At 69.3% G+C, this 57,671-nt stretch carries 38 protein-coding genes (2 of these 38 running past the window's edge); 23 read left to right on the plus strand and 15 right to left on the minus strand.

Going from position 1 to position 57,671, the window contains the following annotated elements:
* The 5 genes from G6O68_RS05925 to G6O68_RS05945 all read left to right on the plus strand — a co-directional run.
* Window positions 1–103 carry the 3' end of a glucoamylase family protein gene (locus tag G6O68_RS05925; protein ID WP_165245836.1) on the plus strand. It extends 1,457 nt beyond the left edge of the window, so 103 of the gene's 1,560 nt are visible here — the last part of the coding sequence; its start codon lies beyond the left edge, outside the window; its stop codon occupies window positions 101–103.
* A 393-nt stretch (window positions 104–496) separates the two neighbouring features.
* Window positions 497–1,804: a DUF1501 domain-containing protein gene (locus G6O68_RS05930; protein ID WP_165245838.1), complete on the plus strand. Its 1,308-nt coding sequence runs from the start codon at window positions 497–499 to the stop codon at window positions 1,802–1,804.
* 110 nt (window positions 1,805–1,914) lie between these two features.
* Complete coding sequence (locus tag G6O68_RS05935; RefSeq protein WP_165245840.1) at window positions 1,915–4,377, plus strand: PPC domain-containing protein; 2,463 nt, start codon at window positions 1,915–1,917, stop codon at window positions 4,375–4,377.
* Between the two features lie 68 nt (window positions 4,378–4,445).
* Window positions 4,446–6,983, plus strand: coding sequence for a DUF1549 and DUF1553 domain-containing protein (locus G6O68_RS05940; RefSeq protein ID WP_165245842.1), 2,538 nt, complete (start codon window positions 4,446–4,448; stop codon window positions 6,981–6,983).
* Window positions 6,984–7,048: 65 nt separating this feature from the next.
* Window positions 7,049–9,400 carry a c-type cytochrome domain-containing protein gene (locus tag G6O68_RS05945; protein WP_165245844.1) on the plus strand — a complete coding sequence of 784 codons (2,352 nt, stop codon included), beginning with the start codon at window positions 7,049–7,051 and terminating at the stop codon, window positions 9,398–9,400.
* An 88-nt stretch (window positions 9,401–9,488) separates the two neighbouring features.
* Here G6O68_RS05945 and G6O68_RS05950 read toward each other — a convergent pair whose 3' ends face one another.
* Window positions 9,489–10,904: a hypothetical protein gene (locus tag G6O68_RS05950; protein WP_165245846.1), complete on the minus strand. Its 1,416-nt coding sequence runs from the start codon at window positions 10,902–10,904 to the stop codon at window positions 9,489–9,491.
* 22 nt (window positions 10,905–10,926) lie between these two features.
* Entirely contained in the window at window positions 10,927–12,225 is a 1,299-nt protein-coding gene (locus G6O68_RS05955; protein ID WP_165245848.1) for an acetyl ornithine aminotransferase family protein, read from the minus strand.
* A 618-nt stretch (window positions 12,226–12,843) separates the two neighbouring features.
* Here G6O68_RS05955 and G6O68_RS05960 point away from each other — a divergent pair.
* Both G6O68_RS05960 and G6O68_RS05965 read left to right on the plus strand, forming a co-directional pair.
* Window positions 12,844–13,896 (plus strand): Gfo/Idh/MocA family oxidoreductase, encoded by a 1,053-nt coding sequence (locus G6O68_RS05960; RefSeq protein WP_165245850.1) that lies wholly within the window; start codon window positions 12,844–12,846, stop codon window positions 13,894–13,896.
* A 51-nt stretch (window positions 13,897–13,947) separates the two neighbouring features.
* Window positions 13,948–16,587 (plus strand): serine/threonine-protein kinase, encoded by a 2,640-nt coding sequence (locus G6O68_RS05965; protein WP_165245852.1) that lies wholly within the window; start codon window positions 13,948–13,950, stop codon window positions 16,585–16,587.
* Here the strand turns inward: G6O68_RS05965 and G6O68_RS05970 are convergent.
* Entirely contained in the window at window positions 16,527–18,824 is a 2,298-nt protein-coding gene (locus G6O68_RS05970; protein WP_165245854.1) for a hypothetical protein, read from the minus strand. The two genes, G6O68_RS05965 and G6O68_RS05970, sit on opposite strands and share 61 nt — an antisense overlap.
* A gap of 189 nt (window positions 18,825–19,013) precedes the next feature.
* Here G6O68_RS05970 and G6O68_RS05975 point away from each other — a divergent pair, with 189 nt between their 5' ends.
* From G6O68_RS05975 to G6O68_RS05995, 5 genes are all read left to right on the plus strand, one after another.
* The gene (locus tag G6O68_RS05975; RefSeq protein WP_165245856.1) at window positions 19,014–19,769 is read left to right on the plus strand and encodes a hypothetical protein; all 756 of its coding nucleotides are present in this window, start codon (window positions 19,014–19,016) and stop codon (window positions 19,767–19,769) included.
* A 152-nt stretch (window positions 19,770–19,921) separates the two neighbouring features.
* A complete protein-coding gene (murB, locus tag G6O68_RS05980; protein WP_165245858.1) occupies window positions 19,922–20,806 on the plus strand; it encodes a UDP-N-acetylmuramate dehydrogenase in 885 nt (294 codons plus the stop codon).
* Between the two features lie 98 nt (window positions 20,807–20,904).
* Complete coding sequence (locus G6O68_RS05985; protein WP_165245860.1) at window positions 20,905–21,912, plus strand: cell division protein FtsQ/DivIB; 1,008 nt, start codon at window positions 20,905–20,907, stop codon at window positions 21,910–21,912.
* Between the two features lie 163 nt (window positions 21,913–22,075).
* Entirely contained in the window at window positions 22,076–24,025 is a 1,950-nt protein-coding gene (locus G6O68_RS05990) for a preprotein translocase subunit SecA (protein ID WP_165245862.1), read from the plus strand.
* A gap of 92 nt (window positions 24,026–24,117) precedes the next feature.
* A complete protein-coding gene (locus tag G6O68_RS05995) occupies window positions 24,118–24,585 on the plus strand; it encodes a hypothetical protein (RefSeq protein WP_165245864.1) in 468 nt (155 codons plus the stop codon).
* A 24-nt stretch (window positions 24,586–24,609) separates the two neighbouring features.
* Here the strand turns inward: G6O68_RS05995 and G6O68_RS06000 are convergent, their stop codons facing one another.
* On the minus strand, window positions 24,610–25,587 hold the full coding sequence (locus G6O68_RS06000; RefSeq protein WP_165245866.1) for a DUF1570 domain-containing protein: 978 nt from the start codon (window positions 25,585–25,587) through the stop codon (window positions 24,610–24,612).
* A 221-nt stretch (window positions 25,588–25,808) separates the two neighbouring features.
* Between G6O68_RS06000 and G6O68_RS06005 the strand changes: the two genes are divergently transcribed.
* The 4 genes from G6O68_RS06005 to G6O68_RS06020 all read left to right on the plus strand — a co-directional run bounded on the left by G6O68_RS06005 (window position 25,809) and on the right by G6O68_RS06020 (window position 32,531).
* Window positions 25,809–26,747 carry an NAD-dependent epimerase/dehydratase family protein gene (locus tag G6O68_RS06005; protein ID WP_165245868.1) on the plus strand — a complete coding sequence of 313 codons (939 nt, stop codon included), beginning with the start codon at window positions 25,809–25,811 and terminating at the stop codon, window positions 26,745–26,747.
* 722 nt (window positions 26,748–27,469) lie between these two features.
* Window positions 27,470–30,481, plus strand: coding sequence for a sigma-70 family RNA polymerase sigma factor (locus G6O68_RS06010; RefSeq protein ID WP_165245870.1), 3,012 nt, complete (start codon window positions 27,470–27,472; stop codon window positions 30,479–30,481).
* Window positions 30,482–30,592: 111 nt separating this feature from the next.
* Window positions 30,593–31,381: a class I SAM-dependent methyltransferase gene (locus tag G6O68_RS06015; RefSeq protein ID WP_165245872.1), complete on the plus strand. Its 789-nt coding sequence runs from the start codon at window positions 30,593–30,595 to the stop codon at window positions 31,379–31,381.
* Between the two features lie 166 nt (window positions 31,382–31,547).
* Window positions 31,548–32,531, plus strand: a complete 984-nt coding sequence (locus G6O68_RS06020; protein WP_165245874.1) for an ROK family protein — start codon at window positions 31,548–31,550, stop codon at window positions 32,529–32,531.
* 72 nt (window positions 32,532–32,603) lie between these two features.
* Here the strand turns inward: G6O68_RS06020 and G6O68_RS06025 are convergent, their stop codons facing one another.
* The 6 genes from G6O68_RS06025 to G6O68_RS06050 all read right to left on the minus strand — a co-directional run bounded on the left by G6O68_RS06025 (window position 32,604) and on the right by G6O68_RS06050 (window position 38,933).
* Window positions 32,604–33,242: an EF-hand domain-containing protein gene (locus G6O68_RS06025; RefSeq protein WP_165245876.1), complete on the minus strand. Its 639-nt coding sequence runs from the start codon at window positions 33,240–33,242 to the stop codon at window positions 32,604–32,606.
* A gap of 117 nt (window positions 33,243–33,359) precedes the next feature.
* Window positions 33,360–35,144 carry a single-stranded-DNA-specific exonuclease RecJ gene (gene recJ / locus G6O68_RS06030; RefSeq protein WP_165245878.1) on the minus strand — a complete coding sequence of 595 codons (1,785 nt, stop codon included), beginning with the start codon at window positions 35,142–35,144 and terminating at the stop codon, window positions 33,360–33,362.
* Window positions 35,145–35,256: 112 nt separating this feature from the next.
* Window positions 35,257–36,315, minus strand: coding sequence for a magnesium/cobalt transporter CorA (gene corA, locus G6O68_RS06035; protein WP_165245880.1), 1,059 nt, complete (start codon window positions 36,313–36,315; stop codon window positions 35,257–35,259).
* The gene (locus G6O68_RS06040; protein ID WP_165245882.1) at window positions 36,312–36,746 is read right to left on the minus strand and encodes a hypothetical protein; all 435 of its coding nucleotides are present in this window, start codon (window positions 36,744–36,746) and stop codon (window positions 36,312–36,314) included. Before G6O68_RS06040 ends, corA begins: the two co-directional genes overlap by 4 nt.
* A gap of 11 nt (window positions 36,747–36,757) precedes the next feature.
* Window positions 36,758–37,411 (minus strand): glutamate synthase, encoded by a 654-nt coding sequence (locus G6O68_RS06045; RefSeq protein WP_165245884.1) that lies wholly within the window; start codon window positions 37,409–37,411, stop codon window positions 36,758–36,760.
* Window positions 37,401–38,933 carry a hypothetical protein gene (locus tag G6O68_RS06050; protein WP_165245886.1) on the minus strand — a complete coding sequence of 511 codons (1,533 nt, stop codon included), beginning with the start codon at window positions 38,931–38,933 and terminating at the stop codon, window positions 37,401–37,403. Before G6O68_RS06050 ends, G6O68_RS06045 begins: the two co-directional genes overlap by 11 nt.
* 580 nt (window positions 38,934–39,513) lie before the next feature.
* On the opposite strand from G6O68_RS06050, the gene G6O68_RS06055 reads away from it, so the two are divergent.
* On the plus strand, window positions 39,514–40,296 hold the full coding sequence (locus G6O68_RS06055) for an MBL fold metallo-hydrolase (protein ID WP_165245888.1): 783 nt from the start codon (window positions 39,514–39,516) through the stop codon (window positions 40,294–40,296).
* Window positions 40,297–40,362: 66 nt separating this feature from the next.
* Here G6O68_RS06055 and G6O68_RS06060 read toward each other — a convergent pair whose 3' ends face one another.
* The 4 genes from G6O68_RS06060 to G6O68_RS06075 all read right to left on the minus strand — a co-directional run bounded on the left by G6O68_RS06060 (window position 40,363) and on the right by G6O68_RS06075 (window position 45,731).
* Window positions 40,363–41,115, minus strand: a complete 753-nt coding sequence (locus G6O68_RS06060; protein ID WP_165245890.1) for a hypothetical protein — start codon at window positions 41,113–41,115, stop codon at window positions 40,363–40,365.
* Window positions 41,116–41,161: 46 nt separating this feature from the next.
* Window positions 41,162–44,107: an FG-GAP-like repeat-containing protein gene (locus G6O68_RS06065; RefSeq protein ID WP_165245892.1), complete on the minus strand. Its 2,946-nt coding sequence runs from the start codon at window positions 44,105–44,107 to the stop codon at window positions 41,162–41,164.
* 139 nt (window positions 44,108–44,246) lie between these two features.
* Entirely contained in the window at window positions 44,247–44,486 is a 240-nt protein-coding gene (locus G6O68_RS06070) for a hypothetical protein (protein WP_165245894.1), read from the minus strand.
* Between the two features lie 138 nt (window positions 44,487–44,624).
* Window positions 44,625–45,731, minus strand: coding sequence for a DUF1559 domain-containing protein (locus G6O68_RS06075; RefSeq protein WP_165245896.1), 1,107 nt, complete (start codon window positions 45,729–45,731; stop codon window positions 44,625–44,627).
* Window positions 45,732–46,627: 896 nt separating this feature from the next.
* On the opposite strand from G6O68_RS06075, the gene G6O68_RS06080 reads away from it, so the two are divergent.
* Together G6O68_RS06080 and G6O68_RS06085 are read left to right on the plus strand one after the other, a co-directional pair.
* Entirely contained in the window at window positions 46,628–48,964 is a 2,337-nt protein-coding gene (locus tag G6O68_RS06080) for a DUF1592 domain-containing protein (protein WP_165245898.1), read from the plus strand.
* A 3-nt stretch (window positions 48,965–48,967) separates the two neighbouring features.
* Window positions 48,968–50,314 carry a DUF1552 domain-containing protein gene (locus tag G6O68_RS06085; protein ID WP_165245900.1) on the plus strand — a complete coding sequence of 449 codons (1,347 nt, stop codon included), beginning with the start codon at window positions 48,968–48,970 and terminating at the stop codon, window positions 50,312–50,314.
* A 38-nt stretch (window positions 50,315–50,352) separates the two neighbouring features.
* Here the strand turns inward: G6O68_RS06085 and G6O68_RS06090 are convergent, their stop codons facing one another.
* Entirely contained in the window at window positions 50,353–52,164 is a 1,812-nt protein-coding gene (locus G6O68_RS06090) for a MutS-related protein (protein ID WP_165245902.1), read from the minus strand.
* Window positions 52,165–52,397: 233 nt separating this feature from the next.
* Between G6O68_RS06090 and G6O68_RS06095 the strand changes: the two genes are divergently transcribed.
* From G6O68_RS06095 to gcvT, 4 genes are all read left to right on the plus strand, one after another.
* Window positions 52,398–53,030 (plus strand): hypothetical protein, encoded by a 633-nt coding sequence (locus G6O68_RS06095; RefSeq protein WP_165245904.1) that lies wholly within the window; start codon window positions 52,398–52,400, stop codon window positions 53,028–53,030.
* 1 nt (window position 53,031) lies between these two features.
* Entirely contained in the window at window positions 53,032–53,271 is a 240-nt protein-coding gene (locus tag G6O68_RS06100) for a hypothetical protein (protein WP_165245906.1), read from the plus strand.
* Window positions 53,268–57,242, plus strand: a complete 3,975-nt coding sequence (locus G6O68_RS06105) for an FtsK/SpoIIIE domain-containing protein (protein ID WP_165245908.1) — start codon at window positions 53,268–53,270, stop codon at window positions 57,240–57,242. Before G6O68_RS06100 ends, G6O68_RS06105 begins: the two co-directional genes overlap by 4 nt.
* Window positions 57,243–57,364: 122 nt before the next feature.
* On the plus strand, window positions 57,365–57,671 hold the beginning of the coding sequence (gcvT, locus tag G6O68_RS06110; protein WP_165245910.1) for a glycine cleavage system aminomethyltransferase GcvT. 809 nt of this gene lie beyond the right edge of the window; the window shows 307 of its 1,116 coding nt (coding positions 1–307); the start codon lies at window positions 57,365–57,367; the stop codon falls past the right edge of the window.

Genomic DNA, 57,671 nt, shown 5'->3' on the forward strand with positions numbered 1-57,671 from the left:
CGAGGAGTTCACGGCCGGCCCCCCCGGACGGTATCCGGTCGGCCACCTGCTCGAGCCTCAGCTGACGCGGCTCTCGCGGAACACCCCGGCGGTCGACCGATAACGTCGAGACGACAGTCCTCTCGAACAAATCCCGCAGTCGCGCCAAAAATGGCGCGACTGCGGGATTTTTCTATCAGAGTGCTGTCGCCGCGGTTCGATCGACCATCGGTTTCGGAAATCGCGCCAACGGCGACCGATTCGCCGACGTAAGATCTTGCGTTCTCGCCGACTTGTTTGATAATAATTCTACCCGCCTCGACGCATGATCGCTTCCATCCCGGCGCGAAGACCGCACCGGCGGTGGCCCGACGTCGAGGCCCAAGCCCGCTAGCAAGCGCCGTCGCCCGCCAGGCCGCTCCTCGCAAGACGCGACGCGACCTCCCCCCGTCGCGGCCCCCGAGACAAGCCCGGCCGGCCGACGCCCCACCCCAGATCCCCTGAAGGAGACTCGAAGATGGCGACCGGATGTCAAGGGCCGATGAGTCGTCGAGGTTTCCTGACCGTGGGCGCCCTCGGGCTGGGGAGCTTGACGCTCGCCGACCTCCTGCGAAGCCAGGCGCGGGCGGACCTCAAAAACTACGAGGCGATTCAGGCGACCGCCGACTCGGTCATCCACATCTTCCTGCCGGGGGGCATCGCCCACCAGGAGACGTTCGACCCCAAGCCCTTCGCCCCGGTCGAATACCGCGGCGACATGGGCTCGATCGCGACCAAGCTCGACGGTGAGAAGTTCAGCGAGACGCTTCCCCAGACCGCGCAGCTCGCCGACAAGCTGACCGTCATCCGGTCGATGACCCACGGCGAGGCCGCCCATGAGCGCGGCACGCACAACATGTTCACCGGCTACCGCCCCAGCCCGGCGCTCCAGTACCCCAGCTTCGGCAGCGTGGTGTCCCACGAGTACGGCCCGAAGAACAACCTACCCCCCTACGTCTGCATCCCCCGGATGCCGAACGTCTACGCCGGTACCGGCTACCTCAGCTCAGCCTTCTCGCCCTTCAGCCTGGGGAGCGACCCGGCCTCTCAGGGTTTCCGGGTCCAGGACCTGAACCTCCCCGAGGGGATCGACGACAATCGTTTCTCCTCGCGTCGCACGGTGCTCGACTCCGTCAACTCCTACTTCCGAGAGCGCGAGAAGAGCGACAACATCGAGGCGATGGACACGTTCTACGATCGCGCCTACAGCCTGATCAGCTCGCAGAAGGCCCGCGAGGCGTTCAACATCGCCGCCGAGCCGGACGCGATCCGCGACGAGTACGGCCGTAACCCGGCCGGACAGCGGATGCTCCTCGCCCGTCGCCTCGTGGCCGCCGGGGTGCGGATGGTCACGCTCGAATACGGCAGCTGGGACCTCCACAGCCAGATCGTCTCCGGCATGAAGAACCAGATGCCGCCGTTCGACCAGGCCTTCGCGACGCTGATCCGCGACCTCGACCGCCAGGGGCTGCTCGCCCGCACGCTCGTCATGGTCTCCAGCGAGTTCGGCCGGACCCCGAAGATCAACAAGGACGGCGGCCGCGACCACTGGCCGAAGGTCTTCAGCGTCGTCCTCGCCGGCGGCGGGGCCAAGCAGGGGTTGATCTACGGCTCGTCGAACGCGACCGGCACCGAGCCCGAGAAGGACCCGATCGGCCCCGAGGACCTGGCGACCACGGTCTACCACATGATGGGCATCGTCGCCGACAAGGAGCTGATGGCCCCCGGCGACCGCCCGATCGAGATCGTCGACGGCGGCAAGGTGGTCAAGGAACTCCTCGCCTGAGCCTCGGCCCGCATCCGGGGGGACGGCCCGCCGGCCTCCCCCCGCCACTCCCCGCCCCAGCCGTCGCGCCGCGTTCCACCGCTCGACCCGCCCCCCCGAGAGCCTCGACCATGCGCCGACCTCGCCCCGCCAGCCTGCCTCGCCTCGTCGTCGCCTTGACGCTCGCCGCCGCATTCGCGTCCGCCGCCCGGGGCTCGTCCCCCAGCCTGACCGCGATCCGGCCGATGGGAGGCCAGCGCGGGACCGAGGTCGAGGTCGTCTTCTCGGGCGCCCGGCTCGGCGACGCGCAGGAGGTGCTCTTCTACCAGCCCGGCGTCGTCGCGACCGGGATCGCCAAGGTGGACGACAACAGCTTCAAGGCCAAGCTCCAGATCGCGGCCGACTCCCCGCTCGGCTACCACGACCTCCGCGTCCGCACGGCGACCGGCGTCAGCGAGCTTCGCGGCTTCAGCGTCGGCGCCATGCCGGACGTCGTCGAGGTGGAGCCCAACAACGACTTCGAGGCGCCTCAGCCGATCGCCATGAACGTCGTGGTCAACGGGGTGGCCGAGAACGAGGACGTGGACTACTTCGTCGTCGAGGCCAAGAAAGGCGACCGGATCTCCGTCGAGGTCGAGGGGATGCGGCTGGGCATCACCCTGTTCGACCCCTACGTGGCGATCCTGAATACCAAGCGGTTCGAGCTGGCTTCCAGCGACGACGCGGCCTTGCTCTGGCAGGACGGCTTCGCCTCGATCGTCGCGCCCGAGGACGGCAAGTACGTGGTCCAGGTCCGCGAGAGCGCCTACGCCGGGAACGCCTCCTGCCTTTATCGGCTCCACGTCGGCAACTTCCCCCGGTCCACGGGCGTCCTGCCGGCCGGCGGCAAGCCGGGCGAAACCGTCGCCGTCCGCTGGATCGGCGATCCGTCGGGCGACTCGTCGTCCGAGCTTCCTCTCCCCGCCGAGGCTCGACTGGGCTGGGGCCTCCAGCGCCAGGACGACAAGGGAGTCTCGCCCTACCCCAACGCCTTCCGGCTGACGAATCTCGACAACGCGATGGAGGTCGAGCCCAACAACGACCAGGCGACCGCTACGCCCTTCACCGCCCCCGCCGCCCTGAACGGCGTCCTGGAAAAAGCAGGCGACGTCGACCATTTCGTCTTCACCGGCAAGAAGGGGCAGGTCTTCGACTTCAAGGTCTACGGCCGCCAGGTCCGCTCGCCGATCGACGCCGTGATGTATCTGGCGAAGAAGGGGAGCGGGGCCATGATCGGCAGCGACGACTCCACCGGTCCCGACAGCTATTTCCGACAGGCCCTGCCCGAGGACGGCGAGTACGTCGTCTCGATCGTCGACCAGCTCGGCAAGGGGGGGCCGGACTATGTGTACCGCATCGAGGTCACCGTCCCCGAGCCGAAGCTCACCGTCGCCACCCCGGCCGAGCAGATCATGCTGGGCACCGGCGTCATGGCGGCGAGCGTCCCCAAGGGGGGACGACAGGCGGTCCTGATCCAGGGGAGCCGGGCCGACTTCGGGGGCGAGGTCCAGTTCAGCGTCGACGGCCTGCCGCCGGGCCTGGAGATGGAGGCCCCCCCCCTGGCCGCCAGCCAGGCGATCGTGCCCGTGCTCTTCTCCGCCAAGGCCGATGCCGCGCCCGCCGGGGCCCTGGTGGAGGTCGTGGGCAAGTCGGTCGACCCCAACGTCGCCGTGAAGTCGGAGTTCAACGCCCTCTCCGCCTTCGTGCTGGCGCCGAACAACAACGGGATCATCATGTGGTCCCGCTCGGTGGACCGGCTGGCCGTGGCCGTCACCGAAGAGGCGCCCTTCGCGATCGAGATCGTCCAGCCCAAGGTCCCGCTCGTCCGCAGCGGCCAGATGGGGCTGAAGGTCCGAGCGATCCGCAAGCCGGATTTCAAGGCGGCCATCGCGGTCTCGCTCCCCTGGAACCCGCCGGGCGTGGGCTCGGGGGGCGGCGTCGCGATCCCCGATGGTCAGGACGAGGCGGTCATCCCCATGAACGCCGACGGCAACGCCGAACTTCGCACCTGGAAGATCGTCGTCAACGGCTCGTCCAGCGGCCCGACCGGGCCGATCATGGTCTCCTCCCAGCTGGCCGACCTGACCATCGCCGCCCCCTACGTCGGGCTGACCTACCAGGCCGCCAGCGTCGAGCAGGGCAAGGAGACGGACATGGCCGTCGCCGTGGCGAAGAACCAGGACTTCGCGGGCGAGGCGAGCGTCACGCTCGTCGGGCTCCCGAACAAGGCCACGACGGACCTCAAGACGATCACCAAGGACACCACCGACCTGATCTTCCACATCAAGACCGACCCCGCCTCGCCGGTCGGCAAGCACGCCAACCTCTTCTGCCAGGTGGTCGTCACCCAGGACGGCGAGCCGATCGTGCACAACATCGGCACCGGGATCCTCCAGATCGACGCCCCGCTCCCTCCCAAGGCCGACGCCGCGCCCGCACCGGCCCCGGCGCAGGCCGCCGCGCCGGCCCCGACCGAGGCCCCCGCCAAGCCGCTGAACCGTCTTGAGAAGCTGCGCCTCGAGGCCAAGCAGAAGCAGGCCGGCGGCACGCCGTGACCGGCCTCCCGAAACACGCTGGGAACACTCGTCGAACCACCCCGGACCCTGTTGAGGACGCTTTCGTGATGATCCAGTCGACCGCGGCCTTCGCCCGAGCGCTCCGAACGTCCCTCGCGGGCCTCGTCCTGGGCGGCCTGACGCCGACCGTCGCGACCGCCGGAGCCGGCGGGCCGAACGCCCCCGACCTCGCGGCCAACGCGCCCCTCCCGGACGAGCCGTTCGCCCCCGAACCCGCCCCGACCGCCGGGCTGGTCGAGATCCAGGTCTCGCCCCCGGCGATCGACCTGACCACCGCCCGCGACCGCCAGTCGATCGTCGTCCAGGGCTTCTACGCGGACGGCCTGACCCGCGACCTCACGCGCGAGTCCGCGTTCACCGCGGCGAATCCCGACCTGACGGTCCGCGACGGGGCGCTTTTCACCCCGAAGGCGGACGGCGAAACCACTTTGACCGTCGCCTTCGGAGGCAAGTCGGCGACGATCCCGGTCAAGGTCGCCCGGTGTGCGACCTCCGACCCCCTCAGCTTCCGTCTCGACGTGATGCCCGTCTTCCTCCGAGCCGGCTGCAACACCGGCAGCTGCCACGGGGCGGCCCGGGGCAAGGACGGCTTCCGCCTCTCGCTCTTCGGCTTCGACGCCGAGGGGGACTACTTCCGCCTCACCCGCGAGATGGTCGGTCGCCGCGTCAACCTGGCCGTCCCGGCCGACAGCACGCTCCTGGAGAAGTCCATCGGCGCGGTCCAGCACACCGGCGGCAAGCGGTTCGAGCTGGGCGACGCGCTCTACAACACGGTTCACGAATGGATCACGGCCGGCGCCCCCAACGACGACGTCGCCAAGCTGCCGAAGGTCGTCGGCGTCGAACTCTTCCCCAAGGCGGGCGTCCTGGATGGCAAGGGGGCGCGGCAGCAGATGACCGTCCTCGCCAGGTATTCGGACGGCACCGACCGCGACGTCACCGGCCTGGCCCTGTTCCTCACGAACAACGACTCGTCCGCCGCCGTCTCGCCGGACGGCCTCGTCACCGCCGGCGAGCGCGGCGAGGCCTTCGTGATGGCCCGCTTCGAGACCTACACCGTCGGGTCGCAGTTCATCGTCCTGCCGAAGGCGCTCCAGTTCACCTACCCCGACGAGTCGACCGGCAACTACATCGACGAGCTGGTGGCCGACAAGCTCCGCAAGCTCCGCATCGCCCCTTCCGAGATCTGCGACGACGGCACGTTCGTCCGCCGCGTGTTCCTCGACATCGTCGGCCTCACCCCGACGGTCGAGGAGTTCGACGCCTTCATGTCCTCGGCCGACCCGGACAAGCGGGCCAAGCTGGTCGACGAGCTGCTCCAGCGGAAGGAGTTCTCCGAGATCTGGGTCAGCAAATGGGCGGAGCTGCTCCAAATCCGCACCAGCCTCACGGTCAGCTACAAGTCGATGTTCTTGTACTACAACTGGCTCGTCGAGCAGCTCTCGAAGGACATGCCGATGGACCAGATGGTCCAGGAGCTGCTCGGGGCCAACGGCGGCACGTTCAAGAACCCGGCCACCAACTTCTACCAGACCACGACCGAGACGCTGCCGCTCACCGAGAATGTGGCCCAGGTCTTCATGGGCATGCGGATCCAGTGCGCCCAGTGCCACAACCACCCGTTCGACCGCTGGACCCAGGACGAGTACTACCAGTTCGCCGCCTTTTTCTCGCAGATCGGCCGCAAGCAGGGCGAGGACTACCGCGAGCTGATCGTCTTCAACGCCGGCGGCGGCGAGATGAAGCACCCCGTCGACGGCAGGGTCATGGCGCCCAAGTTCCTCGGCGGCGAGTCCCCCGACGTGGCCGGCAAGGATCGTCGCGTGATCCTGGCGAAGTGGCTCGCCTCCTCCCAGAACCCCTGGTTCGCTCCCTCGTTCGCGAACCGCGTCTGGGCCCACTTCATGGGCGTCGGCGTGGTCGAGCCGGTGGACGACTTCCGGATCAGCAACCCCGCCTCCAACCCGGAGTTGCTCGAGGCGCTCGGCAAGCGGTTCACCGAAAGCAACTACAACCTCAAGAGCCTGGTCCGCGACATCTGCACCTCGCGGGCCTACCAGCGGTCGACCCATCGCAACGACAGCAACGCCGGCGACGACAAGAACTTCTCCCACGCCCTGGTGCGCCGGATCAAGGCCGAGAACCTGCTCGACGCAATCAGCCACGTCACCAACACGAAGGACAAATTCGGCGGGCTGCCGCTGGGCGCCCGGGCGGTGCAGATCGCCGACGGCAACAGCTCAACCTACTTCCTGACCACCTTCGGCAGGGCGACTCGCGAGACCCCCTGCTCGTGCGAGGTCAAGATGGAGCCGACGCTCTCGCAGGCGCTCCACCTCCTCAACGGCGACACGGTCAACGCCAAGATCAAGCAGGGGGGCGTGCTCGATGAGGTCATGAAGGCCCGGCCGACGGCCGAGGAGCGGCTCACCGACCTGTATCTCCGGTGTCTCTCACGCAAGCCGACCCCGGACGAACTGGCGAAGCTCACTCCGGTCGTCTCCCAGGCCGCCGACCAGGCCCAGGCGTTGGGCGACGTCTTCTGGGCGTTGCTCAACAGCCGCGAGTTCCTGTTCAACCACTGATCCGACCCCGATCCCGACGGCCGACCGCCCCCCGCCTTCGTTCGACCTTCGAGAGGCCCGACGCCATGCGATCCCGAACCCAGTCCGCCCCACTGCTCGCGCTGCTCGCCCTCGGCGCCGCCACCACGGCGGGAGCCGAGGAAGGGGCCGCCAAGATCACCTTCATGGATCAGGTGTCGCCGATCTTCCGGAATCATTGCGGCTCCTGCCACAACCCGGATAAGGCCAAGGGGGGCCTGAATCTGGAAACGTTCGGCGGCACGATGCAGGGAGGCGGATCTGGCGCGGTGGTCGAGCCCGGCGACCCGGATTCGAGCACGCTCCTCGCGGTGATCCTGCACACCGAGGAGCCCAAGATGCCCCCGAATTCGGCGAGGATCCCCGACGCCGAGATCGAGGTGATCAAGAAGTGGATCGAGGGGGGCGCGCTCGAGTCCTCGGGGAGCAAGGTCGCGGCCAAGGCCAAGCCCAAGATGGAACTGAAGCTCGACCCGAACGCTCTGGGCAAGCCTGCCGGCGAGCCGGCGATGCCCGGGAACCTGGCCGTCGAGCCGTTCACTCCCGGGGCCCGTCCCGGCGCGGTCGTCGCCCTGGCGGCGAGCCCCTGGGCCCCCCTGCTGGCCGTTGGCGGCCATAAGCAGGTTTTGCTCTACCGCACGACCGACCAGCACCTGATGGGGGTCCTCCCCTTCCCGGAGGGGACGATCCACGTCCTCAAGTTCAGCCGGGGCGGCGACGTGCTCCTCGTCGGCGGCGGTCGCGGCGGCCAGTCGGGCATCGCGGTCGGCTTCGACGTGAAGACCGGCGAGCGGGTGTTCGAGGTCGGCCGGGAGTACGACGCGGTCCTGGCGGCCGACGTCAGCCCGGATCAGAGCCAGGTCGCGCTCGGCGGGCCGGGCCGGATCGTCCGGGTCTACAGCACGGCCGACGGCAGCCCCCTCTACGAGATCAAGAAGCACACCGAGTGGATCACGGCGATCGAGTTCAGCCCCGACGGCGTCCTCCTCGCCACCGGTGACCGCAACAACGGCCTCCTCGTGTGGGAGGCCGAGACGGGCCGGGAGTATCTGGAGCTTCGCGGCCACACCGGGTCGATCACCGACGTCTCGTGGCGTCTCGACTCCAACGTGCTCGCCTCGTCCAGCGAAGATGGCACGGTCAAGCTCTGGGAGATGAACGAGGGGAAGGCGATCAAGAACATCGCTGCCCACCCGCCGGGGACCGCCGCCGTCCAGTTTGCGAAGGACGGCCGGCTGGCCACCGCCGGCCGGGATCGGGTCGTCCGGATCTGGGACGCGAACGGCGGGAAGCAAACGGAGCTTGAGCCGTTCGGCGACCTGGCCCTCGCCGTCGCCCTGACGCACGACGAATCGGCGGTCGCGGGATCCGACTGGTCCGGGGCGATCCGGCTCTGGGACGTGAAGGACGGCCGCCGCTTGGCGTCGCTCACCCCGGCCCCCGCGCCGATCGCCGTCCGGATCGACCTGGCCCAGAAGGAGCTGGCCGCCGTGACCGCCGAGGCCGAAGCGCTGACGAAGGAACTGCCGGCCCTCCAGGCGGCCGTCGTCCCCGTCGTCGAGGCCCAGTCCCAGGCCCAGCAGGCGTTGACGGCCGCCGAGGCGGCGTCGGCCCAGCAGGCCGCCCTGGTCGTCGAACGGGAAGCGGCCGTGAACGCCAAGGCGGCCGCCGTGGCCGACGCCGCCGCCACGGCCCAGGCCGCCGAACAACTCGCCGCCCAGGCTCGCGAGGCGCAGGCCGCCGCCGAGAAGGCGGTCGCCGACGCCGACGCCGCCGGGACGGCCGCCGCCGCGGCCCTCGAAGCCTCGAAGGCCGCCGTGGCGAAGGCCCTGGCCGACAAGGCGGCCCACGACGCGGCCCTGGCCGCCTCCGCCGAAGCCCTCGCCAACGCCGCCGATCCCGACGCCGCGACCGCGGCCGCCGAGGAACTCGGTCGACAGACCCAGAAGGCCGGCGAGCTTCTCCAGGCCCTCGCCGCCGCCGGGACGGGCCGTTCCGCCGCCGCCGCCTCGGTCAAGCAGGCCGCCGCCGCCAAGGCCGCCGCGCCCCAGGCGGTCCCGCCGACCCAGCTCCGCACCCGAGCCGCCGCCCTCGGGCACGCCGCCGCCGTCGCGGTCGTCCAGGGCCTCGAAGCCCAGAAGGCGGAGGCGGACAAATCGCTGGCCGACGCCCGCGCCGCGGCGCAGTCGGCCGTGGCCGTCGTCGCCGACCTCAAGGCCAAGCTCGACCAGGCGACGGCCGCCCGCACCGCGGCCGAAAAGATTCTGGCCGACAAGGCCAACCCGGCCGCCGCCGCGCAGGTGCGGGCGCAGGCCCTCAAGGTCGAGCTGGAGTTGCTCGACAAGGAGAAGGAGCGAGCCGCCCCGGCCAAGGACGGCCTGGCCGCCGCCGCTCCCTGATCGACGTCGACGCTCTTGGTGATGCGAAAGAGGGCGTCCCCCCTGGGGCCGCCCTCTTTTCGTTTCCAACGTAGGTGGACTCGACGGATCAGTGCAGACGCGGGTCGGTGGCCGCGATGATCGCGGAGACGGCCTGCTGGTTGAAGCCCTTGTAACCCTCGCGGCGCTGGAGGTTCTCCAGGTGGCTGCCGATGGTCCCTTCCTTGACGAATTTGTCTCGCTGTTCCTGGGTGATCCAACCTGCGGCCAGCGCCCGATCGGCCCGCCTCGGCGAGACGGACCAGCGTTCGCCGGCGGTGAACGCCTGGCGCAGGAAAGGGAAATCGGAGAACGGCTTCATCGTCTCGATTCCAGCCTGGGCCTTCAGGCCGTCGCGCAGGGCGTCGAACTCGAACTGGGCCTCCAGGTGGTGCAGCCCGGCTTCGAGGATCGATTCGCCGTGGAGCGCGACCCACAGGCCGACGGTCCCCGGCCTGGGGAGGTCGGGGAGCGACCGGCGGGCGAAATCCTGGTTCGCTTCCTCGGGGGCGAGGTCGAGGTCGGCGAAGATCACGATCCCGGTCGTGGGATGCTCCAGGACCTGGGCGCCCCATCCCGCGTGCTCGCCGGCGTGGAAGCTCTCCCGGAGGAAGAAGCCCAGCTTCGTGAAGATGCGGATGAGGTTCGGGAAGAACTTCCGCGAGCTGCGGAACGTGTGGTGGTCGTGGTTCGCCCACCCGAGTCCCAGCCGGTCCTGCCGGGCCTTCTGGACCTGGGCGGCGCGGTTGCGCGACTCCCAGTACTGGCGCTCGACCTCGAAGATCAGGTGGCAGGCCAGGTCGGCCGACCCGGCCGTCTCGATCACCTCGTCCACGAGCGCCTCGGTCGCGGCGAAGCCCTCGGCGTCGTCTTCGAAGCGACGGCGGCGGGCCAGCCACAGGTCGCGGGCGGCGAGCGCCTCCCGCGCGGCATGGGGCTTCATCAGGCCCTGCTTCGCGGCGGCCGTGGGATAGTTCTCAAATCCCAGATAGGCCCGACGCTCCACCACGACGAAATCGACCCGCTCTCCGGCGAGTCGGGCCGAACGGAGAGGCCCCATCGGGTAGCCCTGGAGCTTGAGCCCCAGGCCGTGCGCGCCGGAGAAGGCGGCGACCGATTCGACCTTGATCCCGACCTCCTTCACGACCGCCCCGCTCCCTCCCGCCTTCGAGGAGACGGCGATTCGGGGGAAAACGCCTCCCGGATGCGCGTAGACCGGGACGCCGACGCCGTGCACGTCGGCCGTCCGCTCGTATCCGAGCGTCACCAGCCGATTGGCGAACGAGGGGGGAGCGGCGACCAGGAAATGGTCCAGCCAGTTCTCGAAGATCGTGCCCGTTTCGGGGATCAGGCGTTCGGCCAGTTCGTTCGCGAACGCGTGGCCGTCGAGCGCCTGGCGTGTCAACTCGTTGATCAACGTCTCGGTGTCGGGCCACCGCCGCCACTGGAACGGCGCGGCCTTCTCCGGCTCGGTCGCGAGCACCATCTCGAAGCTCCTTCCCGGGGCGTCAGACGCCCGCCTTGTCGGCCGTCCGGACGTCGACCATGGCGGCGCCCAGCAGCTTCAGCCCGATTTCAACCTGACGCTCCGTCAGGCACAAGGGGGGACAGAACCGCAGGGTGCTGGGCCCGCAGGGAAGGAGCAGCAGGCCGTGGTGGAACGCGGCGTCGATGATCCGATCCCGAAGCTCCGGCGCGGGCAGGCCCTCCTCATCCTGGATCTCCATACCGATCATCAGCCCCCGGCCGCGGACCTCGCGGACGTGCGGGTCGCCGACGGCCAGCTCCTGCAAGCCCGCGACCAGCTGACCGCCCCGGACGACGGCGTTCCGGGCGTACTTGGCCTCGATCAGGTCGATCGAGGCCAGGGCCGCGGCGCAGGCCACGGGGTTGCCGCCGAAGGTCGAGGCGTGGCTCCCCGGCGGCCAGTCCATCACGTCGGCCCTGGCGACGATCGCGCCCAGCGGCAGGCCGTTGGCGATCCCCTTGGCCAGGCAGAGGATGTCGGGCTCGACGCCCCATTGCTCGCAGGCGAACATCGTGCCCGTTCGCCCGAAGCCGGCCTGGATCTCGTCGACTACCAGCAAGATGCCGTGCTCGTCGCAAATCTTCCGCAGGCCGGGAAGGAAGTCGTCGTCGGGGACGATGTACCCCCCCTCCCCCTGGATCGGCTCGACGAAGATCGCGGCGGTCTCCTCGGGCGAGCAGACCGTCTTGAACAAGCGCCTCACGCTCTCTAGGTCGTTGTAGACGGCGTGGTGGATGTCGGCAACCAGCGGGGCGAACCCTTGGCGATGGAGCGGCTTCGAGGCCGAGAGCGACATCGCCCCGTAAGTCCGGCCGTGGAAGGCCCGCAGGAACGCGATCACCCGGGGGCGCCCCGAGTGCTTCCGCGACAGCTTGAGCGCCGCCTCGATCGACTCGGCCCCGCTGTTGGTGTAGAAGACTCGCTTCGGCCCCGTCCCCGGGGCGATCGCGGCCAGCTTCTCCGCCAGCTTGATCTGAGGGGCGTAGTAGAAGTCCGTGCCCGACATGTGGATCAGCCGCTTGCTCTGGCGGACGATCGCCTCGACCACCTTGGGGTGGGAATGCCCGACGTTCGTCACCGCGATGCCGGCGGTGAAATCCAGGAATCGGTTCCCGTCCATGTCCTCGATCATCGCCCCCTTCGCCCGACGCACCACCAGGGGGTACGTGCGGGTGTAGGACGGCGACATCACGCGATCGTCGCGCTCGAGCCAGGCCGCGCTCTTGGGTCCCGGCAGCGGCCCGAGGATCCGGGGTTCGTCTCGATGCAATGCGACCATCGCCTTCTCCCTTTCTTTGAGCGGATCGTCCAGGATTTTCGAACCCATGACGCGAGATGGACATGCGGATTCGACAAATGCGTCTGCGGAAGTCGGCCGGCCTTCGAGGGACGTCCGGACGGACCTTCGCAGCGACCTTTCAACACGCCGACGGAGCGGACCGGGCGTCGTCGCCGGCCGGGAGAAGGCTCGCGTGGCATGCAAGTATTATCTCCGAAACGACGCCCATCGTCAAATCGAATTTCATCGATCGAATCGCCGGAACCCCTTGCCCAGACAGAGGTCAGGCAAATGTAGGTTTAATTCCTTAGTTGATCGAACCGCTTGCGGCCACGCCTGGTTCCGCACCGCCGCGAGCCGCTCGATCGGCCGCTGGGCCGAGGGGGTTGCGTCAGCGATTCGACCGCCGGATGCATCGCGGGCGTCGCTCCTGGATCATCCGAGCCCGCGTCGCCGCGCGGGGTCGGCCCCGGCCCGCGATCGCGAGAGACGGCTGATCTCGCAGACCGGGCTCGCACGTCGCGCGCCCCGTCGCGATACTGGGAGGTTCAGGATTTCGGGGTCGTCGGGCCGAGCGGTTCGAGCCCCGCCCTCGACTCCTCATGCGATCTCGTCTCCATGATTCGAACCGTCGTCGTCGGATACGGCATGGCGGGGCGTGAGTTGCACGTCCCGCTGATCCTCCGCCAGCCGGAAATGAGCCTCCACGGCGTCGTCGCGCGGAAGCCCGAGGTCCGGGCGCGCGTCGAGGCCGAGCGCGGCGTGAAGACGTTCGCGGACCTCGACGAGGCGCTGGACGACCCGCAAGTCGACCTCGTCGTCCTGGCGACTCCGCACGACGTTCATGCCGAGATGGCGGGCCGCGTCCTCGACGCCGGCCGGCACTGCGTGGTCGACAAGGTCATGGCGCTGACGACCGCCGAGGCCGACCGAATGATCGCGGCCCGCGACCGATCGGGCCGGATGCTCTCGGTCTTCCACAATCGCCGCTGGGACTGGGACTTCGCCACGATCCGGTCGCTCTTCCGCGAGGGGACGATCGGCCGGCCGTTGTTGATCGAGAGCGCCGTCTGCCGCTTCAAGGCCCCGCAAGGTTGGCGTGGCGAGCTTGGCGCCTCGGGGACGATCCTCCACGACTGGGGCGCGCACATGGTCGACCACGCGCTCCAACTCGGCCTGGGCCCCTGCCGACGCGTGACTTCCTGGCTGTTCGAAAGCCCGTGGGAGGGCGTCGACATCGGCGGCCATGGTCGCCTGATCTTGGAGTTCGACCGCGCCATATTCCAGGCCGAGACCAGCCGGATCTGCCGCATCGACCGCCCGCGATGGTGGGTCGTCGGCTCGGCGGGGGGCTACGTCAAGTACGGCGTCGACCCGCAAGAAGAGGCCCTCCGCGCCGGCGACATCGACGCGGCCTACGAGACGGAGAGCCAGCAGGGCTATCTCTGCACGGCCGCGGACCCCGCCCCCGACACGCGCGATCCGGAGACCTTGCGGCGTCGTCTCCCCTCGGTGCGGACGCACTGGGACGGCTACTATGCGAACATCGCCGCGCACCTGACTCGTGGCGAGCCGCTGGCCGTGACGGCCGAGCAGGCTCGCGAGGTCGTGCGGGTGCTGGAAGCGGCCGTCGAATCCTCGCGCGAGCATAAGTCGGTGGAAGGTCCCTAGGGTTCTTGAGGCGACGCCCCGGGGGGCGAGCTTCGGAGGGTTGTTTCGTTGGTGATCCATTGCCCCTCGTGTCGGCACCCGATCCGCGTCGTGGACGTCCATCCCGGCCGATTCACGCCCAAATGCCCGAGCTGCCGGGCGCCGTTCATCCTGACGATCCCGGATGGGGACGGCGGCGGGCCGATCGTGGAGACCACGAGGACCGGGAACGCCGACGCCTCGGCCCCGTCGCTTGAGGCGATCCCGACGACGCTCGACGCGCCGGCGGCCGTCCTCGGCTACGGTCGGCTCCCCCGCGGCGTGCCGCGCCTCCTCGGCCGCTGCTTGGTCCTCAAGCTGCTCGGACACGGCCCGCGAGGGAGATCGCTGCTGGCGCGTCCCCTTTCGCTCGCCGGCCGGGTCGTGCTCAAGGTCGTCTCCGCCGACCGCGACCGCGACGCCGTCTTCGTCGAGCGTTTCCTGCGCGAGGCGCTGGCGACCGCCCAGCTTTCGAGCCCGCACATCATCCCGATCGTCGACATCGGCCGCGATCGGTCCTCGACGTTCACGGCCATGGAGTACGTCCCCGGCTCGTCGCTCGCCGAGGAGCTGGCCAGGCGAGTGAAGATCGAGCCCCGCACGGCGGCCGCGTGGATCCTGCAGGCGGCGCGCGGGCTGGCCGTCGCGCACGCCCAGGGGATCTGGCATCGCGACGTGAAGCCCGAGAATCTCCGGCTCACGCCCGACGGCCTGGTGGTCGTCGACGACCTGGGGCTGGAGACCACCCCCTCGATGGCGGCGGCCGAGAGCGCTCGCGACGCGGCCGGTCGTCGCGGCCCGAAGGGACGGGGCAAGACCGCCTCCGAAGACGCCCCGGCGAAGCCCCCGACGATCCAGCGCGCCGCCGCCGGCACGCCGGCCTACATGGCGCCCGAGCAGGCGCGCGACGCCCTGGTGATCGACGGCCGGGCCGACGTCTACGCGCTCGGCTGCACGTTCTACCAGCTCGTCACCGGCCGGGCGCCGTTCGCCAAAACCACGGCGACCGAGCTGATCGCCAGCCATCAGGACCAACCGCTCATCCCGCCGCAAGAGTTCGCGCCGGGCCTTCCCGCCCCGATCTCCGAGGCCATCCTGGCGATGACGCGGAAGTCCCCCGAGGAACGCTACCTGAGCATGGACGTGGTGATCGACGTGCTCGAGAACGCCCTGGGCCTTCGACAGGGCGGAGTCACGGCCGACGAGGCCGCCTATCAGGCGGCGGCGATGGACGCGGCGGTGCTGATGCGCGACTCGCCGGCGGCGCGTCTGCGTCGCGGGGTCCTGATGGCGGCCGGGGGCGCGTGGCTGGCGTTCCTGGTCCTGCTCCTGGCGTTCGGGGCGTACCGGCCGATGCTCGTCATCGCCGGCTTCGGCCTGCTCACCGCCGCTGCCCTGGCCTTCACGTCGAGGTCGGTCCGGCCGTCGGGCCTGGCCGAACTGATCCGCGAGGTCTTCCTGGGCGACGGCCTCCGATCCTGGTTCGTCGCCGCGGCCGCCGCCCTGGTGCTCCTGGGCATGACCGTCTACGGCGGCTTCCTCTGCCCGCTGCTCTTCCTGGCGGCCTCCGTCGGAGGGCTGATCGGCGCCTTCCATTTTTACGTTGAGCGGCCGTTCCTCGTCGCGAAGGACGAAGCCGTCGGCGCCGTGAAGGATCCCCTGAGAAGGCTCCGACGCGTCGGCGTCGACGAGCGACGGCTTCGCGATGCGTTGATCCTCGCCGCAGGTCGAGGTTGGGAACCCCTCTTCGCCGCCCTCTTCGGCGAGCGGGCTCTCGCCGCCGAGAGGCTGCGCGGCCTGCACGACCCGTCCGCACCGAGCGGCGAGGGGCGTGCGTGGTGGCGCGGGGGCGTCGAGCGCGGGCTCGCCGCCCTGGTCGCGATGCGTCGGGATGCCCGGCTCCGGCGCCTCTTTCAGAATGCGGCTGAGGCGCGGTTCGAGGCCGAGGGGCTCAACCTGCTCACCGCCCGCCGGCTCTCCTGGCGCGTCTCCCGCGCCCTGATCCGGGCCGCCGCCGAGTGGCGCGACGAGCAGGCCGCTCTCGAGGCCGGTCGGCGCGCGCCGGGGGCGGCCGGGCCGACGATCACCCAGCAGCTCCGCGACGCGGTCGAGAATCCGGATCGGGTCCTGGCCGGACGCGAAGCCGGTCCGGGGCTCCTCGCTCCGCAGCTCGAAAGCTGGTCCTATCGGTTATTCGGCCGACTCCCCAGGCTGATCCTGGGGGCGTCGCTCTTCGCCGTCTTCGCTTACTGGATGCACTCGCACGACGTCGTCACCGCCGACCAGGTCGGTCGCGCCGCGGCCGACATCGGTCGCGCGGCGAAGGCCGCCGCCGAGAACGCCGATCCGGACGCCTTGCGGGACGTGCGGGTGGACATCCCCGTCGAGACCTCGCGTTGGTTCCAACCGCTCGGCGACACCTGGGTATCCGCCCCATTCCGATCGATCCTCGCGGCCAACGTGGGGGCCGCGGGGCTGCTCCTCATTGCGTCGGCGGTCTTCCGTTCGCGCCTCGTGGGCCTCTTCGCGCTGCTCGCCGCCGCTGTGGTGGTCTTCGGGCCGGGGTTAGGGCTGACCAGCGCCTGGCTGGCCCCCCGGTTCGCCGCGCCCGCTCAGGCGATGCTCCTGGGACTGGTCATCCTGGGAGTCGGCGTCCTTCTTTCGAGGCGATGACGGCGAGCCGCGTCCCAGCCTAGCAAGACCAGCGCCGAGGCGAGGGCTCCGGCGCTGACGAGGACGGTGGAGAGCAGGTTCGTCGGCCGGTATGTGAACGTCACCTGGTGCACACCCGCGCCGGGGACGTGGGCCGCCTGGACTCCCGCGTCGGCGCGGCGCACGGGCCGCTCCGCGTCCCCCTCGATCCTGGACATCCAGCCAGGATAGAAGGTCCGGTTGAGGACGACGTCGCACGGCCCGTCGTGCTCGACCGTCGCCGTGCGGCCGTCCCAGGAGACGACTTCGGCGCGAGTCGCATTGGGCCGCTGGTCAGGAGGCGGCATTTCCTCCACCCGGTAACGGACGACGCTTCGATCAGGGATCATGAGCCGACGTCCATCCTGTTCGGCAATCGCCTTGCCCACCGCGCGGGCCATGGGGGCGGGGTCCGTGAATCGGTAGAGCCGCCAGGTCGCGTGCGCGGGGGCTCCGACCGGCTTGTGGACGACTCGATCCAGGGTCTCGTCGCGCGACGTCAGGATGAGTTCGGCGGTCGCCGAGTCGATCGGACCGTCCCAGACGCCGTGGGTGGCCCCGTAGTGTCGGATCAAGGAGTCGGCGTAACCAGGAAAGCTGACGTTCCTCTGCGCGAGCCCCGCCAGCGACGGATGCGGGTCCGGAGGCGCGAATCCCGTGTAGGGAAAGAGCGGGCCCATGCCGAGGCGCAGAGGGATGTCGCTGAGCAACCCGACGAGCCTGCCCGCACCCTCCTCTTCCGCGAGCTTCGTCAGGACGGGGCTCGATTCGGGGATCGAAGCCGCCCATCCCCATTCGGTCGTGGAAGTGTAATAGAGCGTCCCCAGTTCGGCGGCCGTCGCCACGAGCAGGACCCGGGCGGGGACGCGCCCCCTCAGCCAACCGGCGGCGAGCACCGCCGCGATCAGCCAGGCGCCCGCCGCAGTCGCCAGTCGGATGAGAAGCCGATCGCCCCCCAACTCCCGAATGTGATCGGCCCGCCACGACCAGGACGCCACCCACCAGGTGCCCCCCGCCGCGAACGCGACGGCCAGGCCCAGCCCCAGCCAGGCGAGCGCCCGCGATCCGCCGCGATCGAGCCCCTTGCCGGCGAGGATGGCCAGGCCGAGACTCGTCACGGCCAGGAATCGCCCCGGCGCCCGGAACAGCCCCATCCCCGGCAGCGCGGCGACCCACGCGAAGCCCTGGAGCCACACCCCGGGCAAGATCGCCAGCACGAAGGTCGCCAACGCGACCCCGATCCAGAATCGCGACCCCGAGTTGGGCTTCGTCATGACGCCCACGAAGGCGAAGATGAGGGGAATCGTGCCGATGTAGAAGCAGGCCTCGTAGCCCGTCGTCCCGAGTGCATACCAGTAATTCGCCTCGGGACCTCCGGGGATGCCGCGCAACCACCCCGGCACGACGAGTTCCGCCCAGTGGGCCGGCGGGAAGCCATAGAACGCCAGCGCCAGGAACGGCCGCTCGTCCTGGCCGACGAACCGGGCCAGCTCCCAGCTCGGCCCGAGCTGCACCGCCGCGATCGCCGCCCCCCAGCCCAACCCGAGCAGCAAGAGCGCGACACGCCAGGCCCGCCTCGGCGTCCCGATCGCCCGCCAAATCCCCGTCGCGACGACCAATCCCGCCGTCCACGATTGCACCTGGAAGTGCCCGACCGTGAGTTGCAAGCCGTAGGCCAGGGCCAAGGCGGCCGCTCCGACCGGCCGGCCCTCGGCCATGATCCATTCGGCCAGCAACAAGCAGAGGGGAAGGTACGGCAAGGCGTGATAGAAGACCTCGTGACTGGAATGGATCGACTGGAAACCGCAGAAGGTGAACGAGAGCGCCGCCAGGGCCGATCCGCTCGACGTCAGGCCGAGCCTGCGCGCATAGGCATAGGTCGCCCCCGCCAGGAAGCTGTAGTGCAGGAACATCGCCAGGCGGTAAGCCAGCGGGACCGAGAAGACTCGGTAAAGGAGCTGATTCGGGGGGTAGAAGGCCGCCGCATGGCTCTCGGCGACGAGCGGGAAGCCCAGTCCGATGCGATCCGACCAGTAGGGCAGCCCCCCCTCGGCCAGAGATCGGGCCAACTCCGCTTTCATGGGCCTATACATGCGGTCCGGATCGCCCCCGACCGGCTCGATCCCCACCAGGAGCCCGCCGAGGACGACGGCCGTCAGCGCCAAGGTGCACCCCAGGGCGGCTTTGGGCGCGGCGACAGCGAAGAGCTTCGTCTTCAAGCGGGATTTCCTAACCTGTCCGGAGTACGCCCGGCGGGGACGGCTCCGATGAACTTAAGATCCAAAAAATCCACCAATGTTATCCTGCGTCGACACAAGGGAAGCCGCGGTTCGTATCGTAATAAATGGAGACTTCACGCGAAATCCCGTGAGACGTCGGTTCGTCGAAGGAATCCAAGGAGGTCCGTCGTGATCAACATGAACTGCCCCTCCTGCGGTGCCGAAGGTCGAATCCCGAAAGAGAAGGTCAACACGCGACTGCTGTGCAAGAAGTGCCTCAAGAGCTTTTACCTGACTGCGGAAGGAAAGATCGTCGCCGGTTCGCCGGCCGAAGTCGGGACGCCCCATCACCACCACCTCATCCCCGAGGCCCACGCGCTGGACCACGTCGAAGAGGAGGTCGATCACTGGCTGGCGCGGCTGCACAAGGCCGTCCCCTGGGCGATCGGGGCTGTGGTCCTCATCGTCCTGGCGATCGGGGCCCGGACCCTCTACCACGCCTCCCGCCCCTTGAGCCTTGAAGAGCAGGCGATGACGATCGCCCAGGCCCTGATCCGGGGCGACGCGGCGACGCTCCGGGATCACAGCGTCGCGGGGAGCGGGGACGCGGTCGCGGAGTGGACAGAGGCGGTCCGGCCGGAACTCGGGACTCGGGCCGAAACGCCCCACACGGTCGCGCCCCGGGTCGAGTTCACGCGTTCGCCCACCGACCCCGGCCCGGGACTGATCGAGCTCGTGACATCCATCAAGACGGACCAGCACGTCGGCCGGATGGGTTTCGCCGTGCCCGACGTCTCCGCGGAGATGAAGTCGGGGGGCGCGGTGGAATTCCCGATGATCCTCTCGGGCGACGAGGGCTCGGGGTGGCTCCTCGACGGAGCCCGCACGCTGGAGGCGTACCGGAAATCGCGGCCCAAGGCCGTCGCGAGGGTCGCCCGTCCCTGAACTTCGGCGGGGTGCCGAGGCGGCGACGCCCCTCGCTCGCCCCCTCAAGCCGGACGCCGCCGGGGGGACGGCGCGCTTGACGGTCGCGCGGCTTACGGCTACCATGCGGCGGTCATTTTTCGGGAACGTTTTCGCCAATCGGGGTTGGTCGCTTGCAGCATCCCTTCAAGGATTACCAGGAGTTCGTCGCCGAGGACCAACCCCTGGCTCCGCTGACGTGGTTCCGACTGGGAGGCCCCGCCGCCTATTTCGCCAAGCCGCGTAGCATCGAAGAGATGCGCGGCGTCTTGAACCGGGCCCACGAGGCCGGCATCCCCTCCAAGCTGCTGGGGGGCGGGACCAACGTCCTCGTCCGCGAGCCGGGGGTCGAAGGGCTCGTCATCCACATGGAGAGCCCGTTCTTCTCGGACGTGACCGTCGGCGAGGATCGCATCAAGGCCGGCGCGGCGGTGCCGCTGACCGCCCTGATCTCGCAGGCCGCGCGGTCCGGGCTGGCGGGGCTGGAGATCCTCACCGGCATCCCCGGCACGGTGGGCGGGGCCCTGCGGGGCAACGCGGGAGGTCGCCAGGGTGCTATCGGTCCGTTCGTCAGCCGGGTGACGGTCCTGGACTCGGCCCTCGAACTCCAGGAACGCGAGCGCGACGACCTCAGCTTCGTCGACCGCGGGTCGAACCTCGACGAGCCGGTCATCCTCTCGGCCGAGTTCGAACTCACCCCCGAGGATCCGGAGTCGGTGGTCCGCCGGATGCGGCGAATCTGGATCGTCAAGAAGGAGAACCAGCCGTACGGCCACCAGTCGTCGGGCTGCATCTTCAAGAACCCCTCGGCCGACATCTCCGCCGGGGCCCTCATCGACCAGGCCGGCTTGAAGGGGACGCGGCACGGCGGGGCCGAGGTCTCGGACCGCCACGCCAACTTCATCATCGCCCACCCAGGAGCGAAGGCCGACGACGTCCTCCACCTGATCGACCAGATCCAGCAGCGCGTCTGGCAGCAGTTCGGCTACGAATTGGAACTCCAGCTCCGGATCTGGTAAGCTATCGCGTCCACGGCGGGACGACGGCGACACGCGACGGCCGAGCTTCGCCGCGCTCGGGCCGCCGCGCGCCGGCCGATCAGGGAGGAGCCGGGGAGATGGAGTACCGCGACCTTTCCCGGATCGTCGCCTCCGACGCCGACGACGGCGTGGATCCTCCGGCCCGAGTCCGCCGGTTCGAGTTCGTCCGCTCGACCGGTCGCCTCGACCTCCGCAAGCTCGCCGCCGCGCTGCTGCTCTCCGCGAGCCTCCTCGGCGTCCTCTTCTACGCCGGAGGGCAGGCCCTGAACTCCGGGGTCGCCTGGCTCCACCGGCAGCCGCAGTACCAACTCCCTTTCGACCGGATCGAGCTGCCGATTCCGCCGCCGGCCTGCTTCCGGGGGGGGACCTCGACCTTCCTGGACCGAGTCCGCCGGAACGCCGAGGAATCCGAGGTGCTGCCGATCCTCGACGTGGACCCCGAGCGGATCCGGGCCGCCTTCAAGCGCTTCCCCTGGGTCGAGCAGGTCCTCTCGGTCGAGTTCCCGCCGCGGGGGCTCGTGGTGCGGCTGGCCTACCGCGAGCCCGTCGCCAAGGTGCAACTCCCCGGCGCCGACCAGCTCCTCCTGGACCGCGAGGGGTGCATCCTGCCGGTCGACGACATCGACGTCGAGCAGGTGAAGCGGCTGATCTGGATCCGCGGCGACGGCCTGACGGCGCCGGCCAAGGACCGGGTCGGCAAGCTCTGGCGGACCGAGGCGTCGGAGACCTCGCGAGGCGCCGTCGTGGACCGCGGCGTGATCCAGGCCGCCCACCTCGCGGGATTCCTCCTGGAGCCCGCCCGGCGGGAGCAGGCCGAGTCCTCGTCGGCGCTCCGGATCGTCACGATCTACGCGACCGACCCGCCCGCCAACCGAGGCCTCTTCATCCGCAACGCCGACGGGACGACCATCCTTTGGGGTCGAGGTCCCGGCGACGAACAGCCCGGCGAGCAGACGGCCCCTGAAAAATGGGAGATCCTGGTGGATCAGGCGGGCCGGAACCTCCTCAAGCCCGGGCAGCTCGGCGACTTTTGGGAGTTCGGCCGCAACGAGATGCGTTTCAAGCGAGTCGCGTCCGGGTCCTGAACCGGCCCAGAGACCGGTTGCGGCGAATCCACCGAAAAAATCCGGGAAATCCGCGGCGGTGGACGTCCCGTTCCCTGCGGGGGCGAACCGTCCCCGCCCGCGGGCCCCGCATCGGCCCGCCCCGGGCCCGATCTCTCGTAACGGGATGGAAGAGGAAGCACCCATGGCAAGCCGACTCGGCTCGGGTTGGATCAACCAGGTGTCCCGGATCGCCGGGCCGACGCCCGCGGGACGTTTCGCCTCGTTCGCCGTGCAGGTCCACCGCGTCAACGCCCTGGAACCCAAATTCGAGCCCCTGACGGACGCCGAGCTTCGCGAGAAGGCCCACGCCCTCCGACTGCGCGCCCGGCAGGGCGACTCCCTCAACGCCCTGCTGCCGGAAGCCTTCGCCCTGACCCGCGAGGCCGCCAAGCGGACGATCGGCCAGCGCCAGTTCGACGTGCAGGTGCTCGGCGGCGTCGCCATCCACAACAGCTGCATCGCCGAGCTGGAGACGGGCGAGGGCAAGACCCTGGTCGCCACCATGCCGGCCTTCCTCAACGCGCTCCAGGCCAAGGGCGTCTACGTCGTCACCGTCAACGACTACCTCGCCCGCCGCGACGCCGAGTGGATGGGCCAGGTCTACCGCCACCTGGGCCTGACCGTCGGCTGCATCCAGACCGGGATGGCCGACTCCGAGCGTCGCAAGGCCTACAACTGCGACGTCACCTACGGCACCAGCAAGGAGATGGGCTTCGACTTCCTCCGCGACGAGCTGAAGCGGCTCCAGCTGGGCGACACCCATCGCAAGTCGTTCGAGCAGGCCTTCCTCGGCCAGGGGACCCATGCCGAGGCCGAGACTCCGGTCCAGCGCACCCACCACTTCGCGATGGTCGACGAGGCCGACAGCATCCTGATCGACGAGGCCCGCACGCCGCTCATCATCGGCGCCAACAACCAGCCGACCCAGGAGGAAGCCTCCGCCTACTACGGCGCCGACCAGCTCGCCGCGACCCTCGTCCGGATCAAGGATTACAAGTACGACCCGATCGAGAAGAAGGCCGAGCTGACCTCCGCCGGCCGCCGCAAGGTCCAGGCCCGCGCGGCGCATTCCTCGTTCGGAATGCTGACGGTGGACTCGCTCTACGAGTACGTCGAGCGTTCCCTCCGCGCCCAGATCGCCTACCTCCGCGACCGCGACTACGTCATCCACGAGGGCGAGATCGTCATCGTCGACGAGTTCACCGGCCGCATGATGCCCGGCCGCCAGTGGCAGGACGGGCTCCACCAGGCCCTGCAGGCCAAGGAAAGGCTGGAGATCACTCTGGAGACGATCACCGCGGCCCGCGTCACGGTCCAGGACTTCTTCAAGCGGTTCAAGAAGCTCGCGGGCATGACCGGGACCGCCACCACCGACGCCGCGGAGCTGCGGCGAATCTACAAGGTGGGCGTCATGAAGATCCCCACCAATCGCCACAACGGCCGCGTTTGGCTCGCCGACCGCGTCTTCTCCAACGAGGAGGAGAAGTTCCAGGCCGTCGCCGACCAGATCGTCGAGTGGAACAAGAAGGGGGCGCCGATCCTGATCGGCACCCGATCGATCGAGAAGTCGGAGCACCTCAGCGCCCTGCTCGCGGCGGCCGGCATCGAGCACCAGGTGCTCAACGCCAAGAACCACGAGATCGAGGCCCAGATCGTCGCCCAGGCCGGCCAGAAGGGCCGCGTGACGGTCGCCACCAACATGGCCGGCCGCGGCACCGACATCAAGCTCGGCGAGGGCGTGGCGGAGCTGGGCGGTCTCCACGTCATCGGCACCGAACGCAACGAGTCGCGGCGCATCGACAGGCAGCTCGCCGGCCGCTCCGCCCGCCAGGGGGATCCCGGCATCTGTCAGTTCTTCGTCTGCCTGGAAGACGAGATCGTCGAGTCCTTCGGAGAGAAGCCCGCCAACCGCATCCGCAAGCGATACGACAGCCGGGGCGAGCTGACCAACGCCCGCTGGCGGCGCTTCTTCATCCAGGCCCAGGCCCGCAAGGAACGGCAACACTTCCGGGACCGCAAGCTCCTCATGCACTACGAGAAGCAGCGGGCCGAGATGCGCAAGAACATGGGCCTTAATCCCGTGCTTGGCTGAGCCTCCATGGCGCGATAGGCTGGAGCCGCTTCGCTTCGGGCCCGCTCCCCGCGGGCTTCCCGTCCCACTCCACCCGAAATCAGGGGCCCTTCATGCAGGTCTGGACTTCCGCCCGCGGACTCGCGGCGCTTCTCGTCGGGATCTCGATGACCTCGCTCGCGACGGCGGACGAGGCCAGGGTCGAGGACAAGGAGTCGGAGAACGTCACGGTCACCTGCCCCACATCGGGCCTGGCTATCCTGAGTGGCTCCTCGATGACGGTCAACGGGACGATCCAGGTCGCCAAGGGCGAGCTGGCGCCGGACCTCGTGACGATCGGCTTCCTGGACGACGAGGACGCCTTGCTCGGATCCCATACCCTCACGCTCGGTCAGGAGACCGACTCGGGGACCTACAAGAAGACCAAGACGTCACACCTGTTCTGGATCAACATCAAGGCACCGACCAGGGTCGGAGAATGCCGACTCGTCGTCGAGACCCAGAAGTTCGCCCCGGGATCCGCAGTCGATCGAACCATCCTTAGGGAACGCATGAAGCCGCTGAAGCTCGAAATCAAGTAACCGGTCGGCCGAGCGGGATCCCCCTCACCCCCGCACCAGCTCGCGGCCCAGTCGCCGCAGGCGGTCGTCGAGCTTCGCGACCGGCCCGAGATGCTTCTCCATCGTCGCGATCCGGTCGCCGCCCCCGATCGTCCGCAGGTCGTCGAGCCAGGCGACCGTCGGGCGGTACATCGAACGAGACGAAAGCAGGCTGTAGATCAGCAGCCAGGCCTGGCCGTAGGCCAGCTGGGCCGTTTCTGGGTCGTCGAACAGGGCGTCCTCGGTCAGCAGTCGCGAGGTCTCGATCCACGCCTCATCCGCCCGGATCGAGGCGCGGATGGCTTCCAGCCTGGGCTGGTTGACGCGACCCACGGGGGCCCGCGAGGTCCTGCGCCACATTTCGAAATAGGTCGCCAGCCCTTCGGTGACGCACTTCGGGGGCTCTTTCGTCAACGAGAGGAGCCCCGTGTTGAAGCAGAGCAGGTGCGTCGTCTCGTGGACGAGCGTGAACGTGTTGATCCGCTCCGCCGCGCCGCCGACCCCCTGGTCGGGCCGGAAATCGAACACGACGAGCCGGTCGGCGTCGAGGTCGAAGTGCCCCCCCACGTCCTTCCCCGGAGCCTCCCCCACGAGCGCCCCGTAGGAGATCGCGTCCTTCAACACGACGACGGTCATGCGGTCTTCCGGGAAATCGACCCGGAACCCCCGATCACGCAGGTGGCTCAGGAAGACCCGTCCCAGGCCCTCGCAGATCTCCAGCGCCGCGTCTCGGAACGGCTCGGGCGCGTCGCCGACGCCGAGGAAGTGCGCGGTCCGCGAGACCCCGAAAGGTCCAAGGCCCGCCTTCCTCGCCTGCTCGGCGAGCTTGGCCACCCGATCGGCGTCCCCCGCCTCGACGCGTGACTGGGACTCTCCGATGGATCGACCCGGCCTCGCCAGGCCGATCGCCGAGACGACCAGGCCCCCTGAAGTCCAGGAGAGGAATCGCCTTCGGGACGAAAGGGCGTCCGGGTCTTGATGCATGCGGCATAGCCCGTTTTGAGGGGGGAAATGGGGTCCGGAACTCACCTCGGCGCAAATCGACGACTCGATTATACTCCGCTCCGTCCAGAGTAAGAGCGCCGGGCACCCCGCGCTCGACAGGGATGGTTTTGGATCAAGACGCAACACCTAGTTTCCCTCGCGTGCCGAGCTCGCCCCCCACGACGAAAGCTCCACATGCCGGGACGCTTGCGAGGATGGACATGCCTGAGCGCATCTTGCTGACCGGTGGAACCGGCTTCTTCGGTCGTCGCATCGCGGAGGTCCTGCGCGCCCGAGGGCACCAGGTCGTCACGCCCGGCCGCCCCGACTTCAACCTGATGGACCCCGCCTCCACGACCCGCACCCTGGAGCAGGTCCGCCCCGACACGGTCGTCCACTCCGCCGCCCACTACGGCGGCCTGGGCATCTGCGTGGCCGAGCCGGTCCAGATCTTCCAGCGCAACGTCATCATGGGCGTGAACCTGCTGGACGCCGCCGCCAAGGTGGGGACCAAGAAGTTCCTGACCATCGGCTCCGCGTGCGCCTACGCCGGGGCCGTGAACGGCGACATGAAGGAGAGCGACTTCTGGTCGGGCCCGCTCCACCCCTCGGTCGAGTCGTACGGGTTCACCAAGAAGGTGATGGAAGTCGGCATGCGGGCCTACCAGCGGGGCTGCGGGATGATGGGCCAGATGCCCATCGTCACGAACCTTTACGGCGAGCACGACGTTTTCGGCGAGTATCGCTCGCACGTCGCCGCCGCCCTCATCAAGAAGTTCGCCGACGCGGTGATCGAGAAGAAGAAGCAGGTCGTCTGCTGGGGCACCGGCGCCCCCGTACGCGAGTTCATCTACTCCGGCGACGCCGCCGAAGGCGTGGCCCGGCTGCTGGAGAGCGGTTACACCGACCCCCTCAACCTCGGCACCGGCATCGGCACGACCATCAAGGAACTCTCCGAGATCGTCGCCCGCCTCACCCGGTTCGACGGCGAGATCGTCTGGGACACCTCCAAGCCCGACGGCGTCATGCGGAAGGTGCTCGACGTCTCCAAGATGGAGAGCGTCCTGAACTGGAAGCCCCCCACGAGCCTCGAAGCCGGTCTCGAGAAGACGATTAAGTGGTACATGGCCAACAAGGCCGAGGCCGACGCCCGCAACTGAACCGACGTCCGTCGATCGACGCTCCGAAGACGCCTCCGACGCCCCCTCGCGCCGGGGGCGTTTTCGCGCGCCTGAGGCTCCGCCCCGCCTCCGATCGCGAAGCCCCGCGCCGGAATTCCCCCGGACGAGCATCGTCATCGCGTGACACGACCTGCGCCGGTTTCGTATCACGAGCATCCATAGTAGATTCCAGGTGAGAGGTTCTCGAAAAGCCGGGATCGTCGCACGAGGACCGTCGCGGCCAGAACGCGCGTCGTCATCACAACTCGTTCGTCGCCGTCCGATCGCGTGACGACCTCCCGGCCGCTCGCGATGCTGAGAGGCCCGATTGCGTGACCAAAGCCACCATCGAAAGCGCGCCGAACGAACCCAATTCCTGGAGCCAAAAACGAACCTTAAGTATTACCAATAAGAAATTTATGTCGATTGGGTTCGTTTGAGGCCGGCGCGAACGAACCTAATTCCCGCGAGCGACCCAGGCCGCCCGTTCGACGGTCTCGGAATCGCCGGTCAGTCCCTGGTGGGTCGAGGACATGGTCCCCGGGGCATGGTCCCGTGCCCGGCTGAACGGGGGTCCGAGAGGTCCGGTGGAATCTCAGCCGTCTTCATTTCGCGGAAATCCGTCACCGCAATGACGCGAGGTGCCACTCCCTGTCGAGCGATGGGAGGCCGCCCGGAGCGGCCCTTGGACGAATGGGACGGAACAGGACGGGGGGGGTTCGATGATGTGCGAGGACCGGGCCACGAACTCGGACGCGGAGTTGTGGAGACAGGTCCGTGAAGGGAGTCATTCGGCGTTCGAAGAGGTCGTCGCACGCTACCAGTCGCAGGTGGCCGGGGTCGCCTACAGCACCTGCGGCAGCCTGACGACCAGCGAGGACGTCGCCCAGGAGACTTTCTGGGCGGCCTGGCGGCAATGCGAGACGCTCCAGGACCCGTCCCGTCTCGGCTCCTGGCTCTGCGGCATCGCTCGTCGTCAGGCCGCGAACGCCGCCCGCCGGTCGGCCGGTCGGACCTCGGTCGCGGTCGAACGGATCGAGGATCGCGAGGCGCCCGATCTCTCCCCCGTCGAGGAAGCCCTCCGGCGCGAGGAGGAAGCGTTCCTCTGGGCCATGCTCTCGGCGATCCCGCCGATCTACCGCGAGGCCCTGGTCCTCTATCATCGCCAGGAACAGTCGGTGGCCGAAGTCGCCGCGAGTCTCTCCCTGTCGGAAGCCGCGGTCAAGCAGCGGCTGTCGCGGGGACGGGCCCTGCTCCGCGATCGCCTGGCCGACCGGATCGCCGACGGCCTGCGGCGAAGCCGTCCCGGCCGGTCGTTCACCGCCGGGGTGATGGCGGGGTTGTCCCTGGCCGCCGGCCCGAAGGCCGCCTCAGCTGCGGCCGCAGGCCTCGCCGCGAAGGCGGCCGTCGCCCCCTTCGCAGCCGGCGGCCTGCTCGGAATGCTGGCGGGCCTCGGCGGCGGATGGCTCGGCGCGTGGCTGCCGGCCCAGGCGGCGCCTTCGCTCACCGAGCGCAAGCTCATCCTCCGGTCCGGTCGCCGCATGCTTGTGGTCTCGATCGGGTTCGCCGCGGTCATCCTGATCCTCGTCCGCACTTTGGGCGGGACTTCGGCCTATCTACCCGCGTGGCTCGTCGCGATGCTCGCCTTCCAGGCGTGGGTGATCGGCGAGTCCTGGACATTGAGCCGTCGCATCCGGGAATTCCGCTCCACGCCTGTCCCGCCGGACGATCGGAACGCGACGGCCGTGCGACGGGCCCTGGAATCATTGGTCCGTAATGTGGAGGGCCGAGCCTACCGAAGCCGGTTCCGATTCCTTGGCCTGCCGCTCCTCGACATCCAGGCGGGCGATCCCCCGAAGTTCGACCAGGAAGGACGGGAGTTGGAGCCCGCGGCCCCGCGAAGGACCGCCACGGGCTGGATCGCCGTCGGGGACGAGGCGCGGGGGGTCCTGCTGGCGATGGGCCATCGAGCCTTCGGCGGCGTGGCGATCGGCGGGGCGGCGGTCGGCCTCGTCGCCTTCGGGGGCGTCGCGGTCGGCCTGGTGGGGGTCGGCGGGGTGGCGGTCGGACTCCTCGCCGCCGGTGGGGCGTCCCTCGGAGCCCTGGCGATCGGCGGCCTGGCCGTCGGCGATCTCGCCTTCGGCGGGGCGGCCGTGGGGTGGAGCGTGGCCGTAGGCGGCCTGGCCGTCGCCAGGGAGACGGCCCTTGGGGGAGCCTCATTCGCTCGCCACGTGGTCGTCGCCCCGGAGGCCGCCGCACGGTTGCTGACCGGGAGCGAGATCGGCGTCCCCGCCCTCGATCGACCGATCGTCCGCGCCGCACGCTGGATGCTGGGCCAGGGTCGGCCGCTCGGGATCGGCGTCGGCGCGGTGGCCGTGTCCCTGGAGGTGCTGCGACTTCGAATCCTGTACCGGCGACACGCCGCGACCCCACGATCGGTCTCGAAGGCGCTTGGCCTGGCCTTGCTGACGGGCCTGGCCGGATGCTCCAGCCCCGCGTCCCCGGCCTCACCCACCCGGCTCCGGCTGGGCAACGGTCTATCGGTCCTCTTGCGACCCGTGGCCGGGGCCTCGCAGGTGGCGGTCGTCGTCCTATACGATATAGGTGGCGACCACGACCCGGCGGGGCGTTCCGGATTGGCCCACTTGACCGAGCACCTTTACGTTACGGCCGCCGCGGGAGAGATGCCCGCCCGTTCGGCCCAGGATTTCTTCCAGCGTTATCCGGCGGGCTGTAACGCCCAGACGGGAGATCGTTACACGGTCTTCGCGACCGTCGGGCCTCCCGAGGACCTCGAAGCCCAGGTCGCCGAAGCCGCCGCGCGGATGGCCTCGCTCCGGATCACCGATGCTGACCTCGATCGGGAGAAGCCCCGCCTTGCGGCGGAACTGGCCTCCATGTTCGAGCAGTCGCCGAACCTGGCCGCGATCAACACCGCCCGCGAGGTCGTCCGACCGACGCCGAACGGAGGACGCCGGGGAGGCCTCGCCGAGCAAGTCTCGAGGCTCACGACGGGCGAACTCGTCGATCGCTGGCGACGTTTCTACAAGCCGCGCAACGCCCGCCTCGTCCTGACCGGCGCGATCGACGCGGCCAACGCGGCGACCCTGGTCCGTCGCCATTTCGATGCGATCTCCGAGGGCGAGGCGGTCCCCCCGCCCGGCGACCCCGGCGCGATCGCGACGCCTCGCGAACGGCTCATCCCCCGTCCGCCCGGCGATCCGACCGTCGCCGCCGCGGCCGTCGCCGCGCCGCTCCCAGGGTCCCCTGGCTATGCGGAGTACCTCGTCCTCGGCGCCCGGCTGATGAAGGAGGGCCAGGACGGATCCGGCGGCGTGCAGATCTACATGCCGATCCTGGACGACCCGGCGGCGCTCGTCGTCTCGACCGTCGCGGCGGCCGGAGAGACTGCGGAGGAGGCTGCACGACGGCTGGACCGTCGTCTCACGCACATCGTCTCGGCCGAACTCTCGCCCGGCGAAGCTCGGGAGGCGCAGGCGACGTTGGGCTTCTTCCTCGGGACCTCCGATCTGCCCGATCAAGCTTTGTCCGCCAACGTCTACGGCGTGGCGTTCACGCTCGGCCGCCGCGAACAACTCGGGATCGACCCCGAGCGGCTGAAGGGCGACTTCGAGCGAGTCACGCCCGAAAGCCTCAGCCGGATCGCTTCGGAAATCTTCGGCGAGTCGAGACGTGGATTGGCCCGAGTCGGCCCTCCGGGAGCCGCCCCCTGACGGGCGATCTGACCTTGTCGCCCGGGGGCTTTCCCTCTATGTTATCGTCCCAATGGATTGCCCCAGCGGCCGCGAGGCCGCGCACGAGTCGACATCATGGAGGGATGAACCGTGCTCCGCGCCTACACCGAGAATCTGTCCGCGACGAAGCGCGCCCGCCTCTGGCTCAAATACGTCATGTTCCCGGGCACCAACTGGGTGAGCCGGGACAAGTCCAAGGTCTGCCGGATGTTCCTCACCGGGACGCCGGAGCGGCCCGTCCGCACGCTCGACTGCGGCTGCGGCAACGCCTATTTCTCCCAAGAGGCCGTGAAGCGGGGCGCGAAGTGCCTCGGCATCACCATCCACGACTGGGAGAAGCACCACTGCGAGGAGATCCGCAGCTTCCTCGGCCTGACCGAGGACCAGCTCGCGTTCCGTCGGGCGAGCCTCGAAACCCTCACCGCCGATCCTTCGCAGCACTCCCAGTACGACCAGGTCATCCTGCTCGACGTCATCGAGCACATCCTGGACGCCCCCAAGGCGCTCCGCCAGATCCACGACCTGCTGGACGACGACGGCCTGGTCTACATCACCACGCCCGACCGCGATTGGCAGGGGAACGCCGATCGGATCCGCGTCACCCGCTACGAGGACGGCTGGCACGTCCGCAACGGCTTCACGTTCGAGCAGCTCGAACGGGTGCTGGAGGAGTCGGGCTTCGAGCCGGTGGACCGCCTTCGATTCGGCACGCTGGGCTCGACGGTCGTGACCTGGATCCAGCACCACGTCTTCCGATCGAAGATCGACCCGCTGACCGTGCTGACCTTCCCCCTCCTGAAGCTGATCGCGACGCTCCTGTCGCCCTGGAAGGACTCGCACACGATCTTCGTCCTGGCCCGCAAGAAGCGTCCGGCCTGACTCTCCCGAGGCCGTTCCGGGGCGGACCCCGTCGTCGCGTCGCGGAGTTGACCGGGCGCGCGGCACGCCTTAAGCTGGGGTCCTGCGCAAGTGCCGGCCGGTCCCGGCCGTCGATCGTCCCCCCACCGGAAAGTTCGACCAGGGAAGCATTGAAAGGCTGAGTTTCATGAACGCGTTCGATCCCCGCCCGCCGTTCTACCTGGGCATCGACCTCGGGGGGACGAACATCAAAAGCGGGGTGGTCGAGGATACGGGGCGTCCGCTCTCGTCCGTAAGCATCGAGACGCAGGCCGACCTCGGGCCCGAGGTCGGGATCGAGAACCTGGCCCGCGCCGGTAGGCTCGCCGTGGAGGCCAGCGGCCTGCGATGGGACCAGATCACCGGCGTCGGCCTCGGATCGCCCGGGACGATGGACCTGTCGCGCGGGATGCTCCTGGAGCCGCCCAACCTTCCCGGCTGGAATCAGCTACCGATCCGCGACTTGCTGGCGGCGAAGCTCCAGAAGCCGACCATCCTCCAGAACGACGCCAACGCCGCCGCCTACGGCGAGTACTGGGCCGGCTCGGGACGCAACACCCGGAGCCTCGTGCTCTTCACCCTGGGAACGGGCGTCGGCTGCGGCATCGTCACCGAGGGCCGGATCATCGAGGGCCGCCACAGCCACGGCGGCGAGTGCGGCCACATCATCATCCAGATGGAGAACGGCCGGCGGTGCGGCTGCGGCGCCTACGGCCACCTCGAAGCCTACGCCTCGGCGACGGCGGTCGTGAAGCGCGCCCTCGACCTCCTCGACGAGGAATCCACCCAGAGCGTCCTCCGAGAGATCCCGGCCGAGGCGCTGACCAGCCGCGCCATCAGCGAGGCCTCCGACGCGGGCGACCCGCTGGCCCGCCGGCTGATGAAGGAGACGGCCTACTATCTGGCCGTCGGAGCCGTCACGCTCCTGCACACGATCGACCCGGACATCGTGCTTTTCGGCGGCGGGATGATCGCGGCCGGTCAGCCGTTCCTCGACGAAATCCGCCAGCACGTCCAGAACATGGCGTTCCCGGCCGTCGCCAAGGGGACGCGGATCGACTACGCCGAACTCGGCGGCGACGCCGGCTTCATCGGCGCCGCCGGCTGCGCCCGAGACGCCTTCGGTCGCTGAGGCTGAAAGCGAGAGGCTCGACGACGGGCCGGACGGGCTTCGATGCCGATCCGGCCCGGACGCTCCCGCGGTTCACTCGGCCGCGTCGACCTTATCCTCGGCCTTGGCCTTCTCTCCCTTGCCGCCGCCGTCGGCCTTCTGCCGCGAGCGCAGGACCTTGAGGTCGGCTTTGTCGAGATGCCCGTCGCCGTCGACGTCGAGCCGATCGAAGGCCGCCGGCCGGCCTCGGAATTCCTCGCGGCTCAGCTTGCCGTCCTTATCGGCGTCCTGTGTGCGGAACCGCTCGATCAGGGCCCTGGCGCGCTCGACCTTCATGGCGGGGCCCGACTCGGCCGGCTCGGCTTCGGCGGCCTTGGCCTCCTCGGCCTTCGGCGCCTCCGCCTTCTTGGCGGCTTTCTTCGGCTTCGCCTTCCCCTCGGCCTTGCGAGCGGCGGCGACCTTCTTGACCAGGGCGTCGAACTCGGCCTTGTCGATTCGGCCGTCCTTGTCGGAGTCGCCTCGCGCGAGGAGCTTGCCGAACGCGGGCTTCTCGTTGGCGGCGACTTCCTTCGAGTCGAGGGCGCCGTCGTTGTCGACGTCCAGGTCCGCGAACAGCTCGCCGAGCCGCCGGGCCGGGCCCGCCTTCGGCTCCTCGCCGAACGAGCGGCCGACCAGCGCGAGGCTCAGGGTGAACAGGGCGAGGCCCGCCTTCGAGGCGTTACGCAACGGCATGGGGAAAGCTCCGGGACGATCGCCGCAGGCTCTCGGGGCCGCCTCGTCGCCGCGAGGCCCGGCCGTCGGAGTGTCGGCTGATCATCAAACCCCGGAACCGGCGAAGAGTCTCGCGCTTCAGGCCCCCGCGACGACGGCCGGGGCCGCCTCGACCGGTGACGGGAGGGGCCCGGAGACGAGGAAGTCCTTGATCTCGAGCTGGACCTTGCGGTAGCCGTTCCACTCGTCGACGCAGGGGTGGAAGACCACGCTGCACTCCACGTCGTGGGCCAGGTCCTTCCCCTTCTCGGCCATGTTCCACGCCACGGCCTTGAACACGGCGCTCCCCTGTCCCAGCTTGAGCTGCAGATGCTTCTTCCCCTCGCCGACGGCCCGGGGCTCGCCCACGACGCGCGCCTGGCTGGCGAGGAACAACGGGCGAGGGTTGCCCATCCCGTGAGGTTCCAGCTTCTCCAGGGACTCGACCACGTTCAGGCTGAGCATCGACAAGGGGACCTCGGCGTCGATCGTCAGCACGCGCTCGCGAAGCTCCGGGGTGAGGAGATCGCGGCAACGCGCGTCGAACCGCTCCGCGAAGGTTGGGAAGTGAGTTTCCGCCATGCGGACGCCGGCCGCCGCCGAGTGGCCGCCGAATCCGATCAGCCCTTCGGCACAGGACTGGATCGCGTCGTAGATGTTGAACCCGGGGACCGACCGGGCCGACCCCTGCGCGAACTCCTCGCCGAAGGCGACCAGGATGGTCGGCCGATGGTAGATCTCGACCAGCCGGCTGGCGACGATCCCGATGACGCCGGGATGCCATTCCTTGCGGCCGAGGACGATCGCCCCGCGATCTTTCAGCCCCCCTTCGGCACGAATCTGCTCCTGGGCCTCCTGGACGATCGCCCGCTCCACCTCCTGTCGACGCTGGTTGACGGCGTTCAGCTCGTCGGCTATCAGGTCGGCCAGGGCGTCGTCGCCGGTCGTGAGCATCTCGACGGCCCGCATGGCGCGTTCGAGACGCCCGGCCGCGTTGATCCGAGGCGCGAGGTTGAATCCGACCGTGCCCGCGGTGATCTTCGACCGTCCCAGGCAGTTCGCCACCCGCATCAGGGCGCGCATCCCGGTCGTCGGCGACGCCATGACGCCGGCAAGGCCGTGCCGGACGAGGATCCGGTTCTCGTCCCTGAGCGGGACGACGTCCGCCACTGTGGCCATGGCCACCAGGCCGAGCGACTTCACGAGGTAGTCGCGCAGGTGGGGCGAGGCCTTCTTGCCGTCGCCGAAGCTCTTGCAGATCTGCCAGGCGAGCTTGAATGCGACCGCCGCGCCGCAGAGGTCGCCGAAGGGGTACGACCCGCCCGGCAGACGCGGATGGACCACGACGTCGGCCTGGGGTAGTTCGGGACCAATGGTGTGATGGTCGGTCACGATGAACTCGAGCCCGAGTTCCCGGGCCAGACGCGCCTCGGCCACCGCCGAGATTCCGCAGTCGACCGTCACCACCAACGCGCCGGGGTGCTCGGCGGCGATCCGTCGAATGGCTTCCGGGTTGACGCCGTAGCCTTCCTGGACGCGATGCGGGATGTAGTAGGCGACCCCCTTCGAGCCGGCGAGCCGGAGCGCGGCCCAGAGCACGCTCACCCCGCAGACGCCGTCCACGTCATAGTCGCCGTAGATGACGATCGGCCGGTCCGCTCGGATCGCCCGGACGACGCGGTCGGCCGCGTCGACGGCGCCGGGAAGCGTCTCGGGATCGTTCAGCCCGTTGAGCCGCGATTCCAGGAAGGCCCGCGCTCGGTCGGCGTCGGTCACGCCGCGATTGATCAGCACCTGCGCCACCAGGGGGGGGATCCCCGCCGCGCGGCTCAGCGCGGCGATCTGGTCGCGATCAAAGGGTTTGACCTTCCATCGGGTCGACATCCGGCCCCACTCCCTGACCTTCGCGGTCGGCGGACGAACGACGCCGGGCCTCGACGCCGCCCCGCCGCCTCTGGAGAAGTATACACCATCCCCGCGAGGCGGCCCGCCCCGGTCAGAACCAATGGCGTCGCTTGGCGTAGGCGAGCATCCCCACCGGCGAGAGGCTCATGACCGCCAGGGACGCGAAGAAGAGGAACCACTTCGGCAGCCGGGCCTCCAGCTCCAGGGCTTCGCCGAAGAAGTTCATCCCGAAAAAGCCGACGATGAACGACATCGGCATGAACATGACCGTGACCATCGTCAGGGTCTTCATGATCTCGTTGCTGCGGTTCGACATCACCGACAGATAGGTGTCCAGGGTGCCGGCGATCAGGTCGCGCAGGCTCTCCGAGATGTCGTGGATGCGGACGACGTGGTCGTACACGTCGCGGAAGTAAATCCGATGCCCTTCCTTGACGACGCGGTAAGGATCGCGGGCCAACCGATTCAAGACGTCGCGCTGGGGGCTGAACGTCCGCTGGAGCTGGATCGCCGACCGCTTGATCCGGAAGATTTGATGGAGATTCTGCGGCCCCAGGCTCTCCATGACCGCGTCCTGGACCTGATCCACCCGCTCGTCGAGGACCTCGATGGCCGCGAGCGATTGGTCAACCGACCGGTCGAGGAAGCGGAAGAGCAGGTGGTCCGCGCCGTGCTTCATCCGATCCCGCGGGTCATGCTCGATGGCCTCCCGACCTTCGCTGAGGAAGGCGATCGGGGCTTCGTGGTAGGTCACCAGGTAGTTCGGCCCGAGAAAGACGTCCAACTCCTGGAGACAGAGGTCGTCCGAGATCGGGTCGATGCTGCTGGAATGGAAGACGAGGTACAGGTAGTCGTCCCAGTCGTCGATCTTGGGGATGTGCGATTCGCGAAGTGCGTCCTCGACCGCGAGAGGGTGGAACTTGAAGACGTTGAGGAGCAGGTGTTCGGCGGCCGGCGACGGCTCACCGGGATTGTCCTCGATGTCCAGCCAGAGCGTCCCGCGCACGTCCTGAATCGCCTCGTCGAGCCGGGCGATCGGCCAGTCCAGATGCATCTCCCCCTGCCCGTCTCGGAAGAGCGCCCGGAGCTTCAGGCCCGATGCGGGGGCGGCCTGACACGAGGCCGGCGGCGGATCGGACAGCGTCGTCATCGCCCGGCCTCCGGGTTGATCTGGGATCGCAGGAGTTCCTCCATGACGTCGATGCGGATCGGCGGCCCCGGCGGGACCTGCGTGGTCCTCCTTATCGGCGAGCTGTTGCGAAGCCGCCAGATCGCGCCGGGGTTGTCGATCGGGACGTCGACGAGCCGGACGATGTTGAGGCCGACGGGGGCTCTGGGCATCGTGAACGATCCGTCCGGCTTGATACGGGCCGAGGTCGGGTCCCCCAGCGTGCCGTCCAGCGGCTGGAATTCCACCCATCCTCGGTCGAGCGGCTTGCCCGCAAGGGTCACGACGCCCGAGACGGGGGTGGACGGGATGGCCTCGCGCCCGAGTTCTTCGGAGCAGCCGGCCGTGAGCAGGCCGAGGAGGCACGCGAGAGCCGAGGCTGGCGCAGTTCGGGTCGGGACGCTTGCTTCCATGTGGGGCCCCTTCAGGCGGCGGTCGTCTCGTCGGCGTGGCGGTCCCGCAATTGCTCCGCGAGGCTGAGGATGCGGCGGTCGTCGGGATGGGAGCCGGCTTGCGAGGCGAGGATCCTCCGCCCTCCCCGGGAGTCGCGGCCGAGATGGGGGCCGCTTCCCGAATCGGGCAGGAACAGCCGGCCTCCCGACTGCCGCTCGCCGGCCATCGAGGCCGCCGGCCCGAAGAGGACCAGATCGCCCCCGCTCATCCCCAGCCCGGCCCGCGGTCCGACCCGCGACGCGGCCACGATCAGGCCGCCACGTTGATGATACCCGACCGCGCTGCCCGTCGGTCCGAGGAGGAGCAACGACCCGGCGATCAGGCGACTCCCCGCTCCGTCCGCCGAGGCTCCCTTGCAGACGACGTTGAGGTTCGGGGCGTCCATCCCGGCCGCCAGTTCGGGGCCGGCGTCGCCCTCCACCTCGATGACCGCCCGCCAGGGTCCGCGAAGTCCCGCGAGGAGCAGGCGGTGGCCCGCCGGGCCTTCGAGGCGGATGCGGGTCGCCCCTCGCTTGAGGCGGCGGACGACCTCGGCGTTGATCTGGTGGTAGTCGCGCAGCTCGGTGACCGAGATGGGGGAGTCCGGCGCGGCCGGCTCCCCCTCGGGCTCGTGGTCATTGCGCACGGGGAATCCCGCCGGCTCCGGCGTTCGGGGTCGCCGCCGCCTGGGGGGGGGCGGCCTCCCCGGCCGGCGCGGCGTAGGACGGGCCGTTGGGGAAGAGGACCGGGTCGGCGGGGGGCGTCTTGGCGAGGAATGCCTTGAACGCCGCCAACTTCGTCTTGAGTTCGGCCGTCAGGGCGGGGATCTGCCCGGTCGGGGCGCCGATCAGCGCCGTCGCGGTCTTCGACGGGATCTTCATCGCATCCAGGTACTTCTGGACGTCGGCCTTGTTGGCGAGCGCCGGGCTGTTGAGCAGGCCGCTGTCGCGGACGCCGGGCTGCCCTTCGAAGGCCTGGAGGACGGGCCCGACCAGGACGGTCGTGAGCTGCTGCGAGCGGGTCCGGTTCTCCGTGAAGCCGTCGCCGATCTTCTCGATCAGGCTCGCGGCCAGCTGCGCCGCGGCGTAGGCGACGACCTCGACGTTGTACTTCGGGACGGCCGAGGTGATCTGCATGGAGCCCAGCGCCAGGGCGGCCTCGGCGCGGACCTCGGGACGCAGGGAGTCGTCGATGAGGTAGGCGAAGGCGGCGGCGGCCATGTCGGCCGTGCGTGGCGATGTCGGCATGAAGCCCTGACGGAGGGCGGTCAGGGCCTCCAAACCGCGATGCTGGACCCACCACGGCCAGGCCTTGTTCTTCAGGAGTTGGTCGGCGATCGTCTTGGCGGCCTCGCTCTCCTGAGACGCGGAGAGGCGGTTGGCCAGCAGCTTGATGTTGGTCACGCCGCGGAACGCCCAGAGCTTGACCCACACCGTCTGGGTCGGGTTCTTGATCTCGTCCAGGAACAGCTTGAGCGCGTCAGGATTCGCGGACTGGGCCAGGATGATCATGGCCTGGATCCGCGCCACCAGGTGGTGCTTGAGGAGGGGCGGCAGCTTCTGGAGCAGGATCTGGTTGTACTTCGCCTGGAACGCGGAGTTCTTGGCGCTTCGCGAGGTGAAGACGGGTTCGAGCAGGTTCGACGTGGCCACCTGGATGGCCCTCGAGACGCTCGCATTCTGTTCGGACGCGGGGTCGACGACGGCTTGCAGGTTCCGCGTGTTGGTCATCTGGCCGATCATGCCGTTGACCACATTGGTGATCACGTTGACGTCGACCGCCGCGAGGGGATTGACGGCCATCTGCTTGACCTGATCGATCTCCTGCTGCGTCGCGGTCCGCTGCGCGCGGATCTCGGGGAACTTCTTCGGGTCGAGGAGGGGCTCGACGGCCGGATCCTTGTAGACCTCGAGGGCTGCGGCCTTGCGCGAGGCCGAGGGGTCCACGGGCGGGCCGTCCGCCTCGGCCTCGGTCGCGGGCTCGCCCTCGGCGGCCTTGGCGGTGGGGTCCTGAGGATTCGAGTCCGCCGCCTTGGCGGGGGCCTCTTGCGCCGGGGCGGGTGCGGGGGCGGCCCCCAACCAGGTCCACGCCAGGAGGCCGATCAGCCCCAGCCGGACGCCTTCGAGATGAGGCGCGACGCGCCCCGGGGCGGTGAACACCTTGATCATTGCGGCAAACCTCGTGAAAAGCCCCTCGGACGCATGCTCGGCCAGGGAACACGATCCGTACGCCCCCGGCGAGGTCGGACGCCTCTCGCGGCGACCCGCCGCATCCCGCGGAGCGGGGCGGCCCGTCGCGGCGCCGTGCGGGCCCCGGGAAGATTTCGAGAGAAGGAGAAAGGGGAATCGGCGGCGCAGGCTTGCTCGGGAATCCGGACGACTGATCGTCCCGTCGAGGGCCCCGTCGTCAACTCATCTCGTCTGGTTCACGGCACTTCCAACGACGAAACCTGAAGTTGAGGCTACCCCGCCGACCGGCCCCTGTCAAGTCGCCGCCCGGCTCCTCGCGACCGGACTTGACCGGCCTCGGGGCGTTGCTCCGAAACCAATCGCGGCGGCGCCGCCGACCCGTTCGCGGGCCGGACCTTCAGGCTCCTACGCGGGTCGGGTTGAGCCGTCGTCGTTCCCTCCCTAGAATCAGATACGCACGTCGCGAGGAAATCGTTCCCTCGGATCACGGGCCCGATCCGCCGATCCCAGAAAACCGATCCGGCGGCCTTCGCCGTCCGCCGGAGACTGGATGCCTGAAATGAGCCAGCGTCGCTACCTGTTCCCGAACGTCATCGAGATGAACTACCAGGCCCGTCGCCGGATGGGGGTCAACGTGTACCTCATCGACGGGGGGGACGAGTACATCCTCATCGACGTCGGCTTCCTCGAAGACGCCGTCGCGGTCCTCCAGTTGATCCGCGAGCTGGGCTACAGCTTCTCCAAATGCAAGATGATCCTGGCCACCCACGCCGACGTCGACCACACCCAGGGCCTGGCCCGGGCGCGCGACGTCCTCAAATGTCCGGTCGCGGCCCATCCCAAGAGCGTCGCCGCCATCGAATCGGGTGACGAGCTTTTCACGTTCGCCCGCATCGACGCGCAGGGGATCAGCATCCCCATGCCCAAGTGCAAGGTCGACGTCGAGATCGACGAGGGGAGCAAGATCCAGGTGGGCGAGCGGACCCTGGAAGTCTGGAGCACGCCCGGCCACGCGGCGGGCCAGCTCGCCTTCCGCATGGACGACCTGCTCTTCTCGGGCGACAACATCTTCCGCGACGGCTGCGTCGGGGCGATCGACGCCCACCACGGCTCGAACATCCCCGATTACATCGCCAGCCTGAAGCGGATCCGCGACTCCGACGCCGCGTTCCTCCTCCCCTCACACGGCCCGATCTTCCGCAAGGATCCGGCCCTGCTCGATCGCACCATCGCCCGGCTGGAGGGGTATTCGCACATGTCCGACTTCGGCACGTGCGCGGTGGATTGGCCGCTCATGGACGCCTGGGAAGACGAGCTGATCCGGCCGAACGTCGAATTCTGAGCCGCGACGCGGAGCGGGGCGTGACGCCGGTTCTCGGCTCCCCGCCCCGCGCCAAGGGGCTCGACCTCAGCGGCGGACGAGCCCCGCCGTCGCGCCGATCGCGCTCAGGCCGGCGACGAGCAGGGTTGAGAAAAGGCGGGCCTGCGAGGTCGTCGCGATCGGGTCGGAGATCCCGTCCGTCGGCAGGAGCAGGCCCCCGGCGATCTGGAAGGCGACTGCCCCGAGCAACCCGCCCGCCCCGCCACCGATCAGGGCCGCCACGCGCCGAGCCTTCGGCCCCTGCGCACCGAGCCCCAGGGCGAAGGCGCCGGAAAGGCCGATCACGATCGAGATCGCCCCGTGCAGGATCAGCGAAGGGATCAGGTCGTCCTCGAACGAGCCGACAGCCCGGGCGTGCAGTCTCACGCCGACGTAAGCGACAAGACCTGAAGCCAGGCCTCCCGCCGCCCCGACGAGCGCCGCCTTGACGGCCCCGGCGCCCGAACCCCGCGCAAGGCCTCCGGCCGCGCCCAACGCGACGCCCAACAGCGCGCCGAGCAGCCCGTACCTCCGGCCCGCCGTCGAGATGAGCGCGGCCAGCTCCGTGGCGCCGGTCGTCCCTTCGTGCTTCTGCCCCATCGTTTCCATGGGGACTTTCTTCGCCTCGACGCGGACCAGGCTCGTCTCGCCGGCGAACCAGGTCGCGACGGCGGCGACGAGCGAGCCGGTCAGCGTCAGCAGCCAGAGCCTCGAAGGCCTGACGGCCGGCGGACCGTTCGTGGCGTAGTCGACCCTAAGGACCTCGGGCGTCGTCGGTTCGGATTCGGGATTGGGATGCATGCGGAGACCTGTGATCGTGTCGGGGAGAGGGATCGAACCGTAAGCGTCAGCCGCCCCAGGGGCCGGGGAGGGGCGTCGGTGCAGCGTCGCCTTCGCGCAGCAAGAAGCCCCGGCCGGCGGCCACCGTCTCGAAACGATCGACGCGGCCCGAGGGCCACCGGACCTCGACCTGGTCGGCCTGCTCGGCCGAGCCCAGCCCGAAGTGGAGCCTCGGATCGGACGCGGACTGGTAGCTGCCCCCACCCGTCCGCCAGCCTCGCAGCACCCGCCCGCCGGCCGTGACGCTGACGACCGCGCCGACGCCGTCGCGATTCGAGGACGTGCCCTGGAGTTGCAGCGTGAGGTGGCGAGCCGGCGTCGACTGGTTATGGAAGAATCCGAGCGGCGACTTCTGCGCGAGGACCAGGACGTCGAGCCGACCGTCGTTGTCGAGGTCTCCGGTCGCGAGCCCTCGGGACACGCGAGGCACGGTCCAGGGCTCGCCCGCGGCCTCGGTGACGTCGGTGAGCCGGCCATCCCGGCCTCCGAGCAGCAGCAGGGTCGGCATTTGGTAGGGATAGTCGGGGCGGTCGTCGTTGACGTGGCCGTTGGCCGTGGCGACGTCCATCCGGCCGTCGTTGTTCGCGTCGAACAGGCAGATGCCGAATCCCAGCATGTAGCGGCTGGGCGCGGCCAGGCCGAGGGGCCCGCCGTGGTCGCCGAACATGCCGTCCCCGAGGTTGCGGAAGCAGCTCGTCGACTCGCCGTAGAAGTTCGTCACGAACAGGTCGGGGCGGCCGTCGCCGTCGATGTCTCCGCAGGCGGTCCCCATGCCCGCCTGGAAGGCGCCCCCCGCGTTGCAGGCGACGCCGGCGATCAGTCCGACGTCCTCGAACTTCATCCCGCCCAGGTTGCGCCAGAGATAGTTCGCCGTCGTGTCGTTGGCGACGAACAGGTCGACGAGTCCGTCGTCGTCGACGTCGGCCGCCACGACCCCGAGCCCCCGGCCGTCCACGTCGACGATCCCGGCCTCCTCGGTCACGTCCACGAACCGCCCGGCGTCGTTGCGGAACAGGTGGTCCGGCAAGGCGGTGAACGGGCGGGGCGTGCAGTAGTTGTAGCGCTGGCCCGGGTCGGAAAGATCCGCTTCCTTGGCCACGGTGACGCGGGGGCAGAGCGTGGGGTTCTCGGCGTCCCACACGAGGTAGTGGCAGACGTAGAGGTCCAGGTCGCCGTCGTTGTCGAGGTCGGCGAACGCGGCCGAGGTCGGCCAGTCCCGATCGCCGTCGAGGCCGGCGTCGGCGGTCGCGTCGGTGAAGGTGCCGTCGCCGCGGTTGCGATAGAGGGCGTAGGACCGCCATCGCGTCACGAAGAGATCCGCCCGGCCGTCGTTGTCGTAGTCGCCCACGGTGACGCCGTGGCCGAACCCGCGGGCCATGGCCGCGATCCCCGACGACTCGGTCGCGTCCTCGAACCGGCCGTCGCCCAGGTTCCGGAAGAGCCGGTCGCCCTGGTACGGCCGGGCCGGGTCGGCCGGGAAGGCTCCCCCCTGGACCACATACACGTCCATCCAGCCGTCGCCGTCGAAGTCGAGGATCGCGACGCCGCCGGCGGTCGTCTCCGGGATTTGCCGCTTGGCCGAGCGGCCGTTGTCGAACTCGAAGCGCAGGCCGACGGACTCGGCGTCGTCGACGAACTTGGGCGGGCTGACCGCGGCGGTCGTCGCGGTCCGGGACGTCCCCGACGCGGCTTCCGGGGCCGAGCCCGAGGTCTTCGAGGCGAGCAACTCGGCGAGGGTGCCGCTCGACGTCGAGTCGGATTCCCGAAGCCTCGCCAGCGCCTGGGGCGGACGGGGGTCGGTGGGGACGAAGGCCGCGCGGAGCTTCCACCAGCCCCGGGCCTCGAAGGTCCGCCCGATCGTCTCCGCCAGCGTGGCCAGCTCGACGAAGCGGGCGGGGACGATCTCCTCGTCCATCAGGGCGCGATACCGGTCCTTCGCCGCGTCGCAGACGGCCTTCCGCTGACGAAGCTCTCGCGAACGCTCCAGGTCGCCCGACTCCGCGGCCATGGCGGCCAGTCGATCCAGGGCCCTGGTGTCGCCGGGCGCGGACGCGATCAGGGTTTCGAGGGCCGCGCGCTCCGCCTCGCGGTCCCCTTCGCGACGGGCCAACCAGGCGAGGACGCCCTGCCGCTCGGCCTCGGTGAAGCGATCGACCGGGAGGCGCGGCAGGGCCTCCCGAGCCGCATCGAGGTCGTTCGTCGCCCGGGCCAGCTCAAAACGGGCGTGCCAGGCCGCCGGATCCTCCGGCCGTGCCTTCAAGCATCGGCCGAGGAGCTGCTCCGCCTCGTCGAACCGGCCGGTCTGGAACGCCAGGTCGGCCTGGGCGAGCCAGACGCGATCGTCGTCGGGCGCCATCCGGGTCGCGTGCTCGACTTCGGAGCGTACGGCCTCCAGCAGGGTCGGCGAGCTGTCGGCCCTCCAGTGGTCGCGGAGGTCGCCGACCGGGTCGGTCGTGTTCCGCCAAGCTTGCTCGATCAGGCGCCGGACGTCGGCGCGGCGGCCTTCCCAGAAATACAGCTCCGAGAGGGTGCGGCGGACCTCGTCGCGCTCGGACGAGACCTCGGCCGAGGCCAGCAGCGAATCGAGCACGGCCTCCGCCTCGGCGAAGCGGCCCAGGTCCCCGACGAGCGTCCGCGCGCGAGCAAGACCGGCCTTGGTCGACCACTCCGTGCCGGCGGGCACGCTCGACCAGGCGGCGAGGGCGGCGTCCATGCGGCCGGCGGCGTGCTCGCAGACTCCGAGCCGATAGCCGACCTCGGGATCTCTCGGTCGCGACCAGCGAAGTCCGAGGAGGCGTTCCCGGGCCTCGGGGAAGCGTTCCGCCTCCATCATCAGTCGGGCCCGTTCCAGCCCGCTGGCGAACCGCCAGTTGGCGACGGCCCACGATCCCAGCCCCGAGGCCGCCAGGGCCGCGACGGTCGCCCACACGATGCGTCGTCGAGTCCGTCCCATGAGAAACCCGCTCTCCCCACAACGACGCCGGGGCTCGACGAGTCGCGTCGGCGTTCAAGCCGGCCTAACTCTCGTCGAGCCCCCGCGCCAAGGATCTACCCGGTCGATCCTCGGTCGGACGCCGATCCGCGCGGCGACCTTACTCGGCCTTGGGCTCCGCCGGCGTCTCCGGCGTCGCCGTCGGAGTACCCTTGCTGGCGGACTTCAGGTTCTTCTTGTCCATGCCCGTGTTGGCCGCCTTCATCATGTCGGCGGTCTTCTTCGCGAAATCCTCGTTCACCTGCTCGGGCGGGGTCGAGGTGTTCGGCTGGTCCTCGCCGCAACCCCCCGCCAGGACGGCGATCGCCCCGCCGACGAGGATGGATCGAAATCGTCGCATAATCCGGTTCCTTTCGATGTGAAGGGCCAGGCCCTTTGCTTCGTCGATCCCGGCCGGATCCGCTCGACCCGGCCTCGGCCCGCCGCGCCCGCCCGAGGAGGGCGGGTGCGGTGCAGGCCGGACTCTCCGGGCGTTCGCTCAGAACGCGTCGGAGCCGATGACTTCGCCCTGGTTGCGGGTGCCGATGCCCCACCACACCTGGGGGGAGACCGAGTCCTTAACGAACTTGACCGAGCCGTCGACCATGACGACGTTGACGCCGCCGGGGTGGTTGCTCGTGGCGGTGATGGCGTCGTTGAAGCCGCCGGGGGCCCCGCCCCAGGAGTTGGCGGCGACGCAGGACAGGCCGTTCGGGGTCATCAGGTGACCGTAGGAGTTGAAGTGCAGCGTGCCGGCGTGGCTGCCGTTCCAGCAAGCGCCCGACCACTGGGTGGGGTTGGTCGGGGCCGTCGTGGAGGGGATGGCCTTGCAGCCGTTGAGGAACGCCTGGGCGTCCGCGGTACCGGTCGCCGTATCCCATCCGAGGCTCAGGCTCGACTGGAAGGAGACCCGCTTGCCGTTCTGCGAGCCGGGCACGGCGTTGGGGACGAATCCGGCCAGGCCGATCAGCTTCTCGCTGATCATGGCCGTGTTGCTCGTGCCGTCGGTGAACGATTCGAACCCGAGCGTGGACAGGTTCGCCGTGGTCACGGCGTTGGTGTAGCCGGGCCGGTCGCCGGGATCGCTCCGCAAGGGCACGAACGCGCCGCTCCACGACGCCATCGAACTCGGCCCGCCGAAGTTGGCGTGGTAGTTCGTGAAGGTGGAGGCGATCCAGCCGCCGATCTTCAGGCTCTCGGACGGGCAGACGAAGGCGTTGACCTTGGTCGTGCTCAGCGTATTGATGTTGGCCACGCCGAAGGCGCCGAAGGAGAAATTGGCCGAGTTGAACAGGGCCTGCTGCTCCATGTAACCCAGCAGGTGGACCATCCAGCCCAGCGGCCAGGGGCCTCCCGGCTCGCTCGGGCCGTTGGGTGCCTGGCCGAAATTCCCGAACAACGGAGGAACGGCGTTGATCGCCGAGTGGTAGTTGTGCACCGCCAGCCCGAGTTGCTTCAGGTTGTTGATGCACTGCGACCGGCGGGCGGCCTCACGTGCCGATTGCACGGCCGGCAGGAGCAACGCGATCAGCACGGCGATGATGGCGATGACGACCAGCAGTTCGATCAATGTGAAGGCGCGACGAGGCTGGAATCTTGATTCCATGCGAGAGTCTCCCCTCGTCCGCGGGAGGCCCGCGGCGAGCTGTCGAGGATGACGGGGCGATGCACGACCGAAAGAAAAGACGATGAAGGTGCTGCGGGACGAGCCCGCGGACCGACGGCGACGCCGACGAGGCAGCCTCGATGTGCCGAGACGTCCTCGCGATCTCCGAGCGATCGAGTTGCCCGCCGATCGATGCCGAGAGCCCGAGGGGGCCGATGCCTCACGTCCCCCGTCGGGCCGCCGTTCCGGTCGTTTGTCCGGGCTTGTCGATTCCTCCCGAGAGGATCCGGCGACGCGGGATGAGCATAGATCAGACAATCGAAGTCGGCAACAAAAAATCGACGGAATCCAGGAGTTTAACTCCCAATGATTTAAGACGTTGGCCCCATCCCCCTCCTCCGTCGATCCCGCCAGCGTTTCTCCAAGTGCTGATGGATACCGGGTAAGAATTCCTGATCCGCACCCCCATCGATGACCGACGCCGCGGAGAGGCTTCCAGGCAGGTTCCTGGAGTCGAACGATTCGACGGCCATGCGTCCGAATGGGGCGGACGAACCGATAACCCGTCTGGCTCAAGATCCGAGATCCCTGCCGTTCATCGATCGCGTTCCTGAATGGAGTCCGACACGTGCCACCTCGGGCCCTACCCCTCCCGGATCCAGCACGCCGATCCCGCTCCAGTGTGGATTTCCGATTTTTTTCAGAACGCAGCCACGGCCTGGCCTCCGAACTCTCCCCAGGACTTCGGCCCGCTGCCTCACGAGGTCGCAAGCTTAAATTCTTCAAAGCCCATGGGATCGCGATTGGCCGCAACCGACGAGCCTGTTAAACTTTGTTGCAACCGCCTCTCGATTCCCGACCCGACCGCCCGCCATGCTCGCCCGGCCGGAGACGCCATGATGCATTCGCCTGGGATGACGAAATTCCTGGCCCCCCTCCTCGCCTCCTTCGTCGCGATCGCCGTCCCGCTCCGGGCCCAATCCCCCGACGGCCCCGCCCCCGAGCCGGTCCGCGAGCTTTTCACGAGATTCTGCGTCTCCTGCCATCAGGGGGACCAGGCCGAGGGGGGATTCGACGTGGCCAAACTCCTGGCCAAGGGGCCTCCATCGACCAACCGCAAGGCCTGGAATCGGGTCAAGGAGAATGTCGAGGGGGGGCTCATGCCGCCCGAGGACAACCCCCAGCCCACCGAGGATCAGGTGGCCGCGCTCGCGTCGTGGGTCGACGCCGAACTGAAGAAGATCGACTGCGGGGCGACCGTCGACCCCGGCCGGGTTACGATCCGGCGGCTGAACCGGGCCGAGTACAACAACACGATCCGCGACCTCGTGGGCGTCGACTTCCAGCCCGCGGACGACTTCCCCTCCGACGACGTGGGCTACGGCTTCGACAACATCGGCGACGTCCTCAGCCTGCCGCCGATCCTGATGGAGAAGTATCTGGCCGCCGCGGAGACGATCGCGGCGCGTGCCATCGTCGCCGCGGGGACCTCGGAAGTCCCGGTCAAGACGTACGAGGGGCCCGACCTCGAGAACGCCGGCGGGACCGCCGCCGACGACGACGGGCGGTTCCTGGGCACGAACGGCGAGATCGCCCTCGCGCACGATTTTCCGCGCGACGCCTCCTACGTCGTCCGCGTGCACGCCTACGCCCATCAGGCCGGCGACCAGCCCGCCCGGATGGCGATCAAGCTCGACGGCAAGACGCTCCAGAGCTTCGATGTGAAGGCCGTGCAGGGCTCGATCGGGACTTACGAGTTCCAGGGCAAGCTGCGGGGCGGCCGGCGGCGAATCGCCGCGGAGTTCCTCAACGACTACTGGGAGCCCGAGAATCCCGACCCCTCCCGGCGCGATCGGAATCTGGTCGTCCAGAGCATCGAGGTCCAGGGGCCGATCGGGGCGAAGGGCGATCCGCTCCCCGCCAGCCACAAGCTGGTCGTCTTCCGCAGGCCCTCGAAGCCGGAGGAGTTCTACGAGTGCACGACCGAGGTGCTCGATCGCTTCCTGCGCCGGGCCTATCGCCGTCCCGTCACCGGGGGCGAGGTGTCCAAGCTGGTCCGCCTGGCCGACCTCGCCCGCGAGAACGGCGAGAGCTATGAGCGCGGGATCCAGCTCGCCGTGCAGGCCGTCCTCGCCTCGCCACAGTTCCTGTTCCGGGTGGAGCTGTACCGGCCCAAGCGGGACAAGAAGGGTAAGGTCCTCGAGGCTCCCGGCGGGGTCCCGATCAACGATTTCGAGCTGGCCTCGCGGCTCTCCTACTTTCTTTGGAGCAGCATGCCGGACGACGAGCTGTTCCGGCTCGCGCTCGACGGTAAGCTTCACGAGGAGGCCGAGCTGGAGAAGCAGGCCCGGCGGATGATCCGAGACCCCAAGTCGCGGGCCTTCGTCGAAAATTTCGCCGGACAGTGGCTCCAGCTCCGGAACTTGAAGACCGCGAATCCCGATCGCGAGCAGTTCAAGAGCTTCGACGAGCCGCTCCGGGAGGCGATGCAGAAGGAGTCCGAGCTGTTCTTCGCCTCGATCCTCCGCGAGGATCGCAGCCTCCTGGACTTCATCGACTGCGACTACACGTTCCTCAACGAACGGCTCGCGACCCACTACGGCGTCCCCGGCGTGAAGGGTCCGGAGTTCCGACGCGTGAAGCTCAAGGGAGGCGATCGGGGCGGGCTCATCACCCAGGCGAGCGTGCTGACCGTGACCTCCAACCCCTCGCGGACCTCCCCCGTCAAGCGCGGCAAGTGGGTGCTGGAACAGATCCTAGGCAGCCCGCCGCCGCCGCCGCCGCCGGACGTCCCGGTCCTGGCGGACGACGCCAAGGGGCCGCTCGTCGGCACGCTCCGCCAGCGCATGGAGCAGCACCGCTCGAACCCCAGCTGCGCCTCCTGCCACGCGCGGCTGGACCCGCCGGGCTTCGGCCTGGAGAATTACGACGCCGTCGGCGCCTGGCGCGACAAGGACGGCGGATTGCCGATCGACGCCTCCGCACAGTTGCCGACGGGGGAGTCGTTCCGGGGGCCCGCCGAGCTGAAGGCGATCCTCAAGACCCGCAAGTCCGAATTCGTCCGCTGCCTGGGCGAGAAGATGCTGACCTACGCCCTCGGTCGGGGTCTTGAAGACCCCGACGCCTGCACCGTCGACGCCCTCGTGAAGGGCGTCGCCGCCGATGACTATCGGCTCTCCCGGATGGTGCTGGAAATCGTCAAGAGCGAGCCATTCCTGAAGCGAAGGGGCTGAACCATGAGCCGATCGAAGATCTCCAGGCGGGCCATCCTCCGGGGCGCCGGCGCGGCCGTCGCCCTCCCGTGGATGGAAGCCATGGCGACAGCGGCCGACCTCTCGGGCTCGGCCCCGGCCGGTCCTCGTCGGATGGCCTTCTTCTACGTCCCGAACGGCGTCCACATGCAGGACTGGCGTCCCGGCGCGGAAGGGCGGGATTTCCAGCTCCCCTGGATCCTGGAACCGCTCAACCCCCTGAAGGAGGACACGCTGGTCCTCTCGGGCCTGGCCCAGCTTAACGCCAAGGCCCTGGGCGACGGCCCCGGCGACCACGCCCGTTCGCTCTCGTGCTTCCTCACCGGCGTCCACCCGGTGAAGACTGACGGGGCCAACATCAAGGCCGGCGTCTCCGTCGATCAGGTGGCGGCCCAGAAGATCGGCGCGGCCACGCGGTTCCCCTCCCTGGAGCTGGGGATCGAACGCGGCGGCCAGTCGGGCAACTGCGACTCGGGCTATAGCTGCGCCTACTCCTCGAACATCTCCTGGCGCACTCCGACCACGCCGACGGCCAAGGAGATCAACCCCCGACTGGTCTTCGACCGTCTGTTCGGGGGCCGCGGCCGGAGCGGCTCCGAGGCCGACCGCCGCAAGCGGAGCCTCTACGAACGGAGCCTCCTGGACTTCGTCCTGGAAGACGCCCAGGCCCTCCGCAACCGCATCGGCATGAACGACCGCCGGAAGCTCGATGAGTATCTGACGGCCGTCCGCGAGGTCGAGCAGCGGATCGCGCGGGCCGATTCCGACGCGGCGGACGATTCGAGCGTCGACGTCGGCGTGGCGCGTCCCGCCGGCGTCCCGAAGGACTACGCCGAGCACGTCCGGCTGATGTTCGACCTGATCGTGCTGGCCTTCCAGACCGACACGACGCGGATCTGCACCTTCATGTACGGCAACGAGGGGAGCACCCGCCCCTACCCGTTCCTGGAGGTCGCCGAGGGGCACCACGACCTCTCGCACCACGGGAAGGACCCGAAGAAGCAGGAGAAGATCCGCAAGATCAACCGCTTCCACATGGAAGAGTTCGCCCGCATGCTCCTGCGCCTGAAGGAGACGAAGGAGGGGGACCGTTCGATCCTCGACAACTCGATGATCGTCTACGGCAGCGGCATCTCCGACGGCGACCGCCACAACCATGACGACCTGCCGGTGCTGCTGATCGGCAAGGGGGGCGGGACGATCGAGACCGGGCGCCACGTCGTCTACGAGCCGCAGCCGCTCAACAACCTCTACCTTTCGATGCTCGACCGGATGGACGTCCCCTGCGAACGCCTCGGCGACAGCACGGGGCGGCTCGACAAGCTCGCCTGACCTCGACCTACCCGCGGGCCGTCAGGCCTGGGGGTCGCTCAGACCTCCAGGCCCACGGCCCGCATCAGCTCCAGCGCATTCGAGTGTTGGACGACGCCCGGGTGGATGCGGTAATCGAACCGCATCACGCCGTCCTCGAAGTGGTCCTCGAAATGGACGTTGAGCGTCCTGGGGCCGAGCCCGGCGACGATCTCCGCCAGCGCCAGGTCGTGGGTAGTGACCAGCCCGATCGCCCCACGCGCCAGGAGACCGCGGATGACCGCCTCCGCGCCGACGCGGCGGTCGTGCGAATTGGTGCCGCTGAATAATTCGTCGAGCAGGAACAGCAGCGGGAGCGGACCTCGCGAGACGTCGACGATCTGCCGGACCCGGGTGATCTCGGCGTAGAATCGCGACCGCCCGGCCTGGAGCGAATCCTGCACCCGCAAAGTCGCCCCCACGGCCAGCGGAGACAGCCGCAGCCGCGTCGCCCGAACCGGCGCACCGGCCTGGGCCATGACGGCCGACACCCCGATCGCGCGGAGCAGCGTGCTCTTGCCCGACATGTTCGACCCGCTGACGACCAGGGCCGTCGTCTCGCCCCCCAGTTCCACGTCATTCGCAACGCACTCGCGACGCGGGATCAGGGGGTGGCCGAGGGCCTGGGCCTCGAAGATCGCCGGCCCTTCGGCCAGCTCGGGGAAGACATCGTCGGGGTTCTCGGCCGAGTAGGCCGCGAGGGCCGAGAGGGCTTCGAAATCGCCCACCGAAGCGAGCCAGCCGGCGATCTGCGGACCGTTCTCCGCGCGCCAGGCGTCTATCCGCATGCCAAATTGCGTCCGCCAGAGCAGCACCAGGGCGAACGGCAGGAAGAACTGGTTGTCCCGAGTGTCCAGCAGGTGCAGGAGCCTTCCCAGGCTCCGGATCCGCTCGGACGCCGGACGCCCGCCGGTCTCCAGGGCCTCGCGCAAGGCTCGCAGCTGGGAGGATTGGAGCGGCTCGCGCTCCAGGCGATCGAGCAGCCCCGACAGCACGATCAGGTCGTGCGCCCGCTCGTCCACGCCCGCCAGGACCCGATCGACCCGCCTCGCCAGCCAGAAGCCGAAGGCGCTCTCGACGGCCAGGACGAGGAGCAGCAGGAGAAAGCGCTCGCCGTCCTGCATGACGAGCCAGGCGATCAAGGCCGAGGCGCCGATCGCCGCCAGGGCCGCCGCGACGACCCGGAGCGTGGAAGTGGGGAACACGCGGGGCGTCGCCCCCCAGGCGGCCAGCGCGGCGGGGTCGATCCCGGCCCGGACGTCGGCTCCGAGCAGTTCCAGGTCCTCGCGCAGATCGAGGCGCGGGCGAAGCTCGGCGACGGCCTCATGCCGGCCGGCGACCACGTCGGGGGGGGCCGGCGCGAGCAGCCAGGCCGCAAGGGCCTCCTCGCCGGCCTTCGTCCTGGCGGTGCAGAGCCGCTCGAACAGCGAGCCGACGCCGAAAAGGTCGAGGTCGGCGGCGTAGGGATGTTCCACGTCGAGGAAATTCGACCCGGCGACTCCCGTGCCCGCCCACCGGTCCTCCATCCGGGCCAGGCCTCGCTTGTAAAAGTCGATCGTCCGCGCGGAACGCTCGGCGCGGCGGCGGATCGGCTCGTGAGCGAGCAAGATCGCCACGAACGCCGCGACGGGAAGTCCCAGCCACCAGGCCGAGGGATAGTCGGCCAGATAAACGTTGCCGGCGACGGCGAGGCCCAGTCCGAAGACGATCAACCGGAGGTCGGCGAAACGGGCGTCGAGCTTCTCCCATCGGGCCGCGGCCTGCTCGTGGAGGGCCAGTCGGCGGGAGTACTCGGCGTGCAGGTCGGGGTGGACGGCTGGGCTGTCGATCATGATGGGGGTCGTCGCCGCGAGGGGGAGTGGTGGCCAGGGTCCAACCGTAGCCGATCCCCCGCGCCGGCTCAAGGCGTCCACGGCCCACGCGAGCCGACGCCGGTTTCCAGCGGGTGCCGCATCCCCAACCGCCCTTTCATCGAATAGAATGAGGTCCGCACCCGTCGGCGAGACGCCTCGAATCCACCGACTGCTTCAAGCGGAGACGGGCGTCGGCGCGAGCGAGGACCGCCATGAGCAGCCAGGCCGAAGTCCATTCCATCGACGCCCTGCGCGAATTCCGGGTCGCCCTTTCGCTGTACGGAGACGACGTTCAGGCGGCCCTGGGCGCCGCCGACGCCGAGATCCGCCGCACCGTCCAGTGGCTCCAGCAGGACCGGCCGTTTTACTGGCAGGAGCAGATCAAGCGTCGTCGCGAGCGCGTGGCGTCCGCCAGGGCGGATCTCTTCCGACTCAAACTCCAGAAGACGCCCGAGCACCATCCGTCGCTGGCCGAGCCCAAGGAGAGGCTTCGCCACGCCGAGGCGGCCCTGGCCGACGCCGAGAAGCGGCTCGCCGCAGTCCGCAGGTGGCAACCCGCTCTCCAGCAGGCCGTCCTCGAATATCATGGCAGCGCGCAACGGCTGAAGGATCTCGCGGCGGCCGACGTGCCCCGCGCGATCGGCCTGCTGACTCGGATCGTCGAGGCTCTCGAAGCCTACCTGCGCCTCCAGGCCCCCGACGGGGCGCCCTCGGAGGGGCTAGTCGGAGGGGGCGTCCGCCGCGCGACTCCAGAACTGGAAGCGGTGGCCCGCGAGATCCTCGACCAGGACGAGCCCGCCCCCGAACCACCGCCCGAGCCGCAAATCCCCGAGGAGGCCTCCTGAGGTGGCGAACGCGAAGATCCTCGCCGGCTCGACCCGGTTGAAGCAGACGATCCGCATCCTCAACGAGCGCTGGATGCTCACCGAGGCGACCTGGGGCGACGTCGTCCGCCGCCGCTTTGAGGAGCGCCACCTCGCGCCCCTCGTCCCCGCGGTCGACTCGGCCGTCATCGGCCTCCAGAAGCTCGCGGAAGTCCTGGACCAAGTCCGACGCGACTGCTCGGATCGGAGCGAACTCACGTGACCCACCCTCCCTCCCCGCTCGTCCAGGGCTCGCCTGCGTCCAGCCCTCAAGAGATCCGACCGACCGAGGCCACGCCGACCGATCCCTTGCTCGCCCAACGCGAGGCGATCCGCTCGCTCGTCGTCGCGGTCGCCGAAAGGGCCGAGGCCGAGGCGAGGGTGGAAGAGGGTCGGAAGACTCGCGAATCCGAATTGGAGCTGGACTACAAGGTCAAGAAGGAAGCCCTGACTCGCCGCGTGGCCCAGCTCGAGAAGGACGAGACCGCCGCGGACGAACGTCGCCTGCGAGAGGTCGCCGAGGCGGCTTCGGCGGGCGAGGCTCGGGCCAAGAACGAGTTCGCGATGGGGAGCCGCCGGATCGCCGCCGAGTTCGACGCCCTGCGCCAGACCGCGAAATCGAAGCTGGCTCGCGACAAATCCGATGCGATGGGGGGCCACGACGCCGGTCAGAAGGTCGCGGCCCAGGAACACGCGGCCGCCGCCAAGCCCCTCCAGGACGCGGCAGCGATCCTGGATTCCTATCGCGAACGGCTCGCGGTCGTCGCCGTGGACTTCCGCAAATTCGGGCTCGATCCCGAGCCTCCCCCGCCCGCCCGCGAATCCTTCGACAAGTTCGCCGAGCCCGGCGACGAGCTGTTCGAGCGACTCTCGCGGATGGGTCCGCCGCTCAAGCTCCTCGAACGCCTGATCATCCCCCGCACTCTGAAGGGCGCCAACGAGGCCTGGGTCTACGTATCGACCGCCCTGCTCGGCGGCGGGATCGGCCTGGCGCTCGGCGCCGACTTCACCGTCGCCCTCATCCTGGCCGGAGTCGGCCTGGCGCTCGGGCTGGCGCTGCGCATGAAGCTCGCGGCGCTCGCCAAGGAGCAGTTGGAACGGCTCTACGTGCCCTTAATGCAGTCGTCGTCCGCCGCGGCGGCGCTCGGGGACCACTGCAAATCCCGAATCGACGGCCGGTTTCAGGAGTCGCTCAGGACCCTCGCCGCCCGCCGGGACAAGGACCTGGAGCGGGCGAAAGAGGTCCACACCCTGACCATTGCCCAGGGGGAGGCCGACCGCGACGAACGCCTCCGCCAGATCAACGAGGTCTACGCGCGGAAGCTCCGCGAGAACGCCGAGGAGCGCGAACGCCGTTCCAGGGAGGCGGCCGAGACCCACGCGCGGAAGGCCGCCGACCTGAAGGCCAAGGCCGAGGCGGGGGCTATCCAGTTGGAGGAAGGGTACGCGACGGCCAAGGCCCAGGCCCGCGCAGTCCACGAGAGCGACGTCAGGGCCGTCGCCTCGCGATGGCGCGCGTCCGTCTCCGCCGCCGCCGCCGTGCTCGACGAGGTCGCCCGCCGGGCCGAGGGATTCGGCCTGTCGTGGGAGGACCCCGACTGGGCCGATCGCCCTCTCCACCGCGCAATCCCCCCGGCGCTACGGTTCGGGACCGTCGCGCTCGACCTCGCCGCCTTGCCGGGGGGCCTGCCGAACCGTCGGGACCACCGAGAAGGGCTCCCGGAAGCGTTCCGACTTCCGGCCCTCCGCCCGTTTCCCGGTTCCGCCAATCTGCTGGTCGAGACCCCCGCGGAAGGGAGGGCCGCCGCCTCGACGGCGGTCCAGGCGGCCATGCTCCGCCTGCTCGCCGGGCTGCCGCCGGGCATGGTCCGCTTCACCATCGTCGACCCGATTGGCCTCGGTCGCGGCTTCGGGGCGTTCATGCACCTCGCCGACTACGACGAGGCCCTGGTGAACAATCAGGTGTGGACCGACGCCCGCCAGATCGAGGAGCGCCTGGCCGACCTGGAAGCCCACATGGAGCTGGTGACCCAGAAGTACCTCCGCAACGAGTACGCCACGATCGAGGAGTACAACGCCGCCGCTGGCGAGGTGGCCGAACCCTACCGCGTCCTCGTCGTGGTCGACTACCCGACCAAGTTCGACGAGAAGGCCGCGTCTCGACTGGCCTCGATCGTGGCCGGCGGCCCCCCGTGCGGGGTGCTGACCCTTATCGCAGTCGACGAAGGCCGCGAGTTTCCGTCGGGCTGCCGGACCGCCGACCTCCGGCCTTACTGCACGCGTCTCTTCTGGAAGGACGGCGCCCTGGCCTGGGACGACCCGGAACTGGGCGGATACCCGTTCCTCCCCGACGCCCCGCCGGTTGGCGAGACCGCCACCCGGCTGATCCAGCGCATCGGCGAGGCGGCCAGGGCCGCTAAGCGGGTCGAGGTCCCCTTCGAGTTCATCGCGCCCGCGCCGGAATCCTGGTGGACGCGCGACAGCCGGGCCGGGGTCGACGTGCCCCTGGGCAAGGCGGCGGCCTCGAAGCGTCAGCACCTGGCGCTCGGGAAGGGGACGTCGCAGCACGTCCTGATCGCCGGCCGCACGGGCTCGGGCAAGTCGACCTTGATGCACGCGATGATCGTGAATCTCGCCCTGGCGTACAGCCCGGACGAGATCGACATGTACCTGATCGACTTCAAGAAGGGCGTCGAGTTCAAGGTCTACGCGTCCCACGGCCTCCCGCACGCCAGCGTCGTCGCGATCGAGAGCGAGCGCGAGTTCGGCGTCAGCGTGCTGAACCGGCTCGACGCCGAGCTGAAGATCCGGGCCGATCGCTTCCGGGCGGCGGGGGTGCAAGACGTCCAGGGCTTCCGGGGCGTGCCGGGATCACCCCCCCTGCCCCGGATCCTCCTGATCGTCGACGAGTTCCAGGAGTTCTTCGTCGAGGAGGACAAGCTGGCTCAGGAGGCCGCCGGGCTGCTCGACCGGCTGGTCCGCCAGGGTCGGGCCTTCGGCATCCACGCGATCCTGGGCTCGCAGAGCCTCGGCGGGGCGTTCACGCTGGCGCGCAGCACCCTCGGCCAGATGGCCGTGCGGATCGCCCTCCAGTGCAGCGACGTGGACTCGCACCTGATCCTCTCCGAGAACAACCCCGCGGCCAAGGCGCTCTCGCGGCCGGGCGAGGCGATCTACAACGACGCCAACGGCGCCCCCGAGGGGAACCACGTCTTCCAGGTCGTCTGGCTCGGCGAGGATCGTCGCGAAGACTACCTGGATCGGATCCGCCGACTGAGCGAAAGCCGCGGCCGGGTCGAGCGCGCGCCGATCGTCTTCGAAGGGGACGCCCAGGCCGATTTCGCGAACAACCCCCTGCTGCTCGAACGACTGGAGCAGGCCGCCTGGCCCGAGTCCCCGCGGTCGTCGCAGGCCTGGCTCGGCGATCCGGTCGCGATCAAGGAGCCGACAGCCGCCCTGTTCCGACGCCAGGGGGGGAATCACCTGCTGATCGTCGGTCAGAACGAGGAGGCCGCGCTCGGCGTGATCGCCTCGACGCTCCTGAGCCTGGGCCTGCAATACCCGCCGGCTCGCGAGGAATCGGTTCGCGAGGGCGCTCGCTTCTGGGTGCTGGACGGCACCCCCGAGGATTCGGAGCACGTCGAGACGCTCCGAAAGGCCGCCGACGCGCTCCCCCACGACGTCCGATTCGGCGGCTGGCGGGAAGCCTCGGCGTTCGTGGCCGAGATCACCGGCGAGCTCGAGCGCCGCCGCACGCCCGACGCCGCCGACGGCCCGGAGCTGTTCCTCCTCATCCACGACCTGCCGAGGTTCCGGGACCTGCGCCGCCGCGAGGACGACTTCCATTTCGGCGAGCGCGAGGAGGCGACCCCGGCCGACCAGATCGACCTGATCCTCCGCGAAGGTCCGGGCTACGGAGTCCATCTCGTCGCGTGGTGCGACACCGTGAACAACCTGAACCGATGCGTCTCGCTCCAGCAGCTCCGCGAGTTCGGCATGCGCGTCCTCTTCCAGATGAGCCCGACCGACTCCGGCCACCTCCTGGACAACACCTCCGCCGCCAGGCTCGGCACCAACCGGGCGCTCTTCTCCAGCGAGGAGCACAATCGCATCGAGAAGTTCCGCCCCTATCGCCCGATCGAGGCCGATTTCCTCGGCCGCATTCACGATCGCCTGCACGCGCGAGGTCGCTGATTTCGTCCGGTTCGGGAAGGTCTGTCGGCACCGGTTCGGTTGTCGTTCCCGGGCGGGCCGGATACAATCCACCGCTCCGATGTGATGTCATGAGTCTGGGGCTTACGCCCGGAGCGTCGTTGATGGCCGACCCGACCGCGTTGAAGACCCCCCTGTTCGACTGGCACCAGGCCAACGGCGGCCGGATGGTCGACTTCGCGGGCTGGTCCATGCCCGTCCAGTACACGAGCATCGTGGAGGAGCACCAGGCCGTCCGGCGCGGCGTCGGCCTGTTCGACGTCAGCCACATGGGACGCCTGGCGTTCGATGGGGCCAAGGCGCTCGACTGGATCAACCTGGTCGCCACCAACGACGCCGCCAAGCTCGAAGCGGGGCGGATCCAGTACAGCCTGCTGGCCAACGACCTCGGCGGGCTCATCGACGACATCC

The organism is Paludisphaera soli (genome assembly GCF_011064595.1).
GTDB lineage: Bacteria > Planctomycetota > Planctomycetia > Isosphaerales > Isosphaeraceae > Paludisphaera > Paludisphaera soli.

What these genes read in the sequence shown, in the direction of transcription:
- G6O68_RS05930 (WP_165245838.1), top strand. Translation starts at nt 497, where the DNA reads ATGGCGACCGGATGTCAAGGGCCGATGAGTCGTCGAGGTTTCCTGACC.
- G6O68_RS05935 (WP_165245840.1), top strand. Translation starts at nt 1,915, where the DNA reads ATGCGCCGACCTCGCCCCGCCAGCCTGCCTCGCCTCGTCGTCGCCTTG.
- G6O68_RS05940 (WP_165245842.1), top strand. Translation starts at nt 4,446, where the DNA reads ATGATCCAGTCGACCGCGGCCTTCGCCCGAGCGCTCCGAACGTCCCTC.
- G6O68_RS05945 (WP_165245844.1), top strand. Translation starts at nt 7,049, where the DNA reads ATGCGATCCCGAACCCAGTCCGCCCCACTGCTCGCGCTGCTCGCCCTC.
- G6O68_RS05950 (WP_165245846.1), bottom strand. Translation starts at nt 10,904, where the DNA reads ATGGTGCTCGCGACCGAGCCGGAGAAGGCCGCGCCGTTCCAGTGGCGG.
- G6O68_RS05955 (WP_165245848.1), bottom strand. Translation starts at nt 12,225, where the DNA reads ATGGTCGCATTGCATCGAGACGAACCCCGGATCCTCGGGCCGCTGCCG.
- G6O68_RS05960 (WP_165245850.1), top strand. Translation starts at nt 12,844, where the DNA reads ATGATTCGAACCGTCGTCGTCGGATACGGCATGGCGGGGCGTGAGTTG.
- G6O68_RS05985 (WP_165245860.1), top strand. Translation starts at nt 20,905, where the DNA reads ATGGAGTACCGCGACCTTTCCCGGATCGTCGCCTCCGACGCCGACGAC.
- G6O68_RS05990 (WP_165245862.1), top strand. Translation starts at nt 22,076, where the DNA reads ATGGCAAGCCGACTCGGCTCGGGTTGGATCAACCAGGTGTCCCGGATC.
- G6O68_RS05995 (WP_165245864.1), top strand. Translation starts at nt 24,118, where the DNA reads ATGCAGGTCTGGACTTCCGCCCGCGGACTCGCGGCGCTTCTCGTCGGG.
- G6O68_RS06000 (WP_165245866.1), bottom strand. Translation starts at nt 25,587, where the DNA reads ATGCATCAAGACCCGGACGCCCTTTCGTCCCGAAGGCGATTCCTCTCC.
- G6O68_RS06005 (WP_165245868.1), top strand. Translation starts at nt 25,809, where the DNA reads ATGCCTGAGCGCATCTTGCTGACCGGTGGAACCGGCTTCTTCGGTCGT.
- G6O68_RS06010 (WP_165245870.1), top strand. Translation starts at nt 27,470, where the DNA reads ATGATGTGCGAGGACCGGGCCACGAACTCGGACGCGGAGTTGTGGAGA.
- G6O68_RS06020 (WP_165245874.1), top strand. Translation starts at nt 31,548, where the DNA reads ATGAACGCGTTCGATCCCCGCCCGCCGTTCTACCTGGGCATCGACCTC.
- G6O68_RS06025 (WP_165245876.1), bottom strand. Translation starts at nt 33,242, where the DNA reads ATGCCGTTGCGTAACGCCTCGAAGGCGGGCCTCGCCCTGTTCACCCTG.
- recJ (WP_165245878.1), bottom strand. Translation starts at nt 35,144, where the DNA reads ATGTCGACCCGATGGAAGGTCAAACCCTTTGATCGCGACCAGATCGCC.
- corA (WP_165245880.1), bottom strand. Translation starts at nt 36,315, where the DNA reads ATGACGACGCTGTCCGATCCGCCGCCGGCCTCGTGTCAGGCCGCCCCC.
- G6O68_RS06040 (WP_165245882.1), bottom strand. Translation starts at nt 36,746, where the DNA reads ATGGAAGCAAGCGTCCCGACCCGAACTGCGCCAGCCTCGGCTCTCGCG.
- G6O68_RS06050 (WP_165245886.1), bottom strand. Translation starts at nt 38,933, where the DNA reads ATGATCAAGGTGTTCACCGCCCCGGGGCGCGTCGCGCCTCATCTCGAA.
- G6O68_RS06055 (WP_165245888.1), top strand. Translation starts at nt 39,514, where the DNA reads ATGAGCCAGCGTCGCTACCTGTTCCCGAACGTCATCGAGATGAACTAC.
- G6O68_RS06060 (WP_165245890.1), bottom strand. Translation starts at nt 41,115, where the DNA reads ATGCATCCCAATCCCGAATCCGAACCGACGACGCCCGAGGTCCTTAGG.
- G6O68_RS06065 (WP_165245892.1), bottom strand. Translation starts at nt 44,107, where the DNA reads ATGGGACGGACTCGACGACGCATCGTGTGGGCGACCGTCGCGGCCCTG.
- G6O68_RS06070 (WP_165245894.1), bottom strand. Translation starts at nt 44,486, where the DNA reads ATGCGACGATTTCGATCCATCCTCGTCGGCGGGGCGATCGCCGTCCTG.
- G6O68_RS06075 (WP_165245896.1), bottom strand. Translation starts at nt 45,731, where the DNA reads ATGGAATCAAGATTCCAGCCTCGTCGCGCCTTCACATTGATCGAACTG.
- G6O68_RS06080 (WP_165245898.1), top strand. Translation starts at nt 46,628, where the DNA reads ATGATGCATTCGCCTGGGATGACGAAATTCCTGGCCCCCCTCCTCGCC.
- G6O68_RS06085 (WP_165245900.1), top strand. Translation starts at nt 48,968, where the DNA reads ATGAGCCGATCGAAGATCTCCAGGCGGGCCATCCTCCGGGGCGCCGGC.
- G6O68_RS06090 (WP_165245902.1), bottom strand. Translation starts at nt 52,164, where the DNA reads ATGATCGACAGCCCAGCCGTCCACCCCGACCTGCACGCCGAGTACTCC.
- G6O68_RS06095 (WP_165245904.1), top strand. Translation starts at nt 52,398, where the DNA reads ATGAGCAGCCAGGCCGAAGTCCATTCCATCGACGCCCTGCGCGAATTC.